General features: G+C 68.0%; 50 protein-coding genes (2 of these 50 only partly in view). 21 read left to right on the forward strand and 29 right to left on the reverse strand.

Translation table 11 applies throughout. From position 1 onward, the window contains the following. On the forward strand, positions 1–534 hold the 3' portion of the coding sequence (locus AC3QL3_RS20875; protein WP_492896040.1) for an arginine deiminase-related protein. It extends 402 nt beyond the left edge of the window; 534 of the gene's 936 nt are visible here — the last part of the coding sequence; its start codon lies beyond the left edge, outside the window; the stop codon is at positions 532–534. Between the two features lie 20 nt (positions 535–554). Here the strand turns inward: AC3QL3_RS20875 and wsfD are convergent, their stop codons facing one another. The 3 genes from wsfD to uvrD form a co-directional block, all read right to left on the reverse strand. Beyond that, complete coding sequence (wsfD, locus tag AC3QL3_RS20880; RefSeq protein ID WP_492896041.1) at positions 555–2,003, reverse strand: glycan biosynthesis hexose transferase WsfD; 1,449 nt, start codon at positions 2,001–2,003, stop codon at positions 555–557. A gap of 148 nt (positions 2,004–2,151) precedes the next feature. Further along, on the reverse strand, positions 2,152–8,310 hold the full coding sequence (locus AC3QL3_RS20885; protein ID WP_492896042.1) for a lamin tail domain-containing protein: 6,159 nt from the start codon (positions 8,308–8,310) through the stop codon (positions 2,152–2,154). A 146-nt stretch (positions 8,311–8,456) separates the two neighbouring features. Next, positions 8,457–10,688 carry a DNA helicase II gene (gene uvrD, locus AC3QL3_RS20890; RefSeq protein ID WP_492896043.1) on the reverse strand — a complete coding sequence of 744 codons (2,232 nt, stop codon included), beginning with the start codon at positions 10,686–10,688 and terminating at the stop codon, positions 8,457–8,459. A 126-nt stretch (positions 10,689–10,814) separates the two neighbouring features. Between uvrD and AC3QL3_RS20895 the strand changes: the two genes are divergently transcribed. Then, positions 10,815–11,369, forward strand: a complete 555-nt coding sequence (locus AC3QL3_RS20895; protein WP_492896044.1) for a GNAT family N-acetyltransferase — start codon at positions 10,815–10,817, stop codon at positions 11,367–11,369. A 123-nt stretch (positions 11,370–11,492) separates the two neighbouring features. Continuing rightward, complete coding sequence (locus AC3QL3_RS20900; RefSeq protein ID WP_492896045.1) at positions 11,493–12,686, forward strand: delta-60 repeat domain-containing protein; 1,194 nt, start codon at positions 11,493–11,495, stop codon at positions 12,684–12,686. Positions 12,687–12,724: 38 nt separating this feature from the next. Here the strand turns inward: AC3QL3_RS20900 and AC3QL3_RS20905 are convergent, their stop codons facing one another. The 5 genes from AC3QL3_RS20905 to AC3QL3_RS20925 all read right to left on the reverse strand — a co-directional run bounded on the left by AC3QL3_RS20905 (position 12,725) and on the right by AC3QL3_RS20925 (position 17,826). Beyond that, positions 12,725–13,750, reverse strand: a complete 1,026-nt coding sequence (locus AC3QL3_RS20905; RefSeq protein WP_492896046.1) for an aldo/keto reductase — start codon at positions 13,748–13,750, stop codon at positions 12,725–12,727. A gap of 109 nt (positions 13,751–13,859) precedes the next feature. After that, positions 13,860–14,480 carry a TIGR00645 family protein gene (locus tag AC3QL3_RS20910; protein ID WP_492896047.1) on the reverse strand — a complete coding sequence of 207 codons (621 nt, stop codon included), beginning with the start codon at positions 14,478–14,480 and terminating at the stop codon, positions 13,860–13,862. Positions 14,481–14,552: 72 nt separating this feature from the next. Further along, complete coding sequence (locus AC3QL3_RS20915; RefSeq protein ID WP_492896048.1) at positions 14,553–15,899, reverse strand: M28 family metallopeptidase; 1,347 nt, start codon at positions 15,897–15,899, stop codon at positions 14,553–14,555. Between the two features lie 173 nt (positions 15,900–16,072). Beyond that, a complete protein-coding gene (locus AC3QL3_RS20920) occupies positions 16,073–16,801 on the reverse strand; it encodes a 2OG-Fe(II) oxygenase (protein ID WP_492896049.1) in 729 nt (242 codons plus the stop codon). Then, entirely contained in the window at positions 16,798–17,826 is a 1,029-nt protein-coding gene (locus AC3QL3_RS20925; protein ID WP_492896050.1) for a class 1 fructose-bisphosphatase, read from the reverse strand. The genes AC3QL3_RS20920 and AC3QL3_RS20925 overlap by 4 nt, the downstream gene beginning before the upstream one ends. A gap of 152 nt (positions 17,827–17,978) precedes the next feature. Between AC3QL3_RS20925 and AC3QL3_RS20930 the strand changes: the two genes are divergently transcribed. From AC3QL3_RS20930 to AC3QL3_RS20965, 8 genes are all read left to right on the forward strand, one after another. Next, positions 17,979–20,378 (forward strand): winged helix-turn-helix domain-containing protein, encoded by a 2,400-nt coding sequence (locus tag AC3QL3_RS20930; protein ID WP_492896051.1) that lies wholly within the window; start codon positions 17,979–17,981, stop codon positions 20,376–20,378. 314 nt (positions 20,379–20,692) lie between these two features. Next, positions 20,693–21,343: a hypothetical protein gene (locus AC3QL3_RS20935; protein WP_492896052.1), complete on the forward strand. Its 651-nt coding sequence runs from the start codon at positions 20,693–20,695 to the stop codon at positions 21,341–21,343. Positions 21,344–21,515: 172 nt separating this feature from the next. Continuing rightward, the gene (locus tag AC3QL3_RS20940) at positions 21,516–21,890 is read left to right on the forward strand and encodes a VOC family protein (RefSeq protein WP_492896053.1); all 375 of its coding nucleotides are present in this window, start codon (positions 21,516–21,518) and stop codon (positions 21,888–21,890) included. Then, complete coding sequence (locus tag AC3QL3_RS20945) at positions 21,875–22,501, forward strand: hypothetical protein (protein WP_492896054.1); 627 nt, start codon at positions 21,875–21,877, stop codon at positions 22,499–22,501. Before AC3QL3_RS20940 ends, AC3QL3_RS20945 begins: the two co-directional genes overlap by 16 nt. Continuing rightward, positions 22,498–23,232 carry an NIPSNAP family protein gene (locus tag AC3QL3_RS20950; protein ID WP_492896055.1) on the forward strand — a complete coding sequence of 245 codons (735 nt, stop codon included), beginning with the start codon at positions 22,498–22,500 and terminating at the stop codon, positions 23,230–23,232. Before AC3QL3_RS20945 ends, AC3QL3_RS20950 begins: the two co-directional genes overlap by 4 nt. 31 nt (positions 23,233–23,263) lie before the next feature. Then, complete coding sequence (locus tag AC3QL3_RS20955; RefSeq protein ID WP_492896056.1) at positions 23,264–23,668, forward strand: GFA family protein; 405 nt, start codon at positions 23,264–23,266, stop codon at positions 23,666–23,668. 34 nt (positions 23,669–23,702) lie between these two features. Next, positions 23,703–23,840, forward strand: a complete 138-nt coding sequence (locus tag AC3QL3_RS20960) for a hypothetical protein (protein WP_492896057.1) — start codon at positions 23,703–23,705, stop codon at positions 23,838–23,840. A 169-nt stretch (positions 23,841–24,009) separates the two neighbouring features. Continuing rightward, positions 24,010–24,708, forward strand: a complete 699-nt coding sequence (locus AC3QL3_RS20965; RefSeq protein WP_492896058.1) for a helix-turn-helix transcriptional regulator — start codon at positions 24,010–24,012, stop codon at positions 24,706–24,708. Positions 24,709–24,727: 19 nt separating this feature from the next. On the opposite strand, the gene AC3QL3_RS20970 is transcribed toward AC3QL3_RS20965, so the two are convergent. Beyond that, positions 24,728–25,393 (reverse strand): DUF937 domain-containing protein, encoded by a 666-nt coding sequence (locus AC3QL3_RS20970; RefSeq protein ID WP_492896059.1) that lies wholly within the window; start codon positions 25,391–25,393, stop codon positions 24,728–24,730. Positions 25,394–25,582: 189 nt separating this feature from the next. On the opposite strand from AC3QL3_RS20970, the gene AC3QL3_RS20975 reads away from it, so the two are divergent. Then, complete coding sequence (locus tag AC3QL3_RS20975; protein WP_492896060.1) at positions 25,583–26,344, forward strand: response regulator; 762 nt, start codon at positions 25,583–25,585, stop codon at positions 26,342–26,344. Positions 26,345–26,389: 45 nt separating this feature from the next. On the opposite strand, the gene AC3QL3_RS20980 is transcribed toward AC3QL3_RS20975, so the two are convergent. Further along, positions 26,390–29,572: a M36 family metallopeptidase gene (locus tag AC3QL3_RS20980; RefSeq protein WP_492896061.1), complete on the reverse strand. Its 3,183-nt coding sequence runs from the start codon at positions 29,570–29,572 to the stop codon at positions 26,390–26,392. A gap of 39 nt (positions 29,573–29,611) precedes the next feature. Continuing rightward, the gene (locus AC3QL3_RS20985) at positions 29,612–32,767 is read right to left on the reverse strand and encodes a M36 family metallopeptidase (protein WP_492896062.1); all 3,156 of its coding nucleotides are present in this window, start codon (positions 32,765–32,767) and stop codon (positions 29,612–29,614) included. Positions 32,768–33,032: 265 nt separating this feature from the next. Here AC3QL3_RS20985 and rocF point away from each other — a divergent pair, with 265 nt between their 5' ends. After that, entirely contained in the window at positions 33,033–33,953 is a 921-nt protein-coding gene (gene rocF / locus AC3QL3_RS20990) for an arginase (RefSeq protein WP_492896063.1), read from the forward strand. A 4-nt stretch (positions 33,954–33,957) separates the two neighbouring features. Here rocF and AC3QL3_RS20995 read toward each other — a convergent pair whose 3' ends face one another. The 7 genes from AC3QL3_RS20995 to AC3QL3_RS21025 form a co-directional block, all read right to left on the reverse strand. Continuing rightward, positions 33,958–35,295, reverse strand: a complete 1,338-nt coding sequence (locus AC3QL3_RS20995; RefSeq protein ID WP_492896064.1) for a M12 family metallo-peptidase — start codon at positions 35,293–35,295, stop codon at positions 33,958–33,960. 78 nt (positions 35,296–35,373) lie between these two features. Continuing rightward, positions 35,374–36,402 (reverse strand): sulfate/molybdate ABC transporter ATP-binding protein, encoded by a 1,029-nt coding sequence (locus AC3QL3_RS21000; protein ID WP_492896065.1) that lies wholly within the window; start codon positions 36,400–36,402, stop codon positions 35,374–35,376. Between the two features lie 10 nt (positions 36,403–36,412). Beyond that, on the reverse strand, positions 36,413–37,276 hold the full coding sequence (cysW, locus tag AC3QL3_RS21005; protein WP_492896066.1) for a sulfate ABC transporter permease subunit CysW: 864 nt from the start codon (positions 37,274–37,276) through the stop codon (positions 36,413–36,415). A gap of 7 nt (positions 37,277–37,283) precedes the next feature. Then, complete coding sequence (gene cysT / locus AC3QL3_RS21010) at positions 37,284–38,123, reverse strand: sulfate ABC transporter permease subunit CysT (RefSeq protein ID WP_492896067.1); 840 nt, start codon at positions 38,121–38,123, stop codon at positions 37,284–37,286. 30 nt (positions 38,124–38,153) lie between these two features. After that, a complete protein-coding gene (locus AC3QL3_RS21015; protein ID WP_492896068.1) occupies positions 38,154–39,161 on the reverse strand; it encodes a sulfate ABC transporter substrate-binding protein in 1,008 nt (335 codons plus the stop codon). 179 nt (positions 39,162–39,340) lie between these two features. Beyond that, the gene (locus AC3QL3_RS21020) at positions 39,341–39,742 is read right to left on the reverse strand and encodes a DUF4410 domain-containing protein (protein WP_492896069.1); all 402 of its coding nucleotides are present in this window, start codon (positions 39,740–39,742) and stop codon (positions 39,341–39,343) included. 2 nt (positions 39,743–39,744) lie between these two features. Beyond that, entirely contained in the window at positions 39,745–40,035 is a 291-nt protein-coding gene (locus AC3QL3_RS21025; RefSeq protein WP_492896070.1) for a hypothetical protein, read from the reverse strand. Between the two features lie 326 nt (positions 40,036–40,361). Between AC3QL3_RS21025 and AC3QL3_RS21030 the strand changes: the two genes are divergently transcribed. After that, on the forward strand, positions 40,362–41,939 hold the full coding sequence (locus AC3QL3_RS21030; RefSeq protein ID WP_492896071.1) for an alpha/beta fold hydrolase: 1,578 nt from the start codon (positions 40,362–40,364) through the stop codon (positions 41,937–41,939). Between the two features lie 60 nt (positions 41,940–41,999). Here the strand turns inward: AC3QL3_RS21030 and AC3QL3_RS21035 are convergent, their stop codons facing one another. The 7 genes from AC3QL3_RS21035 to AC3QL3_RS21065 form a co-directional block, all read right to left on the reverse strand. Next, the gene (locus AC3QL3_RS21035; protein ID WP_492896072.1) at positions 42,000–42,782 is read right to left on the reverse strand and encodes a LytR/AlgR family response regulator transcription factor; all 783 of its coding nucleotides are present in this window, start codon (positions 42,780–42,782) and stop codon (positions 42,000–42,002) included. Next, positions 42,779–43,858: a sensor histidine kinase gene (locus AC3QL3_RS21040; RefSeq protein WP_492896073.1), complete on the reverse strand. Its 1,080-nt coding sequence runs from the start codon at positions 43,856–43,858 to the stop codon at positions 42,779–42,781. The genes AC3QL3_RS21035 and AC3QL3_RS21040 overlap by 4 nt, the downstream gene beginning before the upstream one ends. 37 nt (positions 43,859–43,895) lie before the next feature. Next, positions 43,896–44,711: a hypothetical protein gene (locus AC3QL3_RS21045; protein ID WP_492896074.1), complete on the reverse strand. Its 816-nt coding sequence runs from the start codon at positions 44,709–44,711 to the stop codon at positions 43,896–43,898. Then, positions 44,624–45,145 carry a DUF4386 family protein gene (locus tag AC3QL3_RS21050; RefSeq protein WP_492896075.1) on the reverse strand — a complete coding sequence of 174 codons (522 nt, stop codon included), beginning with the start codon at positions 45,143–45,145 and terminating at the stop codon, positions 44,624–44,626. Before AC3QL3_RS21050 ends, AC3QL3_RS21045 begins: the two co-directional genes overlap by 88 nt. Further along, positions 45,142–45,912: a DUF4386 domain-containing protein gene (locus tag AC3QL3_RS21055; protein WP_492896076.1), complete on the reverse strand. Its 771-nt coding sequence runs from the start codon at positions 45,910–45,912 to the stop codon at positions 45,142–45,144. The genes AC3QL3_RS21050 and AC3QL3_RS21055 overlap by 4 nt, the downstream gene beginning before the upstream one ends. A 10-nt stretch (positions 45,913–45,922) precedes the next feature. After that, positions 45,923–46,792 (reverse strand): DUF2306 domain-containing protein, encoded by an 870-nt coding sequence (locus tag AC3QL3_RS21060; protein WP_492896077.1) that lies wholly within the window; start codon positions 46,790–46,792, stop codon positions 45,923–45,925. A 206-nt stretch (positions 46,793–46,998) separates the two neighbouring features. Continuing rightward, positions 46,999–47,814, reverse strand: a complete 816-nt coding sequence (locus AC3QL3_RS21065) for a hypothetical protein (RefSeq protein ID WP_492896078.1) — start codon at positions 47,812–47,814, stop codon at positions 46,999–47,001. A gap of 137 nt (positions 47,815–47,951) precedes the next feature. Here AC3QL3_RS21065 and AC3QL3_RS21070 point away from each other — a divergent pair, with 137 nt between their 5' ends. The 4 genes from AC3QL3_RS21070 (at position 47,952) to AC3QL3_RS21085 (ending at position 50,862) form a co-directional block, all read left to right on the forward strand. Beyond that, positions 47,952–48,182 carry a type II toxin-antitoxin system CcdA family antitoxin gene (locus tag AC3QL3_RS21070; protein WP_492896079.1) on the forward strand — a complete coding sequence of 77 codons (231 nt, stop codon included), beginning with the start codon at positions 47,952–47,954 and terminating at the stop codon, positions 48,180–48,182. Then, positions 48,182–48,499: a CcdB family protein gene (locus AC3QL3_RS21075; protein WP_492896080.1), complete on the forward strand. Its 318-nt coding sequence runs from the start codon at positions 48,182–48,184 to the stop codon at positions 48,497–48,499. The genes AC3QL3_RS21070 and AC3QL3_RS21075 overlap by 1 nt, the downstream gene beginning before the upstream one ends. A gap of 6 nt (positions 48,500–48,505) precedes the next feature. Then, a complete protein-coding gene (locus AC3QL3_RS21080; protein WP_492896081.1) occupies positions 48,506–49,846 on the forward strand; it encodes a tryptophan--tRNA ligase in 1,341 nt (446 codons plus the stop codon). 95 nt (positions 49,847–49,941) lie between these two features. Further along, positions 49,942–50,862, forward strand: a complete 921-nt coding sequence (locus tag AC3QL3_RS21085) for an aspartyl/asparaginyl beta-hydroxylase domain-containing protein (protein WP_492899007.1) — start codon at positions 49,942–49,944, stop codon at positions 50,860–50,862. Positions 50,863–50,869: 7 nt separating this feature from the next. Here AC3QL3_RS21085 and AC3QL3_RS21090 read toward each other — a convergent pair whose 3' ends face one another. The 3 genes from AC3QL3_RS21090 to dusB form a co-directional block, all read right to left on the reverse strand. After that, positions 50,870–51,517, reverse strand: coding sequence for a dihydrofolate reductase family protein (locus AC3QL3_RS21090; protein WP_492896082.1), 648 nt, complete (start codon positions 51,515–51,517; stop codon positions 50,870–50,872). A gap of 92 nt (positions 51,518–51,609) precedes the next feature. Continuing rightward, the gene (locus tag AC3QL3_RS21095) at positions 51,610–52,644 is read right to left on the reverse strand and encodes a YVTN family beta-propeller repeat protein (protein WP_492896083.1); all 1,035 of its coding nucleotides are present in this window, start codon (positions 52,642–52,644) and stop codon (positions 51,610–51,612) included. Between the two features lie 36 nt (positions 52,645–52,680). After that, a complete protein-coding gene (gene dusB / locus AC3QL3_RS21100; RefSeq protein WP_492896084.1) occupies positions 52,681–53,679 on the reverse strand; it encodes a tRNA dihydrouridine synthase DusB in 999 nt (332 codons plus the stop codon). A gap of 168 nt (positions 53,680–53,847) precedes the next feature. Between dusB and AC3QL3_RS21105 the strand changes: the two genes are divergently transcribed. The 3 genes from AC3QL3_RS21105 (at position 53,848) to AC3QL3_RS21115 (ending at position 56,635) form a co-directional block, all read left to right on the forward strand. Beyond that, the gene (locus AC3QL3_RS21105) at positions 53,848–54,528 is read left to right on the forward strand and encodes a DedA family protein (RefSeq protein WP_492896085.1); all 681 of its coding nucleotides are present in this window, start codon (positions 53,848–53,850) and stop codon (positions 54,526–54,528) included. 113 nt (positions 54,529–54,641) lie between these two features. Further along, the gene (locus tag AC3QL3_RS21110) at positions 54,642–56,024 is read left to right on the forward strand and encodes a hypothetical protein (RefSeq protein WP_492896086.1); all 1,383 of its coding nucleotides are present in this window, start codon (positions 54,642–54,644) and stop codon (positions 56,022–56,024) included. An 8-nt stretch (positions 56,025–56,032) separates the two neighbouring features. Continuing rightward, positions 56,033–56,635 (forward strand): hypothetical protein, encoded by a 603-nt coding sequence (locus AC3QL3_RS21115; RefSeq protein ID WP_492896087.1) that lies wholly within the window; start codon positions 56,033–56,035, stop codon positions 56,633–56,635. A 13-nt stretch (positions 56,636–56,648) separates the two neighbouring features. On the opposite strand, the gene AC3QL3_RS21120 is transcribed toward AC3QL3_RS21115, so the two are convergent. Beyond that, positions 56,649–56,769, reverse strand: partial view of a ribokinase gene (locus AC3QL3_RS21120; protein ID WP_492896088.1) — the final stretch only. The gene runs 845 nt beyond the window's last position; only the last 121 of its 966 coding nucleotides appear in the window; its start codon lies off the right edge, out of view; it ends in the stop codon at positions 56,649–56,651.

Consider the following 56,769-nt stretch of genomic DNA (forward strand, 5'->3'; position numbering starts at 1 on the left):
CGCGACGTGCTCGGCTATCGCACGATCGACCTGTCACCACGCGAGGACCTGGTCGCCGAATTGACCGGCGCGCTGGTGATCGATCGTGCGCGCGGCATCGGTTATTGCGGTTTGTCCGAGCGCTGCGATCTGGCCGGCGCGCGCGCGATGCACGAGGCGTTCGGCCTCGCCCTGACCTTCTGCTTCGAACTCGCGCTAGGCGAATACCACACCAATGTCGTGTTCGCCCTGCTCGCCGGACGCCTGCCTGTGCTCGCGGCGGACGGTTTTCGCGACGCCGCGGTGCCGGCCGCGATCGCCGCGGTGTATGGCGATGCGATCTGGCTCGAACCGGGGCAGAAGCGCGCCTTCGCCGGCAATGCCATCGCGCTCGCGCCCGAGCGTGCGTGGATGAGCGCGCAGGCCGCCGCCGCGCTGGAGCCCACGCAACGCGCCACACTCGCGCGGCACCGCTTCGCGCTCGGCGAAGTCGAGTTGGACGAGATCGAGAAAGCCGGCGGCAGCCTGCGCTGCTGCGTCGCGGAGATTTTCTAGCCTAGTGAGTCTCGGGCTGCTTAGGCGTTCGAACCCAAACCGCCACGACGACCGCCCGCGCCACCCCTGACCAGACCACCGATCAACCAGGCCACGACCAGCGCCAGCGTGACATTGATGACCAGGTGCCCTTGCTTGGCCACATCGGCCAGCCCGTCGCCGAGTACGGTGATCGCCAGCGTGGCGAGCATCGTCGCGATGGTCAACGCGGCGAGGTCGAGCGCACGCGAGCCGCGCCGCAGGCCGGGTCGCCACAGCAAGACCAGCAGCGCGAGCGGTGGCACCGCGAGGAGCGCGAGCTGCATGGCCGGATATGCCCGCAGCGGCCAGCCGAGGCTGAATTGGGTCGCCGGCATCTCGGTGAAATCGCTGCCTTCGACCTGACCGAGATTCTTGGCGATCCACGGATTGAGACCGAGCACGCCGTGCCCGACGAGCTTCAGCGCGATGCGCGGATGGCGCAACAGCGTGGCCAATTCGTCGCGGCGCGAGAACTCGGAAAGACCGTGGCAGACGTTCTCGGGCAGATCCGGAAACTCCCAGGCGCGATGCCCGCTGTAAATCGCGCAGGCCGGATCGACGCCGAGTTCTTCGAGCAACGCGGCGCGATCGTCGGCGAACGGCAAGAGCGCGGTGAACAGCACATCGGCGCGGTTGTACTGATCGATCGCCGACATCATGGCGCCGTCGCGTTGCAGCTGCACGGCCTGCACGCACAGGCCCACACCGGCGCCGAGTGCGAGTGCCGCACCGCGCCAGCCGAAACGACCCAAGCGCAGACGGTCGAGTGCGAGCACGACGATCGCCAAAGTCGTCGGCAACAACAGATGCTGGATCTTGCTCAACGCGAGCAAGAACGCGCAGGCAGCAATTAGAACGAAGCGGCTGCCGCTGCGCGGCTGCTCGCGCCACAAGAGCAGCAGCGAAAACAGGGCGTAACTCGCCAGCAGCGCCGTCCACTCGGCGTAGAAGGTGTTGAGATACAGCGTATTGCCCGGATCGGCGAACACCAGCGGCAACAGCGCCGCGTTGACCAGCGCCGCGCGCGTATCGCCGTGCCGCAGCCAAGCCAGCGACAACGCGATCGACAACGCGAGCAGAGCGAGCCAGCGCAAGGCGCCGATCCAGCGCACGTCGTGCACCTCGCCGCTGCCGACGACCTCACCCAACCTCCAGATCAGCGCGGTCGCGCCGGTAAAGGCGAGTTCGCTCGACCAGTAGCACATCGGGTCGCCGGTGGCGACGAAGCGGTAGTCCGAAAACGGCGCCTGCGGACTGTTCTCGTGCGGCGGAATCGCCGCCGGGCGGTCCGGATAAAAATGGAAGCAGTTGGTGTAGCGGGTCTGGTCGTAGCTGTTGGCGTAGGCGTACAGCGGATCGTGCGACCACAGCACGAACACGCGCAGGCTCGCGGCCAGCCACAACAGCGCGAGCAGCAGAACGATGGGAGGTCGCGCAGATCCGTGCACCGGCTGTCCGTGGTCGTGTCGTGCGCGCAGTCTAGGGCCTGCGGCGGATTTCGGGATGACGGCGCGCCGAAGCGGCGATTCGTCCCCAAGCCTGCGGCGCGCGGGCAAGCCTTCGCCTGCCCGCGCGCCGCCGATCGATAACGCGTCCTCAGTCGCCCGCGGGCACCTCGAAGCCGTTGCGGAAGATCACATCGCTAGGGTCCAGCGTATTGCTCAGATGGAACGTCGCCGCGCCGGCGACGCCGGCGACGCTGGCCTGCACCGTGTACTGGCCGACGACGCCGTTCGCAGTTGCCGTCACGCTGGCAGTGCCGTCGGTGCCGGTAACGGCGCTGGCGGCCGACAACACCGCGCTGGCGCCGCTGGCCGGTGCGCTGAAGCTCACCGTGATGCCGGCCAGCGGGGTGCCGCCGGCGTCGGTCACGCGCACCGTCAGCGGTGTACCGAAGGCGTGGTTGACGACCGTGCCTTGCGTATCGCCGCCGCTGATCGTGATCGCTGCCGCCGCGTTCGGCGCGAAGCTCGCGATCACCGTGCAATCCGCGCCGATCGCGCCGGTCGTGTAGACGTTGGCGGCCAGCGTGCCGGCGGCGCAGCTGCCGCCGACGGAATCGATGTGGTAGCCGGCATCGGCGCTCAAAGTGAAGCTCGTCGTCGCGCCATCGTTCACCGTCACCGCCGTCGCCGGCGCGATCGTGCCGTGGCCGCCGGCGACCGACGGCGTCACCGTCCAGGTGGTCGGCGCGGGCGCGGCGAACGCCATCACGAAGCCGTCGTGGTCGGCGCTGCGGCGCGCGGTGTCCGCATCGGTCGCATCGCTGCCGCCGGCCGGCACGTCGGCGTTGCCGTGCGCGATCGCCGCCCACAACAGGCGCGGCTGCAGCTCGGCGCTGAGCAGGCCGTGGTCGAGATCCTGCGCGTAACCGTCGAAGGAGAACGAGTAACGCTCGCTGTCGGGCACGGTGGTGCCGACGTCGAACAGCGGCGGATCGACGATCGGCAGGCTCGCATCCCACAAGAGATTTTCCGACTGCACCGCGGTGCCGCGGATGATGCCGGTGACGTCGACGTAGCCGTCGCTGAACTCGAACGCGTTGTAGTCGCCGACGATCGCCAGCGGCACGCCGACCATCGCGCCCGGCACCGCCGCGTTGTCGCCGGTCTGCCAGGCCTGCGCGATGCGCGCGACCGACATCGCCTGCTCCAGGCGCTTGCTGCGCACATAGGCCTGCGTCTCGACGCTGCTGAGCGAGCGGTTGTGGATGATCAACACGGCGAAGCGCTCGCCGCCGAAGCTCGCGTCGAGCAACAGCGGCGGGCGGTCGTTGAGCAGGCACGGCGGCGGATTGGCGGAGCTGCAGCCGGCGTTGGTGGTCTCGTCTTTCCTGAGCTGGGTCACCGCGTTGACGCTGACGTCGCTGCGCACCAGCACGCCGACGTCGATGCCGCCGACGTCGTTGCCTTCCTCGAGATAGGCGGTGTAGCTCAGGCTCGGATCGTCGCTGTGAATCTGCGTCGCCAGCGCCTGCAAGGTGGCGAGGTTCTCGATCTCCTGCGTGCCGAGCACGGCCGGCGCGCCGAGCACTTCGCGCACCTGCTTGGACAGCTTCTTCAAGCGTACTTCGAACTGCTCCGGGGTTGGGCAGACGTCGGCCGAACCCGGGCTGGTGTCGGCGCAGGCGTCGATGTCGCCGGAGTCGTGCGTCGCGTTGAACAGGCGCAGCATGTTCTGCGAGCCGATCGTCAGCGCGCCGGCCGGCGCCGTCGGCACCGCGATCGGGTAGTCCGGGCCGGCGTCGGTGATGGTCAGTTCGGTCGGCCACAGCATGCCGATGCCGAAGTCGAAGCCCATCACGCCGGTCGCGCTGAAGCGCATGCCGGCGTTGAACGCCTGCGGCGCCATCAGATGGCCGGTGTCGAGGCCGAACACGTACGGCACCGCGTCCCAGATCGGCGGGTCGTAGCCCGGCGGCGGCGACGGCGCTTGAGTGCCGTAGGGCAAGCCGGGACCACGGAACGGCCGCGGCTGGCTCGCCACATAGGCGTAGGCCTCGCTCAAGGGCTGCGAGCTGGAGCGGAAGTTCGGCGCGCTGATCGCGCCGTCGGCGAGCGTCACGCGCATGCTCTGCAGGCAGCGCCAGTTGCGCACCGCGACGCTGTCGGCGGCGCCAAAGCTGCCGCCTTCGCAACGCGGATGCGCCGGATCGGGCGAGGGCGTGGTGGCGTCGAGCACGATCGCGCTCGGCAGCGCACCGGTGCCGCTGATCGTGGTGGTCGCAGCGTTGACTTCGGTGAGGCCGTAGAACTCGGCCACGGTGCCGCTGACCTCGACCGTGTTGCCGGCCGCGAGCGCAGCGGGCACGCCGCCGTAGACGAACAGCGCGTCGGAGCTGAGCGGATTGCCGTCGCCGGCATCCTGCACGAAATAGCCGCCGGCGCCGACCGCGGTGACGGTGCCGCTGAACGCGACGATCTGGCCGAGCAGGGCCGGGTGCGCGCCGGTGCCCTGGATGTCGCCGATGCGCACGCGCCCGCTCGCGTTGGCGATGGTCGCGGTGGCCTCGGCTTCGGTGGTCGTCACGGCGCCGCCGCTGATGTTGCCGACGTGCAGCGTGAAGGTCTTCGGCGCGCCCGGGTTCGGGTTCGCGTTGATCTGCACGGTGAAGGTGAAGGTCGTCGCGCCGGCGGTGAGGGTCGCGCCGGTCTGCGTGGCGGCGACGTAGTCGACGCCGGCCAGTGCGCTGCCGTCCGCCGTGGCGAGATCGAAGTGCACGTCGCTCGCGGCGGCGCGGCTCAGCTGCACGGTGAACGTGGCCGGCGCGGTGCCGCTGGCCGGTGCGGTGACGGCGATGTCCGCCACCGACAAGGTGATCGGTCCGCCGCTGCCGCCGCAGGTGTTGCGCGGGCTCGAGCCGTTGCGCGGCACCGGGTTGGTGACGATGTCGAAATCGGCGGCGTTGTCGTCCGTATCGGTGCAGCCGTCGGCCTTGCGCGCGGCGCCGGTCTCTTTTCCGAGCGCCGGCGTCGCCGCCGCGCCTTCGAAGCAGTTCGCGGTGCCGTAGCCGACCTTGTCGACCACGCCGGTGCTCGGGCAGGCGCCCGACAGCGCGGTGGCGGAACTGGTCAGCGCGACCTTGCCGTTGGACTGCGACAGGTTGAGCGGACCGGCGGCGACGTCTGGCGTCAGCGGGAAATCGCCGCCGACGGTGCCGCCGCCTTCTTCGATCAGCAGGTACTGCCCCGGCGCGATCGACAAACCGGCCGGCAACACGTGCGGGAACCAGTTGCCGGTGCCGGTGGCCGAGGCGTACTGCAGCGACCAGCCGCTGAGATCGACGGCCTGCGCGGTCGGATTGAACAGTTCGATGTAGTCCTTCTTGTAGGTCGCCGGCAGGCTGGTCGCGCCGCCGCCGCCGTAAACCTGGCTGATGACGACGTGGGTGGCCGGCTGCACCGACGGCGTGTTGGTCAGGTCGAAGCTCGCGCTCGACGCCGCACCGGTCACGCTGGCGACCACCGCGTAGTGGCCCGGCGTCGCGTTCGCGCTGGCGGTGACGCTGGCGCGGCCGTCGCTGCCGGTGACCGCGGTCGTTGCGGACAAGCTCGCGCTGGCGCCGCTGGCCGGCGCGAGGAAGCCGACGCTGACGCCGGCGACGGCGTTGCCGAAGGTGTCGGTCACGCGCACGGTCAGGGGCGCGGCGAACGGTTGGTTCACCGCCGCGCTCTGCGGCGTGCCGGCGCTGGTCGCGACCGTGCTGGCCGGAAACACCACATCGGCCACGACACGCAGCAGCGCCGCTTTCTTGAAGCGCGATTCGGCCAGGTCCTTGGCGGCGATGCCGTCGCCGTACCAGGCGCTGTCGCCGTTATCGAGCAAGGCTTCGAGGATCGTGCCCGGTCCGAGCACGCTCGGCAGTTCGACCAGGGATTCGAAACTGCCGCCGGCGATGTCGAGCGCGCTCAAGTCGGTGCTGAGCGCGATCGGCGCATCGGCCGCGCGGCCGGTCCAGGCGTACAGGCGGAAGTCGTTCGGCGCAGGTCCCGTATCGCCGGCGGCGCCGGCCACGATCAGGTACTGGCCGGCCGCGTTGCGATCGAGGCTGCGGATACCGCGGCCGCCGAGGTCGAGCAGGATCGGCGCGCCGAACGTGGCCGAACCTTGCGCGCGCGAATCGGGCGCGGCGCCGGTGACCAGCGCGGCGAAGTCGCGCACCGGCACGATCAGCGCCTGATGGCGCGCGCTGGTCGGCAGCTGCGGCGCGCGGAAGGCGAAGTAGGCGCTGCTGTTGTCGGGCGCGATGGCGAGGCCTTCGATGTTGAAGCCGGCCGGCGTTTTCGAATCGACGCCGTCGGCGCTGCTGGCGGCGAAGCCGAGCGCGTCGGCACCGAGGCCGTGGCCGTTGGCGTGGTCCCACGCGACCATGTCTTCGAGCAGCCAGTCGTAACGGCCGACGTAGCTCAAGGTCGTGGCGGCGCCGCTGCCACTAAGGTCGGTGGCGAACACGCGATGGCGGTTCGGACGAACGTGGAAGTTCTTCGAGTTGCTGTAAGAAGCGGTCCAGTACACGCGCTGGTCGACGCGCGCCGAGCCTTCGAGGTCGAGCTCGGGATTGTCCGGATCGGTCAGGGCCAGGCGCGAACTGAAATCGAAGCCGGCCAGCGGCAGGCCCGAATGGCCGCGGCGGTACAAGCGCAGCACATTGGTTTCGTCGTCGGCGACCAGGATGTGCTGATCGTCGACCTTGACCGTGGCCGAGGCGTCGCTGGCGCCGGTCAGGAACACCGCGTCGGCGGGCGAGGGCGCCGCTGCCGAGGCGGCGTAGTGGATCGTGTAGCTGCCGACGCGCTGGCTGGCATCGGTCGCGCTCAGCGTGATCGTGCTGTAGCCGACGCCGCGCGGCACGATCTTCAGCACACGTGCGGCACCGCTGCCCGACAGCTGCAAACCAGCCGCGTCGACCACGGCCGCATTGCTGCTGCTCGCCGCGATGGTCAGCGTCGAAGCGTCGCCGCCGGTCGCGCTGAAGGTGAAGCCGATGCCTTCGTTCGCGGCCGGATCGGTCGGATCGGCGATCACGCCGCTGGCGGCGCCTTCGCGGCTGCCGTCGAGGCTGAGGTAGGACGAGGTGTTCGCGGCATCGACCGTGACCACCGGTGCGCCGGGTACGCCGATGCAGGGATCGAACGCCGTCGTCGCGCGCTTGCTCTTGCCGGGGCTGCCGAGATCGCCGCCGCTCGAAGCGGTCGAGCCTTCGGTGTCGCCGACGACCGACAAGGTCCATGCGGCCGGCGTATTTGCGCCCAGACCGGCGGCGGACACCCAAGCGCTCTTGTTCTGCGTGCGCGGACCGCCCAGTGCCTGATCGTTGTAGGTCAGGCGGTCGATCTGCGCGCCGCCGGCGTCGTAGACGTTGATCTCGTCGCTGCGGCCGAGGTTGGCGGTGTTGCCGCCGATCACCTTGACGCCGCCGCACAGGTTCCACGCGGTGCGGAAATCCGCTGCCGCCGCTTGCGTGAGGATGACCGACTCGCCGGCGGCGACGTGGCCGTAGGCGCTGAGATCGACCGCGCCGGGCGTGCGCGCGTTGTCGCTGAAACTCCAGCCGGCGAGATCGAGCGCTGCATTGCCGACGTTGGTGAATTCGATGAACTCGCCGCTGGCGCCGTCGTACATGTATTCGGTGATGCGCAGCACGCCGACCGGCGGCGGGCAGGCCACGAACGGCACCGTGGCGCGCGTGCTCTTGCCCGGGCTGCCGATGTCGCCGCCGCTCGATGTGATCGAGCCTTCGCCATCGCCCGCGGCCGACAAGGTCCACGCGGCCGGCGTGTTCGCGCCCAAACCCGCGGCGGACACCCAGGCGCTCTTGTTCTGCGTGCGCGGACCGCCGAGCGACTGGTCGTTGTAGGTGAGGCGATCGGCCAAGTTGCCGCTGGCGTCGAACAGGTTGATCTCGTCGGCGCGGCCGAGGTTGGTGGCGTTGCTGCCGACCACCTTGACCGCATCGCACAGCGACCAGGCGGCGCGGAAGTCGGCCGCCGCCGCTTCGGCCAGGATCACCGACTCGCCCGCCGCGACCGTGCCGAACGCGCTCAGACTGACCGTGCCGGGAGCGCGGCTGTCGTCGTCGAAGCTCCAACCGGTCATGTCGATCGGCGTGCTGCCGACGTTGGTGAATTCGACGAATTCACGGTTGTTGCCGTCGTACATGTATTCGGTGATGCGCATCTGCGCCGCTGCCGGCACAGCCGACAACGACGCGCAGGCGGCGAGACCGACGACGAGGCTTCGCAGGAACTTGATCATCGAACGCTCCGAGCAAATCGGCGCCCGCGCAATACGGGCGGAATCGGGCGCGCAGTGTTGTCAGCGCGGATGACGGTTCGGTTACACGCGATGTAAAGAGCGCTCAAGACGCAGCGGACAGGCCGCGCACGCGCTGACGCGCTGCGTCAGAGCGCGGCCAGATTGGCGTAGGCGAGCACCAGCCGCTTGCGACCGGCGTCGGCGAAATTGACCTCGACCAGGGTGTGCGCGCCGGCGCCTTCGTAGCTCAGCACCACCCCTTCGCCGAAGCTTGCATGGCGCACGCGCTGGCCGAGCTTGAACGGCGCTGCGCTGTCGGGCGCGCTCACGTTCACCGAGTGGCGGCCGGCGAACGCGGGTCGGCTGACCTGCACGCGCGGCCGCACTTCGTGCAAAAGCTCGGGTGGAATCTCGTTCAAGAAACGCGAAGGCCGCGCGTAGGATTCGACTCCGTGCAGGCGGCGCGACTCGGCGTAGCTCACCACCAGCAGATCACGCGCGCGCGTGATGCCGACATAGGCGAGGCGGCGTTCTTCTTCGAGCCGGCCGGCTTCTTCGGTGGATTTCTGGCTCGGGAACAAACCGTCTTCGAGTCCAACCAGGAACACCAGCGGAAATTCGAGCCCCTTGGCCGAATGCAGGGTCATCAGCTGCACGCAGTCCTGCCACGCCTCGCCCTGGCCTTCGCCGGCTTCGAGCGCGGCGTGCGCGAGGAAGGCGGAGAGTTCCGACAAGCCGGCCTCGAGGTCTTCCGGCGTGCGGCGGAAGCGCGCGACGACGTTGACCAGTTCGTCGAGGTTCTCCACCCGCGATTCGGCGCTGCCGCGGCTGTCCTTCTCGTAGAAGTCGCGCAGGCCCGAGCGCGCCAGCGCGTGCTCGATCTGCTCGGCCAGCGGCAAGGCATCGTCGCGCGGCGCGTCTTCGTCGTCCGGCGCGCGTGGCGCGGCCGCATTCGGTGCGAGGCAATCGCGCGCGAGCTGTTCGATCAGCTGCAGAAATCCGCGCAGCGCGTTCTTGGCGCGACCGGCCAGCGCATCGGCGCCGAGTTCCATCAGCGCCGATTCCCACAACGAGGACGCATCGCGTCGCGCGCGCTGGCGCAAGAGATCCAAGGTGCGCTCGCCGATGCCGCGCGGCGGCGTGTTGACCGCGCGCTCGAACGCGGCGTCGTCGTGGCGATTGGCGACCAGGCGCAGATAGGCGAGCGCGTCCTTGATTTCGGCGCGATCGAAATAACGCAGGCCGCCGTACACACGGTAAGCGACGTCGTGCTGGATCAGTTGTTCTTCGAAGTTGCGCGACTGCGCATTGGAGCGATACAGGATCGCGATGTCGGCAGCGCGGCCGCCTTCGCGCAGGCGCTCGCGGATGCGCTCGATCACGTAGCGCGCTTCGTCCTGCTCGTTGTAGGCGGCGTACATCTCGATCGCATCGCCGGCGTCGCCGGCGGTCCACAGCTGCTTGCCGAGTCGATCGGGGTTGTGCGCGATGACCGCATTGGCGGCGGCCAGGATGTTGCCGGTCGAGCGGTAGTTCTGTTCCAGCCGGATCGTGCGCGCGTTGGGGAAATCGCGCAGGAAGTGCTGCACGTTCTCCACGCGCGCGCCGCGCCAGCCGTAGATCGCCTGATCGTCGTCGCCGACCACGAACACGTTGCCGGTGGTGCCGGCGAGCACGCGCACCCAGGCGTACTGCAAGGTGTTGGTGTCTTGGAACTCGTCGATCAGCAGATGACGGAAACGCTCGCGGTAATGCGCGAGCAGCGCGTCGTTGTGCAGCCACAATTCGTGCGCGCGCAACAGCAACTCGGCGAAATCGACCAGGCCGCCGCGGCGGCAAGCTTCTTCGTAGGCGCGATAGATGTCGATCAGCACGTGGCTGTCGGAGCGATAGCCGGCTTCGAGCGCGTCCGGCCGCTTGCCTTCGTCCTTGGCCGAATTGATGAACCAGGTCGCCTGGCGCGGTGGGAAGCGCGCTTCGTCCAAGCCCATGCCCTGGATCGTGCGCTTGACCAGGCGTTGCTGGTCGTCGGCGTCGAGGATCTGGAACGTCTCGGGCAGGTTCGCCTCACGAAAATGCCGGCGCAAGAGGCGATGCGCGATGCCGTGGAAAGTGCCGATGGTGAGGCCGCGCGCACCACCGACGATCAGGTTCTCGGCGCGCCCGCGCATTTCGCCGGCGGCTTTGTTGGTGAAAGTGACCGCGAGCACCGACCACGGCGAGGCGCGCTCGACTTCGAGCAACCAGCCGATGCGATGCGTCAGTACGCGCGTCTTGCCGGAACCGGCGCCGGCCAGTACGAGATAATGTCCTGCGGGCGCGGTCACCGCTTCGCGTTGCGCCGGATTCAATCCGTCGATGAGATGGGAAACGTCCATCGGACAATTGTAGCGGGCGTGTCGCGGCAGGCGTGCAGTAAGTGCCGTGTCGTAGCGAACACGCCGCATCGAGATTCAACACTCCGCGCGAGCACGTGCTTGTGCCGGGACACTACGGAACATCGCATGATCGAATTCAAAGCGCTGCGCCGCGAGGACGTCGTCCTCGTCTGGTCGATCGATCGCAGCGAACACATCGAGCACAGCTACGTCCTCGACGCCGACGGGCAGCTGCAACTGCGTCCCGATCCGTGCGAGCAGCACGGCTGGCCGCCGGGCGAAGCCGAGATTTATACGCCGCGCTTGCTCGACTGCTACGACCGCGGCGGCTGGTTCGAAGGCGCGTTCGAGCACGGCCGCCTGATCGGCGTCGCCGTGCTCGAAGCCAAGCGCATCGGCGCGCAACACGACGCCTTGCAGCTGAAGTTCCTGCACGTCGATCAGGCCTATCGCGGACGCGGGCTCGGTCGGCAGCTGTTCGAGCGCGCCTGCACCACGGCGCGCGAGCGCGGCGCCGCGTTCGTGTACGTCTCCTCGACGCCGTCGCAGCACACGGTCGATTTCTATCTTCGGCTCGGCTGCCGCCTCGCGCGCGAACCCGATCCCGAACTGCTGCGCCAGGAACCGGAAGACATCCATCTGGAATGCGCGTTGCTGTCGGCGCCAACCGGCGACCGCTGAGCCGGATTGACAGACGCGCGGCGAGCTTGCGGCGCCGAAGCGAAAATCTTTCGCGCAGCCATGCGACATACGCAGGCCGATTTGCGCCCTGGACTAGTCGAACCGACCTCCGGAGTTTTCGCCATGCGCTTGTCCTCGCCCTGCCCGCACACCCGCCGCCGCTCGCGTCTGTTGCGTGCGTTGTTGTTGCCGACGCTCGCCTGCCTCGTCCCGCTAGTCGCTTGCGCCAACCCGACGCTGGATGCGTTCGACCCGCAGGCGGACAGCACGGTCTATGCCTTCGCCGCGCAGACCGACGGCAAGCTCCTGCTCGGCGGCCAGTTCACCCATGCCGGCGGCCAGCCGCGCGCGCGCATCGCGCGCTTCAAGCTCGACGGCGGCCTCGAGGCCGGCTTCGATCCGGGCGCGGACGGCATCGTCAGCGCACTGCTGGTGCAGCCGGACGCGAAAATCGTGCTCGGCGGCTGGTTCGCGCAAGTGCACGGACAGCCGCGCGCGCGTCTCGCGCGTCTCAACGCCGACGGCAGCCTCGATGCCGGCTTCTCGCCCGACGTCAGCCACAGCGGTTCCGCCGCGGTATTCGCCATGGCGCGGCAGGCCGACGGCAAATTGCTGATCGGCGGTCAGTTCACGGCGGTGAATGGACAAGTACGCAACTATCTCGCGCGCTTGAACGCGAACGGCAGCCTCGATGCCGGCTTCGCCCTGGCCCTCGACGGCAGCGTCAAAGCGCTCGCGGTGCAGCCGGATGGCCGCATCCTGGTCGGCGGCAGCTTCACGCGCGTCGGCGGCGCGCTCAAGGGCCATTTGATCCGGCTCGCCGCCGACGGCAGCCTCGACGGCAGCTTCAGCGCCGCGTTCTACAACTCCGGCGAAGCGGTGAACGCGCTGGCGCTGCAACCCGACGGGCGCGTCCTGGTCGGCGGTTCGTTCGGCAGTCCCGCGCTGAGTTTCGTACGGCTGCGCGCCGACGGCAGCCACGACACCGCCTTCGTGCCGCAAGTGAGCCAGACCGCCGGCGTCACCGCCTTGGCGCTGCAGGCGGACGGCAAAGTGCTGATCTGCGGCCTCTTCAACAGCGTCGGCGGGCAGCCACGCAAGAATCTCGCGCGCGTCAACGCGGACGGCACTTTGGACACCTCGTTCCAGCCGCCGACCGCCACGCATCCGCAATACACGCCCGGCTTCGGCGCAATCCTGGCGCGGCCGGGCGGAATCAGTCTGATCGGCGGCGTCTTCACTGCGCTCGACGGCGCGCCGCGTGGGTTCGCTGCGCGCCTGCGCGACGAGGCGATTTTCGCCTCGGGCTTCGACTGAGGCGCTCTTACTGAGCTGCCGCTATCGCGCGAATCGCTTCACACCGGCGGCGGGTTGCGCTCGGCGAAGCCGCGCTGATGCCAGTACGGATAGGCCAGCGTGCGCTCGCTGGCCGCGTCCAGGCGTGCGATCTGTTCGCGCGTCAGGTTCCAGCCGATCGCGCCGAGATTTTGCTTGAGCTGCTCTTCGTTGCGCGCGCCGATCACCACGGTCGACACGGTCGGCCGCTGCAGCAGCCAGTTGAGCGCGATCTGCGGCACGCTCTTGCCGGTTTCACGCGCGACTTCGTCGAGCGCATCGACCACGCGATAGAGATATTCGTCCTCGACCGGCGGGCCGTAGTCGGCGGTCACGTGCAGGCGGCTGGTCTGCGGCAGCGCTTGGCCGCGGCGCAGCTTGCCGGTCAGGCGGCCCCAGCCGAGCGGACTCCAGACCACCGCGCCGACGCCTTGGTCGAGGCCGAGCGGCATCAGTTCCCATTCGTAGTCGCGGCCGATCAGCGAGTAGTAGGTCTGGTTGGCGACGTAGCGCGGATAGCCGTAACGGTCGGCCACGCCGAGCGACTTCATCAGATGCCAACCGGAGAAGTTCGACACGCCGGTGTAGCGGATCTTGCCGGCGCGCACGAGCGTGTCGAGCGTGGCCAAGGTCTCTTCGACCGGCGTCTTCGCATCGAAGCCGTGCAGCTGGAACAGGTCGATGTAGTCGGTGCCGAGCCGGCGCAGCTGCTCGTCCACCGTCTTGAGCAAATGGAAGCGCGAGGAGCCGACCGCGTTGGGCTCGTCGCCGAAGCGGAAAGTGGCCTTGGTCGAGATCAGCACCTGGTCGCGGCGGCCCTTGATCGCCTCGCCGAGGATCGATTCGGACGCACCGCGCGAATAGATGTCGGCGGTATCGAACATCGTCACGCCGGCGTCGAGGCAGAGATCGATCAGGCGGCGCGCTTCGGCGACGTCGGTCGCGCCCCAGGCGGCGAACAGCTCGCCCTTGCCGCCGAAGGTGCCGGTGCCGAAGCTCAGCACCGGCACGTTGAGGCCGGATGCGCCCAGTTGGCGGTGTTCCATCGTCGTGATTCCTGCAGGAGTAGGAACCACTGACTGGGGCGGCGCCGCGGCCGATTCAAGCCTGAACGTTCAAGGCCGCGCGGCGCGTCCGGATGACGAAGCGTCTACCTCAGTGCGCAGAGCCCGGCTTCGGGCGCGCGCCGCTGCCGTTCATGAGGCGGTCGGTCCAGGCGATGCCGATCGCCGACAGGATGAAGACGCAGTGGATGATGGTCTGCCACATCACGCCGGTCGGCGTCAGCGTATTGCAGCGCGGCGCGGCCACCGTGGTCGCCTTGAACAAGGCCATCTCTTCGGCGCTGCAGAACGGCAGTCCTTCCAGCGCACCCGAGGCGATGAAGGTCTTCAAGAGGTGGATCGAGGAGATGCCGATGATCGCCATCGCCAGCTTCACCTTCAGCACCGACGCGTTCACGTGCGACAGCCATTCCGGCTGGTCCGGATGATTTTGCAGGTTCAGGCGCGAGACGAAGGTCTCGTAGCCGCCGACGATGACCATGACCAGCAGATTGGAAATCATGACCACGTCGATCAGGCCGAGCACGATCAGCATGATCTCCTGCTCGCCGAAGTTCACCGCACCCTGGATCAGGTGCATGAGCTCCTTGACGAACAGCACCACGTACACGCCCTGCGCGACGATCAGGCCGAGGTAGAGCGGCAGCTGCAGCCAGCGCGAGGAGAAGATCAGGGCCGGCAGCGGCGACATCGGGGATGGGGATCGCGACATGCGGATTGCGCCAATCGATTCGAGGGACCGCCGATTCTAGCCGGCGCTCATGCCAGACGCATGAAGGGGCGTTCAGTCGAAGCCGCTTTCGAAGATGCGGTCGTTCACCGACGACAGACCGACCAGGTCGGACAGCACGGCCGCATTGGTCTTCAGGATCGCGCCGCCCATTGCCTGCACGTGCGGGCCGATGTGCGCGGGCGTGTCGCCGCTGTGGTGGTAGTACGGATAGCCGTCGTAGTCCGATTCGATGCCGAGCGCAGTCTGCTGCCGGCCCGCCTCGAGATAGGGCATGTGGTCGGAGCCGAACGGATGGGTGCTGAGCACCACGCTCAGCTCCGGCGCATACGTCGCCGCGGCCGCACCGAAGCGGTTGAGATAGGTCTGCGAATAGCTTTCGTAGTCGGCGTTGAGCTGGGCGTCGGCGCTGTAGCCGATCATGTCCATGATGACCACGCCCTGTACTTTGTCGAGATCGCCGCTGGCTTGCAGCGCGTCGACGTGCGCCTGGCTGCCGTACAAGCCCTGCTCTTCGCCGGCGTAGCACATGAACAGGATCGTGCGCTGCGGCTGCGCCGGCAGCAGCGCGCGCGCCAGCTCGATCACGCCGGCGCAGCCGGAAGCGTTGTCCTCGGCACCCGGCGTGTTGGCGATCGCGGTCTCCGATTGGTTGCGCGAGTCGTAGTGCGCGCCGACCACGATCCACTGATCCGGAAAGGTCGTGCCGGTCCAGCGTCCGATCACGTTCTGCCGCGTGATGCTGCCGCCGTTGGCGCCTTGCATCTCGAAATCCTGGGTGCTGACCTCGAGGCCGAGCGCATCGAACTGCTGGCCGATCCAGTCGCGCGCCGCGAACAACTCGGTGGTGCCGTAGCTGGAGCGATCCCAAGTGGCCAGTTCGCTGAGGTCGGCGAACCAGCGCGCGGTGTCGATGCGATCGACCACCGCCTGCACGCCCGGATCGGCCGCCGCGCCGACCGGCGCATCGAGCCGGTATTGCCGCGCGATCACTTCGTTGGGGCTGAGCGCGCGCCAGCTTTCGTGTGCATCGGCCGTCCGCGGCAGCGCCGCGCCGGCCGGCAAACGCCGCAGCTGCCAACGGCCGCCGCGCGCGAGCAGCTCGCCCGCCGCGTTCGCGCGTTCGTTGCAGCCGACCGCGCGCAAAGCGAGTTCGTCCAAGCGCAGGTCGTCGAGCGATTGCAGCACGGGTGCCGACGGCGGCAACGGCGATTTCGCCGAAACCTGGCCCGCGAGCAAGAGCTGATTGCCGAGTTCGAGCCACCAACGCACGCCGTCGGCGCGTTTGAGCGCTTCGACTTCGTCGGCGCGCGCGGCGCGAATGTCGAGCAGGAGAGCGTGCTCGCCGGACGCGGCGGGAGTGGACACGGACAGCGCGAACAGCAGCGGCAGGACAGGCATCACGAGCGGAATCCCGGCAACGGCGAATCGGGCAGTCTACCCGCAGCTGCTCCCTCGTTCCGTCGAATCCATCGGTAAAGAGGGCGCTTTTCAATACGCAGCCGTACGCGATGTACTCATACGCCGAGGCTTTTATGCGGACTCGATCCAGGTCGAGTCCACGCTTCGCGGCATCAACGCCGCGCGGTCGGATCGGCGTACAACTGCGCGGCGCGCTGGAACAGCACCCATGAAGTGGCGATGTATTTGTTGCCCTTCTTCGGCTTGTTGCCGCGATGGGTATGGGTGAAGCCGGCCGGCGCCAACAGCAGCGAGCCGGTGCGCGGTACGATCTTGCGGTGCTGGTAGAGGAACTCGGTCTCGCCTTCGGAGAAATCGTCGTTCAGATAGATCGTCCACAAGAGCACGCGGTGCAGGTTGTCGTCGCTGTCGGCCTTGGGCGAGATCTCGCTGTGCCAGTACGGATAACCGCCCTCGTCGGCGAAGTAACGCTGCAAGTTGATGCCGCCGGGACGGAACAGATGCGTGGCGAGCCGCTGCAGCTCCGATTCGCCCATCGTGCGCACGTCCTCGACGCCGAGCATGCTGGTCTGGCCGTCGGCGCGCTTGCGGTACAGCGCGGTCGGCGCCAGCGCGAGATAGCTGTACTTGCGCAGATAGGCCATCAAGCCGCGCAGCATCGCGGTGTTCAGCGCGGTGACCACCTGGCTCCATTCGGCGTGCGCGCTGATGTTGAGATCCCAGCTGTCTTTCAGCTTGGTGTTGACGCCGCCGGCGGTGGCACCGCGCGCGAGCTTGCCGCTGGTTTCGAACGCATCGATCAGCTGGCGGCAGACGGCGGCGTCGAGCGCGCCGTCATAGACCTCGATGAAATCCGCGTTCGCTGCGAGTTCTGCGCTCATGTCGCCGCCTCGCGGTGATAGGCGGTCACGCGCTCGACCTCGTTCTTGGAACCCAAAAATACCGGCACGCGCTGGTGCAACTGGGTCGGCTGCACGTCGAGGATGCGTTCGAGTCCGGTGGTGGCGGCGCCGCCGGCCTGCTCGACGATCATCGCCATCGGATTGGCCTCGTACATCAGGCGCAGCTTGCCGGGCTTGCTCGGGTCTTTCAGATCGCGCGGATAGATGAAGATGCCGCCGCGGGTCAGGATGCGGTGCACGTCGGCGACCATCGAGGCGACCCAGCGCATGTTGAAGTCGCGCCCGCGCGGGCCGGTCTTGCCGGCCAAAAGCTCCTCGATGTAGCGCCGCATCGGCGGCTCCCAATGACGCAGGTTGGACATGTTGATCGCGAATTCGGAGGTCTCTTCCGGAATGCGCAGGTTCGATTGGGTCAGCGGAAAATCGCCGTATTCGCGGTCGAGCGTGAACTGGTGCACGCCGTCGCCGAGGGTGAGCACCAGCACCGTGCTCGATCCGTACACCGCGTAGCCGGCGGCGACCTGCTTGGTGCCCGGCTGCAGGAAGGCCGATTCGTCCGGGTCCTTGATCCCTTCGGGGCAGCGCAGCACCGAGAAGATCGTGCCGACCGAAATGTTGACGTCGATGTTGGAGGAGCCGTCGAGCGGATCGAACACCAGCAGATACTCGCCCTTCGGATAGCGGTGCGGGATCGGATGCGGATCGTCCATTTCCTCCGAGGCCAGCGCGGCCAGATGTCCGCCCCACTCGTTCGCTTCGAGCAAGAGTTCGTTGGACACCACGTCGAGCTTCTTCTGCGTCTCGCCCTGCACGTTCTCGGTGCCGGCGCTGCCGAGCGCGCCGCCGAGCGCGCCCTTGCCGACCGCGATCGAGATGCGCTTGCAGGCGCGCGCGACCACTTCGATCAGCAGGCGCAGATCGGCGTTGAGGTGGCCCTTCTCGCGCTGCTCTTCGATCAAAAAGCGGCTGAGCGAAATGCGACCGCTCGACGGCGTGGACGACATGGGGCGATCTCCCGGAGAAAACGCGCATTGTCCTGTGGCGGCCGCCGCGGCGCCAGACGAGGGCGCCGCGACGGCACCGATTGACCGGCCGGCGCGCTTTTTGGCATACCTGCGCTCCCACCCCGCTCGGGTAGGCCTTTCCGGGTCATCGCGTGCCGTCCCATTTCCGCTTCGGCGATCATTTCATCGACGTGCGCGGCCGCAGCCTGCGCTGCGGCGACGCCGAGGTATCGATCGAGCCGAAAGTATTCGATTCGATCGTCTACCTGATCGAGCAGCGCGGCCGTGCGGTCGGCCGCGACGAGCTGATCGCCGCGGTCTGGGGCAAGGTCGACGTCAGCGACGCGATGCTGGGCCAGGCGATCCTGAAGGCGCGTCGCGCGATCGGCGACGACGGCCGCGCGCAAGGCGCGATCCGCACGGTGTCGCGCTTCGGCTACCAGTGGGTGATGCCGGTCGAGGATCTCGGGTCGGGCGTGCCGGCGGAGCAGACGCGCTCCGATGTCCCCCAAATACCCCAGACCATCGAACCGGCGGCGACGGTCGCCGCGCCGCCCGAAGCCGCGACGAGGCGCGACCCGCCGCTACGCCGGTCTCGGCGAAATCTCGCGCTGGCGACGCTGGCGCTGGCGCTCGCGGCGACGGCGGCCGCGCTGATCGTCGCTCGGCCCTGGCGAGCGTCGCCGCCGCAAGTCACTGCATCGACGCCATCGGCCGCGCCGCGCCACGAACGGCTCGTGCTGGTGCTGCCGATGCGCGTACGCAGCCCGCTCGCCGACGACACCTGGCTGCGTTTCGGCCTGCTCGCGCTGGTCGAAGAGTCTTTGAGCGACGCTAGCGATGTCGGCCTGATCTCGGCCGATGCCGCGATCGCCGCGGCTGGCAGCGACGAGACACGCCCGGACATCGCCGCCCTGCGCACGCGCACGCAGGCGGCGCTGGTGGTCGAAAGCGAGGCGCAACGCAACAGCGCCGGCTGGTCGATGTCGGCGACGATCCACGGCGGCGGCGAAGTCCGGCAAGTGGCCGCAGAGGGCGCCGATGCGATCGCCACCGCGGCCGTGCTGGCCGATCGCATCCGCGGTGCGCTGTCGCCGCAGGAAGTGGCCGATGCGCATCGCTCGGTCGACCCGGCGGTACGCGACCTCGCCGCGCGCATGCAGGCCGCGCTGTACGCCGGTCAATCCAAACGCGCGCTGGAACTGGCGGATACCGCGCCGGCGCTGGCCGCCAACGAAGAGGTCGCCATGCTGCGCGCGCACGCGCTGCTGGCTTTGGGTCGCTACGACGAGATGGAAAACGCGCTCGCCCGCTTGAGCCTGTCGCCGAACGTGCACTGGCGCGCCGGCGCACTGGTGCTGCGGGCGAAGGCGAAATATTCGCAACAGCGCGCCGACCTCGCCGTGCCCGACCTGAAGGCGGCGATCGCGCTGCTCGATGCGACAAACGAAAGACTGCTCTTGGCCAGGGCGTGGGCAGGTCTGGGGGTGAGTCAGTACCAGCTCGGCGACACCGACGCCGCCGAAACCAGTTTGCTGCGTGCGCGCATGATCATCGATCCGGCGCAGCAGCCGATCGAGATGGCGCGCAGCGATCAGAACCTCGGCCTGATCGCGATCCAGCGCAGCCGCTACGACGAAGCCGGCGCGATGTTCGAACGCGCCGCCGACACCTTCGTCGCCTTCGGCATGCGCGAGGCGGAGGCGGCTGCGCGCATGAACATCGCCACCACGCAGTTCACCCAACTGGACTATTCCGCCGTACTGGCGACGTTGAGCCGCGTGAAGCCGCTGACGGCGCAAATCGATGCCGGCAGCCTGCGCTACAGACCGGCGCACATGGAAGCCGAGACGCTGTTGCAGTCCGGCCAGCTCGCCGCCGCGCAAGCCGCCTATGCCGCGCTCGAGCGGGCTGCGGCCGACACCGACGCAGCGGTCGCAAGCGACGCACATCTGGCGCAGAGCAGGATCGCTTTGCAACGCGAAGACTTGCGCGGCGCACGCGCGCTGCTCGACAGCCTCAAGCCTGTCGACGATGCGAGCTTGCGCCTGAGCGTCCCCGCGCAGCGCCTGCGCCTGGCGATGGCCGGCGACGACCGCGCGGCGGCGGCACGGGCTGCCGCGGAAATATCGACCGACGCGCTCGAGAAAGGCGAACCGCTGGACCGCATCGCCGCGCAAACCACGCTCGCCGAGTGGCTCGATCGCAACGCCGACGCCGGTGCCGCCGCGATGTTCGAGGGTGCGCTCGCCGTCGCACGCGCGGACGGCACCCCGATGTCGTTGCGCAACGCCGCCGCACCGTACGTGCGCTTCCAGCTCGCGCGCGGCGAGCTGGAGGCCGCGCGCTCGCTGGCCGCGCTGATCGCCCCCTACGCGGAGCGTGATTTCGACTGCGCGCACACGGCGTTTCTGGTCGCGCGCGCCGGCGACGACGAGCTCGCCGCGACTCGGTTCGCGGCGGCGGCGCAAAGGCTCAAAGGAGAGCGGCGCTTCGATCCGTCCTCGCTCGCATCGAATCCGCCGCAGTCCAGCGACACATTGCATCCCTGAACGACATCCGCGCCTGCGGGCTCGATCGCAGCGCACGACCTCCGGCGACACATCGCCTGCGTAGGCAGGTCGTACGCGCGGCGCCTCACTTCAGGCTAGCCCACCGCGATCGCCTGAGCAGACCGCTTCGCGGGATCGCACGCGCCGCCGTTACCCAATCATTACCGCGCCGTTACTGCGGCGAGGACACAACGCGGACTCGCCTCGCTAACGTGCGGCGGCGACCCGGCAAGAACTCTTGTGACGTCGATCACACTCGGCCGAACCGTTCGGCATGGGCGCATACGTCGGTCACCCTCAACGGAGAATTCCTCATGAAGATCCACCTCTCTTTGCTGGCTTGCGCCCTGATCTCGGGCAGCGCGCTGGCGCAGAACGATCGTTCGGCGGCGGATGCACTCGCAGCGGACCGGGGCATGACGCAAATCAGTGAAGGCTTGTATGCGCAAACCGACGAGCACGGCGAATCGTATGTCGCGGTCAGTGCCGCCGGTCAGCAGGCGCTGCTCGCACGGCTGCTCGAACTGCGTGCGCAGTCGGCGCAGAAGACCAGCAAAGCCAACGCACCGCTCGACCGCCTGGTCCAGCAGTTGAGCCAGCCGGTGGAGAAGGGTGCCATCGAGCGCCGCGGCGACTGCAGCGGTCCCAATCCGAGCGGACCGCTGTACGCCGGAGCCTCCTCTTACGGCGGCCGCAGTGCGGGGGCGAGCGCGTCGAACTCCAATGCCGGGTTGAATACGACCAACACCGCCTATGCGCAGACCACCGACCGCGGCGGCCTGACCAACGAGCAGAGCAGCACGACTTACGGCACCACGCCGGCGAGTGCGTCCGTCTCGGCGCCGAGCACGCGCAATCTCTGCTACGCCTCGTCCGCCGCCACCGTCACCTGCCCGGGCGCGACGCGTCCGGCCGTCGCCGCTTTTGCGAACAGCTATCCGCAGCAGCCTGAAATTTGCATGTGATGCGTTGACGCCGCAAGGCCACGCAAGTATCGGCGAGGTTCCCGGCCAGCGCCGGGAACCTCGCCCCAACGCGCTCTCCGCACCACCGCGCAGGCCTGCTGACACCAGGCTGGCAGCATCCCCCCGCCACACTTCCCGGCGTGCAAATCACGCACTTGCGGGAGTGTGTTCCATGTTGAATCCGAACGTGCCGGCCTGGTTCGAGATCCCGACCGGCGATCTCGATCGCGCGCAGGCGTTCTACGAAACCGTACTCGGCGTCGAACTCGCGCGCCTGAGCCTCGGCGACACCGTGCTGGCGCGGTTTCCGTCCGGCGGCAAGCCGAACGCGAGCGGCGCCTTGATCGCGCAGGAAGATTGCGAGCCGTCGGTGCAAGGCAGCGTGGTCTATCTCAGCGTGGCCGATCTGGTGCCGGCGCTGGAGCGCGCCAACCGGCACGGCGGCGACACCATCGTGCCGCGCACGGCGCTGCCCGACGGCATGGGCTACTACGCGCAGTTCCGCGATTGCGAAGGCAATCGGGTCGGCCTGTGGTCGCCGCTGTGAACGCGCAGCGGCGGCAACTGCTGCAATCCGCCGCGGGCGGCGCGCTCGCGACCGCGCTGCTGCACGCGCAGGCGGCGCATTCTCAATCGCCGCGGTCGGTGCCCGGCAGCACCGCGCCGACGACGACGCGCGACGGCTCGCACGATTTCGATTTCTGGTTCGGCCGCTGGCACGTCGCCAACGAGCGTCTGCGCGAGCGCCTGGCCGGCTCGACCGAGTGGGAGCGTTTCGAGGCGACGCAGGAGTGCCAGCCGATCCTCGGCGGCATCGGCAACCTCGACGACTTCAAGACCGAGTGGGGCGGCGGCTTCGTCGGCATGACGCTGCGTCTTTACGATCTCGCCCGGCGCGAGTGGAGCCTTTATTGGGCGAGCAACCGCGACGGCTTGTTGCAGCCGCCGGTGGCCGGCCGTTTCGAGCACGGCGTCGGCACCTTCTTCGGACGCGACACCTACCAGGGCCGCGCGGTGCGCGTGCGCTTCATCTGGTCCGAGATCACGCCGCGCAGCGCGCTGTGGCAGCAGGCGTTCTCGGCCGACGAGGGGGAGAGTTGGGAAACCAACTGGATCATGCGCATGACGCGCCTTGGCCCGGCCGGAGCGAACGCATGAGCACCCTGGCCGAACACCCGCAAACCTCCCATGCGATCGCCACGCCGGCCGTGATCGAACTGCGTCAGTACACCCTGCACCCGGGACGGCGCGACGCGCTGATCGAGCTGTTCGAGCGCGAGTTCGTCGAATCGCAGGAAGCCTGCGGCATGCAGCTGCTCGGACAGTTTCGCGATCTCGATCGCGCCGATCGCTTCGTCTGGCTGCGCGGCTTCGCCGACATGCCGCAGCGCGCCGCGGCGCTCGGCGCGTTCTACGGCGGACCGATCTGGCGCGCGCACCGCGACGAGGCGAATGCGACCATGCTCGACTCCGACGACGTGCTGCTGCTGCGACCGGCACGCTGCGATTCCGGTTTCGCGCTCGAAACCGCGCGCCGCGCCGCCTTCGGCGCGACCGCGCCGCCGTGCGGGCTGGTGGTCGCGATGATCTGGCGCCTGCCGGTGCGCGTGGATGAGGGTTTTCTCGCGCTGTTCGAGCGCCGCGTGATTCCGCCGCTGCAAGACGCCGGCGCGCGGCTCCTGGCGAGCTTCGTCAGCGAGCACGCGACCAACACGTTTCCGGCGTTGCCGGTGCGCGAGGGCGAGAACGTACTGGTCTGCTTCGCCGGTTTCGAAGATGAGGCACACTGGCAGCGCGATTTCGGCGAGCTCGCCCGCACGGCGGGCGTGGCCTCCGATCCGCACATCCTGCGTCTCGCTCCCACCCCGCGCTCGCGCGTGCGCGGTTGAGCGCCCACTTCCCGCTTGCCAGGAACCTCATATGAAGAAAACTTATCACGGCAGTTGTCATTGCGGCGCGGTGCGTTTCGAGGCCGATATCGACATCGCCGCCGGCACCACGCGCTGCAACTGCTCGATCTGCACCAAGACGCGCAACTGGAGCGTGTTGGTCAAGCCCGACGAGTTCCGTCTGCTCGCCGGCGCGGACGCACTCACCGAATACCGCTTCGGCACCAACAGCAACGACCACGCGTTCTGCCGTCATTGCGGCGTGCGCTCGTTCGGCAGCGGCTATGTCGAGGAGATCGGCGGCGCCTACGTTTCGGTGAAGGTCGCCTCCCTCGACGACGTCGAACCGGCCGAGCTGATCGAGGCACCGCTCACCTACTGCGACGGCCGCAACAACAACTGGTGGAACGCGCCGGCCGAAACGCGGCATCTGTAACCGCGGCCTCGCCCGCACCAAGAGGAGCTCGCCCATGTCCCGTCTGCTGCAGTTTCTGATCCTCGCCTACCTGCCGCTGGCCGCCCGGCACCTGCCGCTCGGCGCCAGCGCAGCACACAGCGCAACGGCGTCGACCGACGCGGACCGCACGCGCGCGAGCCTTCTCGCCTGAGCGATCGGCATGCAGCGATTACCGCTCATCGCTTCGGCACCCGGCATCGTCCGTCTCCGCGTTCACGCGCGGAGACGGCACAGCGACAGTACGGCGCGATGGCGAGCCGAAGGCGTCGCGCCATGAACGCGTCTTTGCCAGTGAGACCGGCGCGCGCGATCATGGCCGGATGCGTCGTGCCGATCGCCTGTTCCTCATCATCAACGCCTTACGCGGCCGCCGCACCGCGCTGCCGGCGCGTCAGCTCGCACAAACGCTGGCGGTTTCGCTGCGCACGGTCTATCGCGACGTCGCCGACCTGCAGCTCTCGGGCGTGCCGATCGAAGGCGAAGCCGGCGTCGGCTACATGCTGCGCAAGGGCGCGGACATTCCTCCGCTGATGTTCAACGCCGAAGAAATCGAAGCGCTGGTGGTCGGCACGCGCTTCGTGCGCGCGTTCGCCGGCAAGCGTCTGGCCGGCGGCGCGCAGACCGCCCTGCTGAAAATCGAGGCGGTGCTGCCGCCGGAACTGCGACAGCGCGCCTCGCGCTCGCGCATCCTGGCGCCGGCGCGCTGGTACGAAACGAAATCCGGCCTGATCGACCGCTTGCACGAAGCGATCGCGGCGCATCGCGTGCTGCGCCTGGATTACCGCGACGAAGGCGGCCGCGAGAGCGCGCGCGAAGTCGAGCCGCTCTGCCTCGCCTTCTGGGGCGGCGCGTGGACGCTCGGTGCCTGGTGCCGTCTGCGCACCGACTTCCGCAACTTCCGCCCCGACCGCATCGCCAGCTTCGACGCGACCGGCGAGGTCTTCGTCGAAACCGACGACCGCGGCTTCGCCGCCTACATCCGCGCCGCCGGCGGCGATGCCGAGGCGATCGACGTCTGAGGTTCGATCGCGGGCGGCGTCAGGCGCGGCCGCGCGCGCCGCCGAGCATTTCCGCGCCGACCTTGAGCAGATCGCCGAGGCCGAGCTGGCCGTCGCCGTCCTGGTCGAGCACCGAGCCGAGCAAGCCGCCGTTGCCGCTTTGGTTGATGCGCTGATTCTCCTGCGCCAGCGCACCGCCGAGGCCGCCCGGGTTGAGACCCTGGCGCTGGCTCATGTTGCCGAGCACGCTCATCACGATTGGCGCGAGGATCGCCAGCAACTGACCGGCGTTCTGCGCGCCCAAGCCACTGGCCTGGCCGAGACCTTGCGTGGCTTGGTCCTGCCGGTTGCCGAAGATGCCGCCGAGAATGGAACCGGCATCGAGGCCGCCGGGCAGCGCAGAACCGCCGGCCGGTGCGCCACCGCCGCCGAGCATGCCGCCGAGTATCGAACCGCCGCCGCCACCGCCGAGCACGCTGCCGAGGATCGAGCCGATGTCCAGGCCCGAATGCGCGGCCGCGGCGTTGTGCACCGCGTTGGCGCCTTCGTCGGTCGCCGCATTGCGCGCGAGGCCGCCGACGACCAGCGGCACCGCCTGCTGGATCGCCGCCTGCGCCTGCGCCGGATCGACGCCCAGTTGCGCCGCGATCGCCTCGATGCTGGCCGGATCGAGACGGTCGAGAACTTGGTTGGTCAGATTGCTCATGAGAAGTCTCCGCTGGAAAGCAGGCGCGAATGCGCCGATGCACGATGCCATGGAAGCATGACGCTGACATGTGCGGGCGTAAAAGATCGTGAACCGGGCGACGTACGGCGTGCGCAAATGCGATGCTTGGTCCGGCTAGCTGCCGCGACGCCGGCTCCGTGCGACGATCGCCGCCGACCCCAACTCCTGATGATCGACTCCAGCCAACGATTCGACGATCTGCGCGCTCGCTACGCCAGCTCGCTCAAGCGCAAGCAACAAGCGCTGGGCGTCGCTTGGCGCGAGTTCGCGGCTGCGCCCGACGAAGACGGCCTGCGCCGCGACCTGCAATTGCAGATCCATCGGCTGGCCGGCTCCGCGCTCGCCTACGGCTACGAGCGCATCGGCGAAAGCGCACGCGCGGCCGACGTCGTGCTGCACGGCTGGGAAACACTGGCGCCGGCCTTGCGCGGTGCGCCGCGCGAACTGGCCGAACGCCTGGCCGCGCCGGTGCAGACCTTGCTCGACGACCTCGAAGGCGCGATCCGCGAAGACATCCGCCGCTCGCCGCCCGACGCCGGCCTGCGCGTACTCTTGGTCGAGGACGATCCGGGCCAGGCCATGCTGATCGGCGCGCAGCTCGAAGCGCGCGATTGTCGCGTGCGCGTCGAGCGCGACGCCGACGCGCTGTGGGAAGTGCTGACGCTGTGGCCGTGTCACGCGGTCGTGCTCGATTACTGGCTGCGCGGCGAAACCGCGGCCGAAGTCGCCGCGATGCTGCGCCGCGAGCCGCAGTTCGCACACGTCGCGCTGATCTGCTTCAGCATCGAACGCGACGAACAGATCCTGCGTGCGGCACTCGACGCCGGCTGCGATGCCGCGCTCGGCAAAGCCGAGGGCCCGGACCGCCTGCTCGCGCTGATTCGCGAATGCGTGGCGCGGCCGGACCGCTCCGGCAGCCGGCCCGGCTGACCGTCGCGGCGGCACACGGCCGCCGCGACGATCCTTTCGAGCCGCTCAGTTCGGTTCGGCGACGATGCGGTTGAACATCGGCTCGGCGGCGCCGTCGATGCGCACCCGCGAAATCGCCCAGAACGCCGGCGCCTCGATCCAGCTGCGACTCGCCACGCCGTCGACCAAGAACTTCACGCGATGGCCGGCGAGGGCGGTGCCGAAGTCGAGCGTCTCATCGCGCCAACCGTTCGAATTGCCCTCGAACGCGACCGGTCCGGAAACCAGATAGGGATCGACGTCTTCCCAATCGCCGCCGTCGATGCTGATGCCGAGATAGCCGAAGCCGGGACTGTTGAGCGGATCGCCCACCGCGCGATCGAACAAGTAGTCGTGGCGCAGCGAGATGCGCAGCGGATCGGTGGCGGAAACCAGGAACTCGTTGCCGATCATCCGCGCGTCGAAGGCGACGTGACGGTCGTCGCGGAGCACGTACGCCGGCTCGCCCAGATGTTGCGTGCGCTGCCATTGCAAACCGCAACCGGTGTAGCAGTAGGTGCCCGGGTAGACGCTACCGAAGCCCAACTGCCAATCCGCCGCGAAGGCCGGCTCGAGCGAGGCATCGCTGACCGCGCGGTCGCGCAGCAGATCGTAGTTGACGCGATGGACGCTCGACGCGCTCGCGTTGGCGCCCGGATGCTGGCGATCACGCGCGACTACGCTGAGCGGCAGTTCGATCGCGCCTTCGCTGCGGCGCACGCGAACGGCGAGGCTGACCGTCGCCTGCGCACCCGGCGCCAGTTCGATTTCCTCGCTCTGACGGCCGTCGGGAAAGTCGAAATCGCCGTGCGTCGCGTCCACGCGTGCGCGCACGCGGCGCAGCGGCGAGAAGCCGGAATTGCGCAGCGTGATGTCGACGCGGCCCGACTCGTTGCGATCGAGCACGCCGTCGCCATCGCCGCCCGACACTTCGACCAGTTGCGTATCGATCACGCTGAGCGCGCGCTCGCGATCCTCGAAGCTTTCCACCACGCCCATCAGGTTGACCGACATGCGATCGGGCGAGATCGCGCCGGCACCCATGCCGCGCTTGGCGAAACCGGCACGGCAACGACGATAGTCCGCTTCGTTGTCGGCGCGGATCGCGGTCAGCATCGCGTCGCGTGCTTCGGTGAAGGTCGGGTCGATCGGGAACAGCTTGAAGCCGGCGACGACGTCGCCGAGGAAGCGCCGGCGCGTCTGCTCGAAGCGCGCCGGCGGCTTGGCCACCAGGATGTTGCGCGCGCATTCCCACATCGCCGCCGACCACACTTCGCCGGCGGTGTGGATCTCGGCTTCGACCAAGGAGCGGCTGAGCCAGTCGTACGCCGGTGGCGTCGCCGGCACCGGATGATCCAGACCGATGTTCTTGAAGGTCAGCGGATTGACGCTGAGATCGGGCGAGAACGGATAGCGCCGCACACCGTGGTAGTAGCTGTTGTCCGGATTGCCGGGCGAGCCGGCCGGCGGCAGCGTGTCGTAGGCGACGTCGTAATCGAGATTGGAGTACGCGCCGCTGCCGCTGTAGGCGCCGGAGAACGGCGGCCGGCCCGGATAGACGTTGCGGTCCTGGCCGCGCAGGATCAGCATCTGTGCGATGAAGTCGCCGCTGCCTTCGCCGAGCGCGCCGCCCTGCCCGTTGAGATACCAGCGCGGCGATAGGCGCGCCTGCATCGCGTGCGTCCATTCGTGCCCGAGCACGGCGAAGTCGAACGCGGAGGCATCGCGGCGCGTCAGGCTGTAACGCGAGACGCCCATCGAGATCATGGCGGAGACGCCCTCTGCCGTCAGCGCGGTATACGGATGCGCGCCGCCCGACATCATCCACAAGGGGTCGCCGCCGACGCCGCCGCGGCCGAAGTTGTCCTGCTGCAGATTGCCCGCCTCCTCGTCGAAGCCGAGGTCGTAGAAATAATCGTGCAGCCAGTTGCCGGCGTAGAACATCTGCACGGTCTTCGCATTGAGCTGCGCCGAGGTGGACGGAATCGGCTGCGCGATGTAGTCGGGCAGCAGGCACTGGGTGAAGTCGTTCAGAGTGTCGTTCACGTCGTAGGCGTAGTCGAAGCTGCGCGTGCCGGTCAGTTGCGCGCGCAGGTCGCCTTCGACCTGCTGATAACCCTCGCCCTCGGTACCCGTCCCGGTACAGAAACCGTCGGCATCGACGTCATCGGCATCGAAGTAGGCATCGATGTTGTTGCCGACCGTCTCGGTCGCGCCGTCGGGCAGCCACGGATCGCCGGTCGAGATGCCGCCGTTGACCAGGCTGACCAGATTCATCGGCGCCAGCGTGGTCGGGCGCCAACCGTCCGCCACGCCGGTCGGATGCGGTGTGGTGAAGCCGTATGGATCGTTGTAGGGCTGACCTTGCGGTGTGGCGAACACGCGATACGAAAACGGTTGGTAGTCGCGGATCAGATCCGCGCTGGACAGCACGCGACCGTCCTCGGCCGACACGATCACCGCGCGCGCCAGCGGACGCTCGACCCCGGGCTGGCGGCCGTGGATCTCGGCGTAGTACGCCTGCAGCAGACCGCTTTCGGCCGAATACCAGATCGGCTTGATGCGCGCGGCGCGACTCGGCACGAAGGTCGGCGAGCGATCCAACTCGAACTGACGATAGGGCGCCTTGCCTTGTCCCGTATCGCGCATCGCGCTGGCGGCGAGCAGACCGTCGACGGCGCCGGCGGCCGACTTCAGCGCGCTCGCTTCGTCGCGCCGAAAGGCGGTGCGGCTCGCTTTGGCGACCGCAGCGGCGGACGCGGCGCCGCCGCTGACGGCGCGCACGGTCAGGCTGCGATCGAGCACCACATTCACGCGCGCGCCGTAGACCTCGATGCCGTCGACCGTCTGCGGAAACTGCGCGATGAACGCGCCCTGCGCGGTCGCATGCACACGCGCGCCATCGTCGAGCGCGAGCGATTTCGCCGTGCCCGTAGCGCGCGCGCCGAGCGCGCGCCGTGCGGCGGCGAGGATACTCGCACGATCGACCGTCGCCGCCGACTTCGACTCGCTGCTCGCCTCCGCTACCGCGTCGGCGCCACCGTCGTCCGCGCCGTCGTCGAGCCAGCCCGGCTGAGCTTCCAGATGCACCGGCGTGAAAGCATCGGCGGCGACTCGATCCGCCGCACTCGCCGTAACGGCGCCGAGCGCGAGCAGGACGGCCGCGCCGAGGGCGCAACGCGAATGTTTTGCAAGGTCTTTCTTCTTCACTTCAATCCCCTCTCGAAAAATCATCGACAGTCATTTGCTTCAATTCGGTTCGGCGACGATACGGCTGAACATCGGTTCGGCGGCGCCGTCGATTTGCACCCGCGCGATCGCCCAGTACGCCGACGAGCGGACGAAGCTGGCGTCGACCAAGCCGTCGAAGCGGAACTTCACGCGGTGGCCGGCGAGCGAAGTGCCGAAGTCGAGCGTGTCGCTGCGCCAGCCGCCGGAGCGCCCCTCGAACACGGCCGGGCCGGCGGCGAGATAGGCGTCGATCGCCTGCCACTCGCCGCCGTCGACCGCTACCTGCAGCGCGCCCGTCCCGTCCGGTGAATCCACGGCACGGTCGAGCAGATAGTCGTGGCGCAGCGTGATGCGCAAGGCGTCGACGGCGGAAACGAGGAACTCGCGCCCTTCCAGCGTGCCGTCGAAAGCGATATGGGCGTCGTCGCCGATCAGGTAAGCCGGCTCGCCCAGATGCTCGCCGCGCCGCCATTGCAAGGAGCAGACGAAGGAACAATACGCGCCGCTGTCGTAGCTGCCGCCGAAGCCGAGCGTCCAGTCGGCGGCGAACAAAGGTTCGGCGCTGGCGTCGGCGACGGCGCGGTCGCGCACGAGATCGTAGTTGACGCGGAATGCGCGTTCGCTGCGTGCTTGCGCGCCGCCGTGCTGCCGGTCGCGCGCGACGACGGTCAGTGGCAACTCGACGTCGCCTTGCGTGCTGGCGATGCGTACGTCGATGCCGACTACCGCCGTCGCGCCGGGCGCGAGCGCGATTTCTTCGCTGAGGCGGCCGTCGGGGAATTGGAAGTCGCCGTGTGCGGCGGCGGCGCGCACGCGGACGCGATTGAGCGGCGAGAAGCCGCTGTTGCGCAGCGTGATTTCGATACGACCCGATTCGCCGGTGTCGAGAATGCCGTCACCGTCGCCGCCGGCGACTTCGACCAGGCGTGTGTCGAGAATGCTGAGCGCGCGCTCGCGATCCTCGAAGCTCTCGATCGTGCCGCTCAGATTGACCGAGTCGCGCGGCGGCGACACCGCGCCGGCGCCCATGCCGCGTTTGGCGAAGCCGGCGCGGCAACGGCGATAGTCCGCTTCGTTGTCGACACGAATCGCGGTCAGCATCGCATCGCGTGCTTCGGTGTAGGTCGTGTCGCCGGCGAACAGCTTGAAGCCGGCGACGACATCGCCAAGGAAACGCCGGCGCGTTTGCTCGAAGCGCGCCGGCGGCTTGGCCGCGAGCACGTTGCGCGCGCACTCCCACATCGCCGCCGCCCAGACTTCTCCGGCGGTATGGACTTCGGCGTTCGTGAGCGAACGGCCGAGCCAGTCGTTGGCATGAGGTGACGGCGGCAACGGATGATCGACGCCGATGTTTTTGAACGTCAGTGGATTCACCGCCAGATCGGTGGAAAACGGAAACCGCCGCGTGCCGTAGTAGTAAGTGTTGTCCGGGTTGCCGGGCGAGCCGGCCGGCGGCTGCAGGTCGAAGTCGACGTCGTAGTCGAGATTGGTGTACGCGCCCGGCGGGTAGACGCCGGAGAACGGCGGTCGGCCCGGATAGACGTTGCGGTCCTGGCCGCGCAGCACCAGCATCTGGCCGATGAAGTCGCCGCTGCCTTCGCCGAGCGCGCCGCTCTGGCTGGTGGAGGCCCAAGTGCCCGACAGCCGCGCCATCATCGCGTGCGTCCATTCGTGTCCGATGATCGAGAAGTCGAATGCCGCGGTGTCGCGGCGGGACAGGCTGTAGCGCGAGTTGCCCATCGAGATCAGCGCGGATTCGCCTTCCAGGGTCACCGCGGTGAACGGATGCGAGCCGCCCGACACCATCAACAGCGGATCGCCGCCGACGCCGCCGCGGCCGTAATTGTCCTGCTGCAGGTTGCCGGCCTCTTCGTCGAAGCCGAGGTCGTAGAAAAAGTCGTGCAGCCAGTTGCCGGCATAGAAGAGCTGCACCGTCTTCGCGTGCAGCTGCGCCGATGTGGTCGGGATCGGCTGCGCCGCGTAGTTCGGCGGCGGGCATTGCAGGAAATCGTGCACGGCGTCGTCGGGATCGTAGGCGTAGTCGAACGCGCGCGCGCCGGTCAAAGGCGCGCGCAGGTCGCCGAGCGCCGGATCGAACGGATGAAACACGACCCCGCCGTTGACGCAGAGACCATCGGCGTCGACTTCGTCCGCGCCGAAATAGGCGTCGACGTTGTTGCCGGCCGTTCCAACGGCGCCGTCGGGCAGCCAAGGATCGCCGGTCGAGATGCCGCCGTTGACCAGGCTGACCAGATTCATCGGCGCGAGCACGGTCGGGCGCCAGCCGTCCGGCAAGCCGGTCGGATGCGGCGTGGTGAAGCCGTACGGATCGTTGTAGGGCTGTCCTTGCGGGTTGGCGAACAAGCGGTAGGAGTACGGCAGGTAGTCGCGCACAAGGTCGACGCTGGAGAGCACCTCGCCGTCTTCGGCCGCGACGATGACCGCGCGCGCTACGGGTCGCGTTTCACCCGGCCGGATGCCGCGGATCTCGGTGTAGTAGGCAGGCAAGAGGCCCGCCTCGGCCGGATACCAGATCGGCTTGATGCGCGTCGCGCCGCTCGGCACGAAGGTCGGCGAGGGCTGCCATTCGAAGTAACGGTACGGCGCCTTGTCGCGCGCGGTTTCGTGCAGGGTGCCGGCGGCGAGCAGACCGTCGACGGCAATCGCGGCCGACTTCAGCGCGCTGGCGGCGTCGCGGCGAAAGCCAACGGACTTGCTGCGATCGGCGCTCGTCGCGACGGCACCGCCGGTGATCGCGCGCACCTTCAGCGTACGATCGAGCAAGATATTGACGCGCGCACCGTACACCTCGATGCCGTCGACCGATTGCGCGAACTGCACGATGTACGCTCCTTGCGCGGTCGCATGCACGCGTACGCCATCGTCCGCGCCGCTGCCGGCGAGCGACTTCGCCGCGGCCGCACCGTGTGTGCCGAGCGCGCGCCGCGCCGCTTCGACGATCGCCGCGCGAGTGGCCGTCGGTGCCGCCTTTTCGTCGGCCGTATCCGCGACCGCAGCATCGTCGTCCGCGCTGTCGTCGAGCCAGCCGGGCTGCGGCTCCAATCGCATCGGCGCTGCGAACGAAGCGGCACGTTCCGCCGCCATCGCCGCTCCCGCCAGTAACACTCCCAACACCAATGCGCAGCGCGACAACCCCGCAGCTTCGAGCTTCATGGCCTTACTCCCCAGTAAGTTGGATGCAGAAGACGACTCGATACATCAATGAATGAATATCGTACGTAGCGAATCGTAGTATCGAACGCCGCAACGATCCCGCTGCGCTGCGACAACACGCGTGCGGTAACGCGCTCGATCGAAGCCGAGCCCACCGAAGCGCAAAGCGTGACGCGGTACGCGAATTCGTCGATCATGCGCACCCATTGTTCGGAATTCGCCGGACGATTCGCGCCCCGCGCATTCGACTCGATCCCTCATCGCCATGCAGACCTATCCTCCGATTTCCTTGATCGGCGCACCGACCGACATCGGCGCCGGCCATCGCGGCGCCGTGATGGGCCCCGAGGCCATGAGAGTCGCCGGCCTCGCCGAGGCGCTGCGCGCGCGCGGCCTCGAAGTCGCCGACCGCGGCAACCTGGTCGGCCCGGTCAATCCGTGGCAGCCGCCCGAACAGGGTTATCGGCATCTGGCCGAAGTCGTCGCTTGGAATCGCGCGGTGGCACAAGCAGTCGGCGCCGAACTCGACGCCGCGCGGCTACCGATCCTGCTCGGCGGCGATCACTGCCTGGCGATCGGCTCGATCGGCGCGGTCGCACGGCATTGCCGCGAACGCGGCAAGACGCTGCGCGTGCTCTGGCTCGATGCGCACGCCGACTTCAATACCTCGACCATCACGCCGTCGGGCAACGTGCACGGCATGCCGGTCGCCTGCCTGTGCGGCTACGGCCCGCGCGAGCTGACCGATCTGGCGGGGCCGGCGCCGATGCTCGCCACCGGTGCGATCCGCCAGATCGGCATCCGTTCGGTCGACCTCGGCGAGAAACGTCTGGTGCGCGAAGCGGGACTGGACATCTACGACATGCGCTACATCGACGAGATCGGCATGATGCGCGCGATGGCCGAAGCGCTCGACGGCCTCGACGCGAACACGCATCTGCACGTCAGCTTCGACGTCGACTTCCTCGATCCTTCGATCGCGCCCGGCGTCGGCACCACCATTCCGGGCGGCCCCAACTACCGCGAAGCGCAGCTGTGCATGGAGATGATCGCCGACACCGGCCGCATCGGCTCGCTCGACATCGTCGAACTCAATCCTGCGCTCGACGTGCGCAACCAGACTGCGCTGCTCGCGGTCGACCTGGTCGAGAGCCTGTTCGGCAAGTCGACCTTGATGCGCGACTGAAGCCTCAGTCGAAACCGTCGGAAAAGATCTTGTCGGCCGATGCGGCGATGCAGGTCGGCGTGTTCTGCGCGATCAGCGCCGACAACGTCGCGACTTGCGTCGGGTGGAACTGCAGCACGCTTTGACCACAGTTGGCGCCGTTGGCACCGCCCAAGTGGCAGTAGCTCATGATCGACCCCAGCGGCGCGCCGGGACCGGAGCTCGGGCAACTCACCGGGCCGGTATAGCAGCTGCCTTCGCCGTTGTAGCAGCGATCGATCGTGTTGCTCGCAGTCGGGTAGGCGCCGGTCGAGGTGTTGGTGCAATGCGTATGCGCGGCGCCGAAATTGTGGCCGAGCTCGTGGCCGACGATGCGCGCGGAGAGGTCGACGCCGGCCTGCGCGCTGGTGAACACCTTGTTGACGCTGTAGCTGCCGCCGTTGCTCGCGGTGCGGCAATACGAGTTGATCCAGGCGATACCGGACGCACTGAAGCCGCTCGTCATCTGACCCGACAGCAGCATCGCGAACGCACGCGGCACATTGGCGTGATTGGCCTGCCAGTAGCTGCCGAAATTGTTGAGGTCGGTGCCGTTGGCCGCCGCGTTCACAGCGATCGTGTACGGCGTCGCACCAGTACGAAAGATGGTCGTGCCTTGCTGCAGCGAGACGTTGAGGTCGCGCCGGTACATCACGTTCATCGACGCGAACAGATCGGCGATCCAATTGGTCGCCGCGCTGACGTTGGCCGGCGCCGTGCCGCCGAAACGATTGACCAGCAGCTCGTGGTCGACATCGACTGCGACAGTCGCGCTGCGCGGGGTTCCTGCGACCGCATCGGCACCGAGCACGACCAACGGCGGCGGCAGCGCGAACGGATTCGCCACGCCGTCGTCGCTCGGCAACACCTCCGGCACCACGCCGGGCGGCAGCGCTTCCTCGCTCGGCTGCACGAGCAGACGCAGCTTGTCGCGGTCGCTGCGCGCGCCGATCACGAAGGTGCCCGACGGGCCGGAACCTGAGCCGGCGAGATGGCCGAGGTCGGGATCGAAGGCGAGATGGGCGCGCACCTGCCCGCTGCTGTCGGTGCCGATCAGCTGTATGCGCGAACTGCGCGGCAGCTCGCGCTCGCCGTCCGCGCCAATCGCGATCAGGCGCGCTCCGGGCGCGTATACCTCGATGCGTTCGAAGCGCAGGTCGGCGTGGCCGCCATGGCCGTCGGGAACGCCGGTCAGCACGAACGGCGAAGCAGTCGCTGCCGCCGCCAGACGCGCGCGTTGGCCGGCGTCGAGCGCCAGGGTGTGAGTGGCCGCCTGCGCGTTCGCCGCAGTGATGAGTAAAACGATGCCGAGCAACGTACGCATGCCGGACCTCCGCCAAGTCTAGACGCGTGACAATTGTGGATTGCAGCACATTGCGGCGTTCACTCGATGTGAAGCGCGTCAAGCGCCGGCAATCGGCTCGTCGCCGCGGAACAATACCCAGCGTCGCGCCGCCGGCGCGACGCTCTGGCCCGGCTGCAGGCGCGCGGCATCGAAACGGCCGCGTTCGTGGATCGCGACCAGCGACGCCGCCAGCGCCGGATGCCGCGCTTCGATGCGCACGGTGGGGCCGAGATCGCGCACCGATTCGATGCGCACACCGCTGGCTTCGGCCGGCTCGAAGTCGAGATCGTGCGGACGCACGAAGGCGACCACGTCGGCCTCGTCGCGGCCGCTCCAGCGCGCGTGCAGCGCGGCCGGCAATTCGTTGACCTCGCCGAGGAAGCGGCACACGAACGGACTCGCCGGCCGCGTGTAGAGCGTCTGCGGATCGGCCAGCTGTTCGATGCGGCCCTGGTTCATCACCGCGATGCGATCGGCCAGCTCGAACGCTTCTTCCTGATCGTGGGTGACGAATACGCTGGTCACGTGGATGCGGTCGTGCAGGCCGCGCAGCCAGCGGCGCAGGTCGCCGCGCACGCGCGCATCGAGCGCGCCGAAGGGTTCGTCCAGGAGCAGGATTTCAGGCTCCACCGCCAGCGCACGCGCGAGTGCGACGCGCTGGCGCTGTCCGCCCGACAGCTGCGCCGGCAGACGCTGCGCGTAGTCGCCGAGCTGGACCAGGTCGAGCAGGTCGCGCACCTTGCGTTGCAGCTCGTCGCGGCGCGGACGCAGCCGCCAGCGCCGTACGCGCAGGCCGAAGGCGACGTTCTCGAACACGGAGAGATGGTTGAACAACGCGTAATGCTGGAACACGAAGCCGACGTGGCGCTTGCGCGCGCTGACATCGGTCACGTCGCGGCCGTTGAACGCGACGCGGCCGCGATCGGGAAATTCGAGCCCGGCGACGATGCGCAGCAAGGTGGTCTTGCCGCAGCCGGACGGCCCGAGCAGAGCCAGCAGCTCGCCCGACTCGATACTTAGATCGATGCCGCGCAGCGCCGGCGCCTTGCCGTAGGCATAGTGGATGTCGGCGACGTCGATGCTCATGTCGGGTGGCTCACGTTTCCTGTTCCGCCGGCAGCGCGCGACGCATGCGCCAGCCGATGATCTGTTTCAGCACCAAGGTCAGCAAGGCGAACAGCGCGAGCAAGGATGCGACCGCGAATGCGGCGGTGCGCTGGTATTCGTTGTAGAGCACTTCGACGTGCAGCGGCATCGTATTGGTCAGGCCTCGTATGTGTCCGGAAACGACGGAAACCGCGCCGAACTCGCCGATCGCGCGCGCGTTGCAGAGAATCACCCCGTACAAGAGGCCCCAGCCGATCTTCGGCAAGGTCACGCGCCAGAACATCGACCAGCCCGAGGCGCCGAGCGTGATCGCGGCGCGCTCCTCGTCGCCGCCCTGTGCCTGCATCAGCGGAATCAGCTCGCGCGCGACGAACGGAAAGGTGACGAAGGTCGTCGCCAGCACGATGCCGGGCACGGCGAAGATGATCTTGACGTCGTGCTCGGCCAGCCACGGCCCGAGCCAACCCTGCTTGCCGAACAGCAGCACGTAGATCAGGCCGGCGATCACCGGCGAGACCGCGAACGGCAGATCGATCAGGCTGACCAGTAGGCCTTTGCCGCGGAACGAATAGCGCGTGATCAACCACGCCGCGGCGACACCGAACACCGTATTGAGCGGCACCGCGATCGCGGCGACCAGCAACGTCAGACGGATCGCCGCGCGCGCCTCGCTGTCGGTGACCGCGGCGCGCCACACCTCCAGGCCCTTCTCGAACGCATAGCCGAACACCGCGAGCAGCGGCAGCACCAGGAACAGCGCGACGAAGGCGAGCGCGATCGTGAGCAAGGTCCAGCGCAACCAGCGCGGATCGCGCAGGGCGAGGGAGGACTTGCGGGGCGAGTGCGGACTCATCACCGGCTCAACGCGCGTCGGCCGAGCGTCGCCGCACGGTCCAAAGCTGCAACAGGTTGATCGAGATCAGCGCGAGGAACGAGGTGGCCAGCAGCACCACCGCGATCGCGGTGGCGCCGGCGTAGTCGTGCTGATCGAGCTTGCCGGTGATCAAGAGCGGCGCGATCTCCGACACCATCGGCATGTTGCCGGCGATGAAGATGACCGAGCCGTATTCGCCGATCGCGCGCGCGAAGGCGAGCGCGAAGCCGGCCAGGATCGCCGGCCACAACGCCGGCAGCACGACGCGCCACAGCGTGGTCAGACGGCCGGCGCCGAGCGTCGCGGCGGCCTCTTCGATATCGGGATCGAGCTGCTCCAGCACCGGCTGCACGCTGCGCACCAGGAACGGCAGGCTGACGAAGATCAAGGCCACGGTGATGCCGCTCGGCGTGTAGGCGACCTGCCAGCCGAGACGCGCGAGCCAGCCGCCGAGCGGCTCGTTCGCCGCATACAGTTTGGTCAGGGTGATGCCGGCGACCGCGGTGGGCAACGCGAACGGCAGGTCGACCAAGGCGTCGACCAGCTTGCGGCCCGGGAAGCGATAGCGCACCAGCACGAACGCGAGCAGCGGCCCGAGCACGAGATTGACCAGGCCGGCCAGCGCCGCGCAGCCGAAGGTGACGCGATAGGAAGCGAGCGCGCGCGGCGACGCGACCGCCTGCCAAAACTCGGCCGGCCCGAGCGTGGCGGATTTCAGCGCCAGCGCGGCCAGCGGAATCAGCACGATCAGGAACAGGTAGCTGACGCAGACTCCGAAGGTCAGACCGAAGCCGGGCAGCGCGTGGCGGCGCCACCGTGGACGCATGAATGCTCCGTTAGATCCAGAAAGCCATTCCTACTTCGCGCCGGGCACGTAGATCTTGTCGAACGTGCCGCCGTCGGCGAAGTGGGTCTTCTGCGCCTTTTGCCAGCCGCCGAAGACTTCGTCAATCGTGAACAGCGGCACCTTCGGAAACGCGTCGGCGTACTTGGCCGCCACCGCCGCATCGCGCGGGCGGTAATGGTTCTTCGCCGCGATTTCCTGCCCTTGCGGCGAGTACAGGTATTTGAGGTAGGCCTCGGCCACTTTGCGCGTGCCGCGCTTGTCGACCACCTTGTCGACCACCGTCACCGGCGGTTCGGCCAGGATGCTGACCGACGGCACCACGATTTCGAACTGGTCCTTGCTGCCGCTCTCGCCGAGCGCGAGCAGCGCTTCGTTCTCCCACGCCAAGAGCACGTCGCCCTGGCCGCGCTCGACGAAGGTGGTGGTCGATCCGCGCGCGCCGGTGTCCAGCACCGGTACGTTCTTGAGCAGCTTGCCGACGAATTCCTGCGCGGCGGCGTCGCCGCCGTATTTCTTCGCCGCGTAGCCCCAGGCGGCCAGATAGTTCCAGCGCGCGCCGCCGCTGGTCTTCGGGTTGGGCGTGATCACGCTGATGCCGGGCTTGACCAGATCGTCCCAATCCTTGATGCCCTTCGGATTGCCTTTGCGCACGAGGAAGACGACGGTGGAGGTATAGGGCGCGCTGTTGTTGGGCAGGCGCTTCTGCCAATCGGCCGGAACCAGATCGCCGTGTTCGTGCATCGCGTCGATGTCGTAGGCCAGTGCGAGCGTGACTACATCGGCTTCGAGCCCGTCGATCACGCTGCGGCTTTGCTTGCCCGAACCGCCGTGCGATTGGTTGATCGTCAGCGCATCGCCGCCCTGCTTCTTCCACTCGGCCGCGAACGCGGTGTTGAACTCGCGGTACAGCTCGCGCGTCGGGTCGTAGGACACGTTGAGCAAGGTGGTGTCCGCATGCGCGAACGTGGCGTAGGCAAATACGGCGGACGCGAAAACGGCGGCGATGGAACGTCGCATGGCAATCCCCTTCGGAAAGTCGTGCCGGCAGTCTGGCAGCGAATTCGTTAGGGTGGTGTTACCAGACCATGGCGCGTGTGCATCACCTCATGCCCTGACGGTAAGCAGTTGCCACGCGGCCGCGCCCTTGCGTCCCGTCGCGCATCGACATCGCCGCCGCGGTGCCGATGCACGTCGTCTCATTTCTCCGCGGCAACACTCCTTTCCGGCGCCGCGCCAGCCTTGGAATCCTTCGTGTGACCCGTCAACGCGCCGGCGATGCCTTCGGCGTAAGTGCCTTCGATGTCTTCCATCGAAGTGGTGCCGCCGTAGATGCCGCCCCAGGCGAAGGTCTTGTCCATGCTGAATTCCGCCAGCTGGGTGTGCGTGGCTTTTTCGAACACCTTGATCAGCCCTTCGAGATGAATCTGGCCGAGCCCGGCGAGCATCGCTCGCGCAAACGCGTTGCCTTTCTCGTAGCGAGTCACGGTGAGGTCGATTTCATACTCGCGCGGCTCCGGCGCCGCCGCGTTCTGCGCCTGCTTCGCGGCGAGCTTGCTTTGGATCTGATCGCGAAGCCGCGTCTTCTCGTAGTCCGCCATGGTCACGCCAGTACCCGTGGAAACGGCGACGGCGCCGCCGCGTTCTGCGCCTGCTTCGCGGCGAGCTTGCTTTGGATCTGATCGCGAAGCCGCGTCTTCTCGTAGTCCGCCATGGTCACGCCAGTACCCGTGGAAACGGCGACGGCGACGGTGTCGTTCGCCTGCAGCAAGACGGTGCTGGTCTTGGAGGCGTCGGCGAATTTGGCGCGCGGCGGCGACGAAGCGCAGCCGGCGAGAACAAGCGAGACGAACAACGCCCCGGCGCAGGCGCGCCGAGCGAGAGTGAGTTGCATAGGTTTTCCCCCAGTCCGATAGAAGCGGCACTTCTTCCCAAGAAACCGCTCGATCACTTTAGCAGTTGCCGCAGCCGACTTTCACGGCCATCGCCGCTTCGATCAGAGGAAGGAACCCTCTACGCGCGGCGTCGCAGACGGGCCGAAACCGTACTGCACTGCGGATTTCCTCGCGCTTGCGGCTGCTATTGGACGCAGCGGTGAACTTACGAGCCGATGCATCGAAATCGCTGTTGGGCGGCAGAAAAAAACCTATTGCGAGACTAGACTCCGGCACGCCAACCATACTATTGCGTATGGAGGCCACTTAGCCAGGAGAACCCCTCATGCGGCGGATCATCGTGTCGATGGTGTTGTGGGTGAGTTGGATGGCGGGCGCGGCGCCCGCCATCGCCGGCGGATTCGATGTCAGTTATCGATTGATTCCGGTCTACGACGGAGCCGTGGCCGGCGCCGTCGTGCTGACGCCGAAAGACCAGGGCCCGGGGCCGTTTCCGCTGCTGGTGATGCCGAGCAGCTGGGGCACGCCGAGTCTGGAGTACGTGCTGCGCGGCAGCGCGCTGGCGAGCCAGGGTTATGTCGTGATCAGCTACAGCTCGCGCGGCTTCGGTGATTCAACCGGTCAAGTCGACATCGCCGGTCCCGACACCGTCGAGGACGTCAGTTCGGTCATCGATTGGGCGCTCGCCAACACACCGTCGGACCCGAACGCGATCGGCGCTTCCGGCGTTTCCTACGGCGCCGGCATCAGTCTTTTGGCGGCGGAGCGCGATCCGCGTATCAAGGCGGTGGCGGGGCTCAGCGGCTGGGCCGATCTGGCCGCTTCGCTCGACGCCAATCGCACCGTCAGCCAGCAAGGCGCGCTGCTCTTGATCGCGGCCGGCGTGCTCGCCGGACGTCCCGGCCCGCTGCTGGCGGAGGCCGGCGCGCACATTCTCGTCGGCGATTTCGACGGCGGCGCCGCGGTGTTGCTGCCGCACGCGCCCGAGCGCAGCGCGAACACCGAGGTGGACTACCTCAACCAGAACGGAACCGCCGTGCTGCTGGCGAACGCCTACGGCGACGGCCTGTTCCCGCCGATGCAATACGTCGACTTCTTCAATCAACTGAGCGGACCCAAGCAACTGATGCTCGCGCACGGCGACCACGGCACGGTCGAGATTCCGGGCCTGCTCGGCCTGCCCAACGAGGTCTACGACGCAGTCGGGCGCTGGTTCGATCATCATCTGAAAGGGCTCGACAACGGTGTCGACGCCGAAGCGCCGGTGCGCCTGAAGACGCAGAACGGCGATTGGAACGGCTATGCAAACTGGGCCGCGGTGCAGGCGAACGCCACCACCTTCGGCCTCAGTCAACCGAGCGGCTTGTGGCCGACCGGCGCGCTGACCGCAGCGAGCAGAACCGGCTGGCGCTATCGCATCAACACCGGCGTGCCGACCGTCGCCGCCTCCGGCCCGATCTTCGTCGCCGGTTTCCTGCAAGGCCTCAGCGTGGCGCAGTCGGCGTCCGTACCGCTGATCTCGCGCCTCGACGCCGGCGTCTGGTCGGGACCGGTCTACTCCAGCGCCAAACGCGTGACCGGCGCGCCGAAGCTGCACCTGACGGTGACGCCGAGCCGCGCGAACACCTCGTTGTTCGCTTATCTCTACAGCGTCGATGTGCTCGGCAACGGCAGCCTGCTCACGCACAAGCCCTACAGCCTGCGCGACGCCACGCCCGGCGTGGCGCAGACGATCGACATTCAACTGGAAGCGACCAGCTGGGAGATTCCGGCCTGGCAGCAGCTGGTGCTGGTGATCGACACCGTCGACCTGCGTTACGCCGGCGTCAGTTCGCTCGGCGGCAGCGTCACCTTCAGCTCGCCCGCGTCCGATCCGTCGACGCTGAGCGTGCCGCTGCATTGATGCGTTCTGCGCGAGAGCGGCATTCGGCATCGAATGCCGCTCTCCTCGAGCTAGGCCGGCTCACATCTGCCGGAACAGATGCAGATAGCTGCGACTGACCGGCAACACCTCGTCGCGGCCCTTCAGATGGATGTCGGCGGTTTCGTTGTCGCCGCGCACGAGGTGGCTGATCGCACGCAGGTTGACCACGACCGAGCGATGCACCTGAGCGAACTGTTGCGGATCGAGCTGGGCGAGCAAGTCCTTCAGGCTCAAGCTGACCAAGGCTTCCGCCGGCTGACCGGCGTCGCCGCGCCAGGCGACGCGCGTGTACTTCGCATCCGAGCGCAGGAAATCGATCTCGTCGACCGCGATCAGGCGCAAGGTCGCGCCGACTTGCGCGCGCAGCCAGCGCAACGGCGCGGGCGCGGCTCGCCGCTGCAATTGCGCGGCGAGCTGTTGCAGCAAGGCATCGGTATCGGCCGCCGGCTGCGCCGCGCCGATGCGCTCCTTCAATCGCGCCACCGTTTCCGCCAGCCGCTCTATTTCGACCGGCTTGACCAGATAGTCGAGCACGCCCTGCGCGAACGCCTGCACCGCGTATTGGTCGTAGGCGGTGACGAACACCAGATGCGCGCGCCGGCCGATCGCGCGCGCGGCTTCGACGCCGGACAAGCCCGGCATCTGCACGTCCAGAAAACACACCTGCGGCCGCAGCGCTTCGAAACGCTCGATCGCCTCGCGTCCGTTGCGCGCCTGCGCGACCACGTTCAGCTCCGGCCAGATCTGGCCGAGCTGGCGCGCCAAAGCTTCGCGCAGCAGCGGCTCGTCGTCGGCGATCAGTGCGGTCGGGCCTCGGCTCATGGCGGATCGCGCAGCGGGAAGTCGACTTCGGCGCAGACACCGCCCGGCTGCAGTTCCGACAAGCGCAGCTGCGCATCGCCGCCGAAGGCGAGTTGCAGACGCTCGCGCAGATTCGCAAGCCCGGTGCCGAGACCGCCGCTGCCCGCGGCGAAACCGATGCCGGTATCGGCGACCTCGACATGGCAGCGTTCGCCCTGCACGCGCACGCGCACGTCGATGCGACCGCCCTCCTCGGCCGGATCGATGCCGTGACGCACTGCGTTTTCGACCAGGGTCAGCAAGGTCATCGGCGGACAATAACGCTCCAGCGCCGCCACGTCGGCTTGCAGAGTGAACTGCAAGCGATCGGGTATGCGCATCTGCATGACTTCCAGATAGGCGCGCACCAGATCCAGCTCCTGCCGCAGCGTCGCCGAGCTCTGCAGCCGCGGCACCGCCGCGCGCAGATAGGCGATCAAGCTCGCCAGCACGCGCGAGGCTTGCGCCGAGCCGCTGTCGACCAATTCGCGTACGTTGGCCAGCGTGTTGAACAGAAAATGCGGCTCGACCTGCGCCTGCAACAGCCGCATGCGCGCATCGAGCGCGCGCCGCTCCAATTCGCTGCGTTCGAGCTCGAACACCAGCCGCTGGCGCTCGGCTTCGCCACGGATTTGCCGCAGCAGCGCCGCCACCGCAATCCACGGCGTGATCAGCACACCGAGTGCGGTCAGCGAGCCGAAGCCGTTGAGGCGGTCACCGTCGCGCCACCACGAATGATCCAAGCCCAGGGTGGTGAGGCTGTAAGCGAGGAATGCGGCGAACGGCGCGATCAGTGCGACCATGACCACCTGCAGCGCCCAGCGCGCGATCCAGCGCGGCAACCGCCGTGGCCAGCGCTCGAACAAGCCGAACACCGTCAGCGCAACCAAGCCGACGATCCACAAGCGGCAGAGCACGACGAAGTACGGCGCCTGCAACCAGACCACGCGCAGCAGGAGACTGAAAGCGAGTCCGAGCAGCAGCACCGCGCGCAGGCGCCGCGGGCTGAAAACGCGGCTCAGGCCGCGCGGCGTCGGATCGGGGGATGACTCGGGCATGCGCAGAGGATAGTCAAGCTTCGGCCTGTCGGCAGCGTCATGGCTCGCGCGCCGCCGTCGCAGGCGGGCCATTCGCACCGGTGCGCCGCACGCGCAGCAGCCAGAACGCCATCACGGCGAGGATCGCCAGCTCCGGTACGAACAGCGCGAACGAATCGCGCAGGAACTTCGGAAAGATCTGCGGCTGGCCCAGAAAGAACGACGCGGCGGCGATCAGGAAAGCAAAGCACATCCGCCACAGATGACGCGCAAGACGAGCCGGGCCGGGTAGGCCGCCGCGGCGGATCGTTCTCGCGTCGCCGAACGCGGCGAGCACTGCGACACCGCCGAAGACGAAGTTCGGCGCCGCCGGCAAGCCGTCGAGCTGCCCGTTCGGATCGTGTACGGCGAGCCAGCCCAGAACCGCGAACGCCGCGACTACCGCGAGCGCCACCAGCAACGCACCGACTTCGAACGCGCCGCTTCGGTTCGGCGGCCGCCGCACCGCCATCCAAGCCGTGGCGACCAGATAGCAGGTGAACACGCCGACCACCACCGACGGCCGCTGCGGCAGGAATGCGGCTGCGACGGCACCGATGCCGGCCATAGCCAGCATCGAGACGAAGAACCAGGCGCCGGCGCGGCGATGCAGCGGCGAACCTTTTTTCGCGATCAACGTCAGCGTGCCCGACGCGAGGCCGACCGCGCCCGCCGTGATGTGCGTCGCCAGCACCAGCGCCGCCCCTGCGGCGGCGAACGCCGAGCTGCCGGCGGCCAGCTCGATGATCACGACGACTTCTGCACCGGCGCCGCGACACCTTTGAACAGGAACCAGAACGCCAACGCCAGCTCGAAGATCAGCATCGGCAACCACAGCAGCCAAGCCGCGGTCGAGCCCCAGTTCACCGCGTCGGCGAACAGACCCGCGCGCCGCAGCAGCAGACTCGCGACGAGCAAGACCGAAGCGAAGACGCCGAGCCGCGCCAGCCCCAGCGGCACCATCTGTCCGCGCAACAGCAACCACGAGAAGAGCGCGCTGCCGACCGCGAAGAACATCGCGCCGACGCCTTCGCCGCCTGGCACCGCCTCGACGATGCGACAGGCGAGGCCGAGCAGGGCGAGTTCGGCGTCTTGCGCACGCGTGAGCGCATACAGCGTGACGCCGAGAACCAGCGCCGAGAACGCCGCGAGCATCGACAGCACGCCGACCGCCTGTGGCTGACGGGCGAGCACGAGGCTCGCAATGCCGGCCGCGATATAGGCGAGAAAAGCGACGCCGGCGAGCCGCGCGTTGCCGGACCGGGTCACGATCCGGCTCCGGCGTTTGCAGCCAGCGCGAATTCGTCGTTGCGTAACCGTACGCCGGCACCCGCGCGCGCCGTCCACTTCACGGCGTCGATGCCCTTTACCAGCAGCCACAGGCAAAGCGCGCTTTCTCCGACCAGAGCCGGCAATCCGGAGTAGTCGGAGATCGCGTTCGACCACGTCGGTGACAGAATGCCGACGAAGCTTCCGCTCAGATAACCCAATCCGCCGAACGTCATCAGAATGCCGAGGATTCTCGGCAGGAAGCCGGATGCGAAGATCAACCCTCCGATCACCACGCAGTAGGCGCCGAAGAACACCAAGGCGACGTCGTAGCCGTGCGCATGCAATTTCAGCGAGAAGAGCGCCAAGGTTTGCAGTTGCTCGGCATCGAAGGAATTCAGATAGCCGCTGCCGGCCAACAGCAACAACGGCGCAATGTGGAAGAACGCGAGTGCCGCCTGCACGCCCACGCCGACCAGGCCGAAGCACGCCGCGAGCTGGGACCAACGCTTGCTCACTCCCTTGAACACGTCGTAGAACAGGAACGTGATCGCGGCGTAGCACAGACAGGCAAGCAGATCGGCCGCGAGACCCGCTCGATAGAGCGCCGCGTGCGCAGCGAGGTTGCTCGCGGTGACGGCCGCGTTGCCGTAATCCACCAGCTGGCCGCGCGCGACCAGTTCCGCGAACAGGCAGCCGACGATGACGATCAGATAGAGCGCGCCGGCCGCGCGCGCTTCGAGTTGCAGAGTGTTGGTGCGGTTCATTCCGTCGCCCTCACAGTTCCGGCAGCCACATGAACGCGGTCGCCGCGGCGACGCCGGCACCCATGACCAAGGTCGTGGCGAAGATCGCGGCAGCGGTCGCGTACTGCATGCCCGCGCGGCGGCTTTTTTGTGCGCGCAGGTAGAGTTCGAGCAGGCTCAATGGCCCGATCACGTAGACGGCGAAGGCGAGTACGGTCAGCGCCGGGCCGCTGAAGGATTTCGGATCGAAGCCGACCGGGCCTTGATTCACCACGATCCAGAACATCAGTCCGACGCGAAAAAACCAGACCCCACTGACGGCGAGGAAGAGGCGCAGGGCCCACGGCCGATGCAGGTCGTAGCGGCGCGCGCGCGCATGCCGCCACGCCATCGCGGCGCACGCGAGGATCGTGAGCGCGTTGAGGCTGATCGCGACGTGCTGGGAAAGGTCACCGACCGCGCCGCGCCCCCACACCATCGCCAGACCGCCGATGCTCATGATCGCGGCGGTTGCGAGATAAGCGCGCCCGGTCCAGCGATGAAACGCCGGCAGCGCGCGCCGGATCGCCGGCACCAGCTGCAAGAGTCCGCCGACCGTGATGACGAAGGCGAAGCTCAGATGCAGGCCGAGCACGATGTTGAAGAAAGTGTCGCCGGCGACGTAGCCGTGCGGCATCACCTTGTTCCACAGTTCCGGCCGCCCGGTCACCGTCGCGCGGCCGTAAAGACCGGCGATGTAGGTGGCGAAGATCAGCTGGCCGAGCGCCGCGATGGCGAACCAGAACGTCGCCGACGCGCGCAACGTGCGCGCGGCCAACGGCGGCTTAGTGCACCTCTGCGCAACGGAAGCAGCCTCGCTGCGACCTGCGGTAATCGATACGGCCTCGACCGATGCGTGCACGCTGGACCCCTGAACGATTCGACCGCGGCACTCTGGCCGCGGCCGAACCGGCTCGAAAGGGGTGCGCCGACCAACGACGGAACGGTCGTGACGAAATGCGGCCGGTGCCGACGAACGATGGCCGTTCGACCTACAGGAGCCCTCTTCCGCATCGCGCACTCCCGCGCCGCTCGTTGCCGAGCCGGCGCGTCAGCAGCGCCGGCATCTCAACGCCGCGGCGGATCGGGCACGAAGCCGCCGGGGAACGGTTGCGGCTCGGCCCGCGCGATCGGCCGCGGTACGACGCCTTGCGCGACCAGATTCGCGTAGCTGTCGTACCAGAGCGCCACCGTTTCGGCCGGCGCGCGCGAGGCGCGCACGAACGTGGTGGTGTCGACCCGCGCGTATTCGCGCGCGCCGTGTCCGGTACCCAGGCGCTCGCGGCGCGCGAGCGCACTCTGCTTCGCTTCCGCCTTCGGCGCCGACGCCTCGGCTTCGGCCGGGGCCGGCATCGGCGCATTCTGCGCATCCGCGGCGGCGCCGGCGGGCGCAGCGGCGCGAGCGGCGATCTCGTCGCGATTTTCGCGCCACGCCGGCGCGCGTTCGGCGAACACCGCGACTCCGATCACGCCGACATTCGCCGGCCGATCGGTACGTGCGGCGTAGCTGTTGGGGAGAGCGGTGAAGTTGAACTGCGCGATCTCGTCGAGGCTTTTGCGCCAGCCGGCGATCTCGGTGCTCTCCCACGCATCGAGCACGTAGCCCGACTGTTCCGGACTCGCCGTTTCGCCGCTGACCGCGTTGACGCCGTCGACGCTGAGCACGGCCAACACGCGGCCGCCGCTGCGGTTGCTCAAACGCACCGAGTAACGATGCCCCGGCGCGCCGGCGACGTAGAGCTTGCCGCGGCTCGAGTACGTCGGCAGGGTTTGGCCGGTGTCGCGGTCGACCACGGCGAGGTCGAGCAGGTTGCCGGCGCGCGCTGGCGGTGCGAACGCGGCAGCGAGGGAGATGAACAAGGCGGTGCAGAGCAGGCGTTGCATGGCGAACCTCCGGGTTGGATGTGTCGTGCAACGCCACACCATCGACAGCGGGGTTAGCGGCGAGTCCGGGTTGCCGCCGGCACAGCTTCCCTCTACGATTGCGCATAAGTCATGCGCATGAATCCTGAGGATCGATCATGTCGAACCCGGCCAAGAAAGCGACCAACCTAAGCATCCGCGCGGATCTGCTCGAGGACGCGCGCGCGCTCGATATCAATCTGTCGCGCGAATTCGAAAAGCATCTGGAAACCGTCATCCGCCAGCGCCGCGCCGAGCAGTGGAAGCGCGACAACCGCGAGGCGATCGAGGCGTACAACCGCCACATCGAACGCGACGGCTTGTGGAGCGACGAGTTCCGCACGTTCTGATGGCACGCCACGACGTCTACCTCAACGAACACGCGCAGAGCCGCAAGCGGCTTCCGTATTTCCTCGCCGTGCAGTCGGATCTGCTGGAAGGCCTGGCGACCGTCGTCATCGTGCCGCTGGGCAAACCCGGCGTCGTCGAAGGCAAGTTGGCGCAAACTCTCACTCCGCGCCTCGACGTCGAGGGCGAGTCGCTGGTGATGTACACACCGGAACTCGCCGCGGTGCCGGCCACCTTCCTGCGCAAGCGGATCGGCAACATCGATCAGCAACGCGACACGATCCTGCGAGCCCTCGATTTCCTCTTCAGCGGCATCTGACTCTCCATGCAGAAACGACGCATCCTGACCGGCATCACCACTTCCGGCACCCCGCACCTCGGCAACTACGTCGGTGCGATCCGCCCGGCGATCACGGCGAGCCGACGCGACGACGCCGAGTCGTTCTTCTTCCTCGCCGACTATCACGCGCTGATCAAATGCGACGAGCCGCAGCGCGTGCAGCAGTCGACGCTGGAGATTGCGGCAAGCTGGCTCGCCTGCGGCCTCGATCCGAACAAGGTGTTCTTCTATCGCCAGTCCGACATCGTCGAGATTCCCGAGCTGACGTGGCTTTTGACCTGCGTGACCGCGAAAGGTCTGCTCAACCGCGCCCACGCCTACAAAGCCGCGGTCGATGCGAACGACGAGGCGAAGGAAGATCCGGACGCCGGCATCACCGCGGGTCTGTACATGTATCCGGTGCTGATGGCCGCCGACATCCTGGTGTTCAACGCGCACGAGGTACCGGTCGGGCGCGATCAGATCCAGCACATCGAGATGGCGCGCGACATCGGCCAGCGCTTCAACCATCTCTACGCCAAAGAGCTGGCGCACAAGGGCGTCGCGTTCACGCTGCCGGAGGCGCGCGTCGACGAGCACGTCGCGACCCTGCCCGGTCTCGACGGCCGCAAGATGTCCAAGAGCTACAACAACACCATTCCGCTGTGGCTGCGCCCGAAGGAATTGGAGAAAGCGATCCTCGGCATCGTCACCGACTCGCGCGCACCGGGCGAGCCGAAAGGCACCGAAGGCTCGAACATTTTCGCGATCTACCAGGCGTTCGCCAGCCGCGAGGAAACCGCGGCGATGCGTCAGGCCTACGCCGACGGCATCGCTTGGGGCGACGCCAAGCGCAAGCTGTACGAGCGCATCGACGCCGAGCTGGCGCCGTTGCGCGAGCGCTACGACGCACTGATCGCCAAGCCCGAGCGCATCGAAGAATTGCTGCACGCCGGCGCGGCCAAGGCGCGCGCGCGCAGTCAGCCCTTCGTCGACGCATTGCGCTGGGCGGCCGGTATCCGCCGCCTGACCGATCGACCGCAAGCGCCCGCCGCGCGCACGTCGAGCGGCGCGGCGCTGCCGCAACTGAAAAGCTATCGCGAAAGCGACGGCAAGTTCTATTTCAAACTGGCGGCGGCCGACGGCGAACTGTTGTTGCAGAGCCGCGCCTTCGATTCGCCCAAGGACGCCGGCCGTCTCGCCGCCGCCCTGGTCGAAGCCGGCGACGACGGCGCTGCGCTGGCGCCTCTATTGACCCAAGCCGCAGCGGCCGAGGGCGCGCCCTCGCCCGAGGTGATCGCCGCCGCCTTGGCCGCGCTCAAGGCGGACAAACTGGCGAAGGCCTGAACCCGCGCCGTCGCGAACGCTTCGCGACGGTCGGCGTATCCTCCGATTCCGAAAATCCGAACCACCCAATCCTCGTGCCCGAACTCTCCTTCCGCCTGGTTCTCTTGCTCCTGCTCGCGCTCTACCTCGCCTGCGTGCTGTACGTGCACCTGCGCGGCCGGCAGCGGCTGAAATTCGGGCGCCAGCTGGTCGACCACTCCGGCATCTTCGCGCCGTACAACCTCTTGATGTACGCATTCTCGGCGGTGCCGGCCAAGCCGATCCTCGATCGCGCGAAATTTCCGCATCTCGACCTCTTGCGCGACAACTGGCAGCGCATCCGCAGCGAAGCCCTGCATCTGTTCGACGAGGGTTTCATCCGTGCGGCCGAGAAGCACAACGACGCCAGCTTCGCCTCGTTCTTCAAGGAAGGCTGGAAGCGCTTCTACCTCAAGTGGTACGGCGAGCCGCTGCAGTCGGCGCATACGCTGTGCCCGCAGACGGTCGCGCTGCTGGAACAAATGCCGTCGGTGAAAGCCGCGATGTTCGCCCTGCTGCCGCCGGGCAGCAAACTCAATCCGCACCGCGATCCGTTCGCCGGCTCCCTGCGCTATCACCTCGGCCTGGTCACGCCGAACTCCGACGACTGCCGCATCTTCGTCGACGGCGAGATGTACGCCTGGCGCGACGGCGACGACATCGTGTTCGACGAAACCTACGTGCACTGGGCCGAGAACCGTACCGAGCAGACGCGCGTGATCCTGTTCTGCGACGTCGAGCGGCCGCTGCGTACGGCGCCGATGCGCGCGATCAACCGCTTCGTCGGCCGCGTGCTCGGCCAGGCGACCGCGACGCAGAACGTCGGCGGCGAACGCGTCGGCACCGTCAATCGGCTGTACGCGCTGGCGCACCGCGCCGGCGAAGTGCGCAAGGCGTTCAAGCGGCGCACGCCGCTCGGCTACCGCCTGACGCGCGTCGCCTTGATCGCGGTGGTGCTTGGCTGGCTGCTGTTGCCGTGGATTCCGCTGCGCGCCTGATTCCGGCTCAGGCGCGTTTGCGCAGAAACAGGTGCGTCGCGCGCTCGCCGGCGAGAGTCTTCTCGCATTCGTAGCCGAGCGCGTGCAGGTCGATGTCGCCGAGCAGCGATTCGCCGCGACCGAGCAGGAGCGGGCGCTGCGCCAGATGCAGGTCGTCGATCAAGCCGGCGTGCAGGTATTCGCGCACCGTCGCCACGCCGCCGCCGAGGCGAATGTCGCGCTCGCCCGCGGCGGCGCGCGCCTGTGCCAACGCGGCGTGGATGCCTTCGGTGACGAAGTGGAATTTGGTGCCGCCTTTCATCGTGAACGAGGCGCGCGGGTGATGCGTCAGCACGAACACCGGCACGCGATACGGCGGCTCTTCGCCCCACCAGCCCTTCCAATGATCATCCGGCCACGGCCCGCGCACCGGCCCGAACATGTTGCGTCCGAGAATCCAGGCGCCGTGGCCGCGCATGCCCGCCGCGGCAAGATCGTCGTCGATGCCGGTCTCGCCGCCGTCCTGTCCCTGCATCGCGCGCCAGGTCCGCGTCGGGAAAAACCATTCCATCAGTTCGGGACCGCGCCGGCCGAGCGGATCGTCGAGGCTCTGTTCGACGCCGGCGCCATAGCCGTCGAGGGAGACCGAAAAACTCTGTACGCGCAACTTGCCCATGATTGGTGTTCTCGCTCAGGAAGGACATTCTTCGTCAAGACGACGATCGGGCAGGCACGCGATCGACAAACTCAGCGCGCGTGTCGACGGATTCAATCGCGCTTGGCGTCCGCCGCGACGATCGCGAGCGCATCGGGCTCGCGCCCGCTGGCCCAGTGCGTACGCAGCTTCCAGCCGTCGACGTCGATCACCGCGATACGGTCGCCGCCGCTGAGCGCGACGTAGGCACGCCGTCCGTCCGGATCGACGCGTACGCCGATCGGCAAGGCACTCTCGCCGAGCATGCTCGGCTTGTACGTCACCCCCGCCTCGCTCAAGGCCACGCTCGCGGCCAGTTTGCGTGCGGCGCGGTCGAACACGCTGAGCGTGGCCGCCTTCGCGTTGACGGCCAGCGCGTAGCGTTGGTCCGGCGTGAATGCGACGCGGATCGGAAACCCGACGCTCGGCAAGGTCGCGACGACTTTGAAGCTCGCACTGTCGACCACCGAAACGCTGTCCGCCTCGCGATTGGTGACCCAGATTTCGCCGCCGTCGCGGCTGATCGCGACACCTTCCACACCGGCGCCGGTGGCCAGATCGTCGCGCTTGGCGCCTTTGCGCAGATCGATGCGGCTGAGCAGGCCGGCGTTGACCTGGGTCACGTAGGCGTAGGCGCCATCGGGCGCGACCGCGAGCATGTGCGGTTTGCCCTCGCCGACCGCGATGCGGCGCACGACCTTGCCGTTCGCGACGTCGACTTCGAGCACGCTGCCGCTGCCTTCGGTGGTGACCAGCACGCGCTGACTGCCCGGCACGAAACGCAGGCCGTGCGGACGCGTGTTGCTGCCGAGATCGATCGTGCGCGCGAGCTTGCGCGCGCGCCAGTCGAACACGCTCAACGTATGGCCGGCCTGCTCGGCGCCGTAGTTCGCGACCACCGCGTAGCGGCGATCGGGCGACAACTCGATCTCGTGCGGCCCGACGCCGGTGGCGAATTCGCCGAGCTTGGCGCCGCTGTCGAGATCGAGCGCGCTCATCGATTGCGCGCTCTTGTTGCCGACCAAGAGCACGCCGGCGGCCGCGGCTTCGCTAGTCGGCAGCAACGCGGCCGCGAAGCTCAGCGCGAGCAAGGTTTTGAGCATCTTCATCGCGATCCTTTCGTGAGCGCTCGCGCGGCTGTGAATTCAGGCCGCGGCGGCGAAATCGGCGGCGGCCTCGGCGTCGAGCGCGTCGAAATAGTCGTGCGTGAGCCTTTGCTGCTCGTGCGCCGTCTCGGCGCGGTTCACCACCGCGCGGAAGGCTGCGTTCTCGGCGCGATCCTTGGCGTACCAGCCGAGATGCTTGCGCGCGATGCGCACGCCCTGCGGCTCCCCATAGAACGCGTACAGATCTTCGAGATGGCCGAGCAGGATGTCGCGCACCGCGCGCGGCGACGGCGGTGCCAGCGTCTGCCCGCTGGCGAGAAAGTGCGCGATTTCGCCGAAGATCCACGGTCGGCCCTGGGCGGCGCGGCCGATCATGACCGCGTCGGCGCCGGTGGCATCGAGTACCTCGCGCGCCTTCTGCGGCGTATCGACATCGCCGTTGGCCAGCACCGGAATCGAGATCGCGGCCTTGATCGCGGCGATGGTCTCGTACTCGGCCTCACCCTGGTAAAGATCGGCGCGCGTGCGCCCGTGCACGGCCAGGGCGGCGACGCCGGCGGCTTCGGCGATCTTCGCGATCGCCACGCCGTTGCGGTTCGCGCGGTTCCAGCCGGTGCGGATCTTCAAAGTGACCGGCACGCCGGCGGCGGCGACGACGGCGTCTAAGATGCGTCCGACCAGGGCTTCGTCCTGCAGCAGCGCGCTGCCGGACCAGACATTGCAGACTTTTTTCGCCGGGCAGCCCATGTTGATGTCGACGATCTGCGCGCCGTGCGCGACGTTGTAGCGCGCCGCCTCGGCCAGCATGGCCGGATCGTAACCGGCGATCTGCACGCTGACCGGGTCGGGCTCGCCGACGTGATCCATGCGCTTCAACGACTTGCGCGTCGTCCACAGGCGCGGATCGGCGGTGGTCATCTCCGACACCGCCAAGCCTGCGCCGAGCCGCTTGCACAGCTGCCGGAACGGTTTGTCGGTGACCCCGGCCATCGGCGCGAGCACGACGGGCGGATCGATGAGGTGGGAGCCGATGCGCATTCGCGCATTGTAGCGGCGGCGCTCGGGCTCCGCCCCACCGCGAAGCCGCGGAGCGCAACCGTACACGCGCCAGCCGGTAGACTTCGCGCCCATGACGGCTTCCACACTCCCGATGATCGTTGCAGACCTGCCGCCTTCTCCGCGCACGCCGGACGCAGGCCCGCGCTGATGGCTTTTCTCGAAACCCTGATCCGACTCTTCACCGAGCACGGCTACATCGCCGTGTTCGTGGTGCTCTTGATGAGCGGCTTCGGCATTCCGCTGCCGGAGGACATCTCGCTGGTCGCCGGCGGCGTCATCGCCGGGCTCGGCTACGCCAATGTGCACGTGATGTGCCTGGTCGGACTCGCCGGCGTCCTGATCGGCGACGTCATCATGTTCATGACTGGCCGCCATTTCGGCGCGCGCGCGCTGCGCATCCGCTGGGTGTCCTACCTGCTGACGCCGCGGCGCTACGCCAAGGTGCAGCACAAATACGCGCGCTACGGCAATCGTCTGATGTTCGTCGCGCGCTTCCTGCCGGGTCTGCGTACCGCGATCTACATCACGGCCGGCATGAGCCATCGCGTGTCCTTCGCCCAGTTCATCCTGTTCGACGGGCTCGCCGCGGTGATCTCGGTGCCGTTTTGGGTGTATCTCGGCTATTTCGGCGCCGAAAACCATCAATGGCTGGTCGCGTGGGTCAAGCGCGGCGAGAGCGTGATCCTGGTCGGCGCACTCCTTTTGATCGCGCTGGTGGCCTGGTTCTGGTGGCGGCGCAAGGGCCGTGCGCACGCGCGGCTGCGCGCCTTGCGCGCCCATCGCGCCAAGCGCGCGCAGCAGGTGGCCCCGCACGATCCGCCCGGCTGAGGCCTCGCCCGCCCCAGGGTTTTCCCCAATGTTCGCCGCGGCGCCGACGCCGTAGCCTGCCTGTCACATTGCCGCGCCTGCGTGCGGCAAACCGGCATACAAAGGACAGCGACATGGGCATCGGCAGTGTGATCGGCGGCGCGGCGTCATGGGTCAAGAACACGGCCGAAGATGTGGCCGACGCCGGTGCGGACGCGCTCAAGGGCGCGCAGGACTTCGTCGGCGACCGTCTCGATGACATCGACCACGCCAAGGAGTGGGTGGGCGAGAAGATCGACGGCGCGGTCAAGGGCGCCGAGCAGGCGGTCGACGGCTTCCGCAAGGACCTGGTCGAGTTCGGCGAGGAACACGGCGGCATCGTCGGCAAGACGGTGGCCGAGAACGTCTCCAGCACGATCGGCGTGGTCGAAGGCGCGGGACTTGCCGTGTACGACATGGGCAAGGGCGTGGTGCAGCTGGCCGACGGCGCCAGCAAGCTGGTCAATCCGCTGGAGTGGGCGACCCACGGCGGCGAGAACCTGCAGCGGCTGGAGAACGTGGGCAAGGCGGCCGAGGCGATCGGCAACCTGACCAGCCCGACCGCGTGGATCACCAATACCGACGGCAACGTGAACACGGCCAAGGCGCTGTGGAACGGCGTGACGGCGGGTTACCAGGACGCGGCCAAGCAGGGCGACTGGTCGAAGTTCATCGGCCGCGGCGTGGTCGACGTCGGCAGCTTGTTCATCGGTGTGGGCGAGGCGAATGCCGCGCTGAAGGGCGCCGAGGGCGCCAATGCAGTGGCGCATCTGGCCGACGGCGCCAACGCGCTGGACAAGGTCGGCGATGCGACGCGCGCGCTGGACGCCGCCGGCGACGCCAGCAAGGCGGCGCGCACGGGCGATGCGGCAGCGGACGCCGGCAAGGTGGCCAAGGCCGACGACGTCGGCGACGCGGCCAAGGTCGCCGTGCGTACGGTCGAGCAGGATCGCGCGCTGATCAGCAACTTGTCCAAGGCCGGCAAAATCGAGGAAGCGCGCGCGGTGCTGCGTCCCTACGTCGAAGCCGGCGATCTCGACGGCGTGCTGGCGCGGCTGGACGTGTCCACACCCAAGGACGGCGCCTATTTCTGGTCCGGTGCGAAAGACGAAGCCGGCGACCTGGCCGCCAAGAGCGGCGGCATGACCCTGGAAAGCACGCCCGGCGGCCGCGTGGTCGACAGCTGGAAGGTCGACATCGGCGGCAAGCAGGTCGATCTGATCAACCAGCATTTCCCCTACAAGAACGCCGACGGCAGCTTCAAGCCGATGAACGAAACGTTCTGGGGCCGCCTGTCGCAGCAGTACGCCGAGAGCGCGCGCGGTGAGGTATTCGTGGTGCAAAGCCCGGCCAAGGCCGCGGTCGGCGGTGGCGATGTGTGGAAGCAGGTCGAGCTGCCCGCGTTGAAGGAAGGCCTGAAAACCGGCAGGATCACGCAGATCCACGATCCCATCATCGTGAACCCGCCGGTCAAGTGAATCTAAGCATGTCGTTCGAACAAATCGTGCAGGTGTTCGAGAGCAACGGACGCCTCGCCCTGGAAGGTTTCGGTGCCGGGCATTTCGGCGCATTGGCGGATGCCGATCGCGAGCGCGTGTTCGGCCTCGCCGTCGCGCGGCTGCCGGCCGGGCAATACGACGAAGTCGCGATGCAGGCACTCGGCAAGCTCGAACTGCCGCAGGCACGCGCGCTGCTCGAGCGCAAGCTGGCCGAGGCGCCGAACGGCGTCTGCCGCGCGATCGCGCTCGGCGCCTTGCTCGACGCGACGCGCGACCGCTCCTACGAAGCGGCATTGATCCAGCTGCTCGGCGCGAACGAGGCGGCCACACGCGAGAAAGCGCTGACCTATCTGACCCGTCTCGAAGACGGCTCGGCGGCCGTACTGGCGGCGTTCAAGCAGCGCCTGATCGAGGAAAGCCAGACCGACCTGCGCACGCGTCTGGCCGACGAAGTCATCTACCGCTCCGGCCTGGTGCCGCGCGGCCGCGTCGATCGCACCGTGCTGGTGTGGGAAGAACGCCTGACCCACGCGGACGTGGCCGAGCGCAAACGCGCGCTGGCAGAGCTGCCGACCGCACCCAAAGCCTGAGCCGTTCCCCCGCTCAACCGAAACGCGCGCGCACTTCCGCGTAGTGCGGCATCGCCGGTGCGGTGCCGACTCGCTCGGTCGACAACGCGGCGACGCGATTGGCGTACTGCACGGCCGCACGCAACGGCGCGGCG

This window comes from Dokdonella sp. GW821-FHT11D02, assembly GCF_058808595.1.

What these genes read in the sequence shown, in the direction of transcription:
- AC3QL3_RS20885 (WP_492896042.1), bottom strand. Translation starts at nt 8,310, where the DNA reads ATGATCAAGTTCCTGCGAAGCCTCGTCGTCGGTCTCGCCGCCTGCGCG.
- uvrD (WP_492896043.1), bottom strand. Translation starts at nt 10,688, where the DNA reads ATGGACGTTTCCCATCTCATCGACGGATTGAATCCGGCGCAACGCGAA.
- AC3QL3_RS20895 (WP_492896044.1), top strand. Translation starts at nt 10,815, where the DNA reads ATGATCGAATTCAAAGCGCTGCGCCGCGAGGACGTCGTCCTCGTCTGG.
- AC3QL3_RS20900 (WP_492896045.1), top strand. Translation starts at nt 11,493, where the DNA reads ATGCGCTTGTCCTCGCCCTGCCCGCACACCCGCCGCCGCTCGCGTCTG.
- AC3QL3_RS20905 (WP_492896046.1), bottom strand. Translation starts at nt 13,750, where the DNA reads ATGGAACACCGCCAACTGGGCGCATCCGGCCTCAACGTGCCGGTGCTG.
- AC3QL3_RS20910 (WP_492896047.1), bottom strand. Translation starts at nt 14,480, where the DNA reads ATGTCGCGATCCCCATCCCCGATGTCGCCGCTGCCGGCCCTGATCTTC.
- AC3QL3_RS20915 (WP_492896048.1), bottom strand. Translation starts at nt 15,899, where the DNA reads ATGCCTGTCCTGCCGCTGCTGTTCGCGCTGTCCGTGTCCACTCCCGCC.
- AC3QL3_RS20920 (WP_492896049.1), bottom strand. Translation starts at nt 16,801, where the DNA reads ATGAGCGCAGAACTCGCAGCGAACGCGGATTTCATCGAGGTCTATGAC.
- AC3QL3_RS20925 (WP_492896050.1), bottom strand. Translation starts at nt 17,826, where the DNA reads ATGTCGTCCACGCCGTCGAGCGGTCGCATTTCGCTCAGCCGCTTTTTG.
- AC3QL3_RS20935 (WP_492896052.1), top strand. Translation starts at nt 20,693, where the DNA reads ATGAAGATCCACCTCTCTTTGCTGGCTTGCGCCCTGATCTCGGGCAGC.
- AC3QL3_RS20940 (WP_492896053.1), top strand. Translation starts at nt 21,516, where the DNA reads ATGTTGAATCCGAACGTGCCGGCCTGGTTCGAGATCCCGACCGGCGAT.
- AC3QL3_RS20950 (WP_492896055.1), top strand. Translation starts at nt 22,498, where the DNA reads ATGAGCACCCTGGCCGAACACCCGCAAACCTCCCATGCGATCGCCACG.
- AC3QL3_RS20955 (WP_492896056.1), top strand. Translation starts at nt 23,264, where the DNA reads ATGAAGAAAACTTATCACGGCAGTTGTCATTGCGGCGCGGTGCGTTTC.
- AC3QL3_RS20960 (WP_492896057.1), top strand. Translation starts at nt 23,703, where the DNA reads ATGTCCCGTCTGCTGCAGTTTCTGATCCTCGCCTACCTGCCGCTGGCC.
- AC3QL3_RS20965 (WP_492896058.1), top strand. Translation starts at nt 24,010, where the DNA reads ATGCGTCGTGCCGATCGCCTGTTCCTCATCATCAACGCCTTACGCGGC.
- AC3QL3_RS20970 (WP_492896059.1), bottom strand. Translation starts at nt 25,393, where the DNA reads ATGAGCAATCTGACCAACCAAGTTCTCGACCGTCTCGATCCGGCCAGC.
- AC3QL3_RS20975 (WP_492896060.1), top strand. Translation starts at nt 25,583, where the DNA reads ATGATCGACTCCAGCCAACGATTCGACGATCTGCGCGCTCGCTACGCC.
- AC3QL3_RS20985 (WP_492896062.1), bottom strand. Translation starts at nt 32,767, where the DNA reads ATGAAGCTCGAAGCTGCGGGGTTGTCGCGCTGCGCATTGGTGTTGGGA.
- rocF (WP_492896063.1), top strand. Translation starts at nt 33,033, where the DNA reads ATGCAGACCTATCCTCCGATTTCCTTGATCGGCGCACCGACCGACATC.
- AC3QL3_RS20995 (WP_492896064.1), bottom strand. Translation starts at nt 35,295, where the DNA reads ATGCGTACGTTGCTCGGCATCGTTTTACTCATCACTGCGGCGAACGCG.
- AC3QL3_RS21000 (WP_492896065.1), bottom strand. Translation starts at nt 36,402, where the DNA reads ATGAGCATCGACGTCGCCGACATCCACTATGCCTACGGCAAGGCGCCG.
- cysW (WP_492896066.1), bottom strand. Translation starts at nt 37,276, where the DNA reads ATGAGTCCGCACTCGCCCCGCAAGTCCTCCCTCGCCCTGCGCGATCCG.
- cysT (WP_492896067.1), bottom strand. Translation starts at nt 38,123, where the DNA reads ATGCGTCCACGGTGGCGCCGCCACGCGCTGCCCGGCTTCGGTCTGACC.
- AC3QL3_RS21015 (WP_492896068.1), bottom strand. Translation starts at nt 39,161, where the DNA reads ATGCGACGTTCCATCGCCGCCGTTTTCGCGTCCGCCGTATTTGCCTAC.
- AC3QL3_RS21020 (WP_492896069.1), bottom strand. Translation starts at nt 39,742, where the DNA reads ATGGCGGACTACGAGAAGACGCGGCTTCGCGATCAGATCCAAAGCAAG.
- AC3QL3_RS21025 (WP_492896070.1), bottom strand. Translation starts at nt 40,035, where the DNA reads ATGCAACTCACTCTCGCTCGGCGCGCCTGCGCCGGGGCGTTGTTCGTC.
- AC3QL3_RS21030 (WP_492896071.1), top strand. Translation starts at nt 40,362, where the DNA reads ATGCGGCGGATCATCGTGTCGATGGTGTTGTGGGTGAGTTGGATGGCG.
- AC3QL3_RS21035 (WP_492896072.1), bottom strand. Translation starts at nt 42,782, where the DNA reads ATGAGCCGAGGCCCGACCGCACTGATCGCCGACGACGAGCCGCTGCTG.
- AC3QL3_RS21040 (WP_492896073.1), bottom strand. Translation starts at nt 43,858, where the DNA reads ATGCCCGAGTCATCCCCCGATCCGACGCCGCGCGGCCTGAGCCGCGTT.
- AC3QL3_RS21055 (WP_492896076.1), bottom strand. Translation starts at nt 45,912, where the DNA reads ATGAACCGCACCAACACTCTGCAACTCGAAGCGCGCGCGGCCGGCGCG.
- AC3QL3_RS21065 (WP_492896078.1), bottom strand. Translation starts at nt 47,814, where the DNA reads ATGCAACGCCTGCTCTGCACCGCCTTGTTCATCTCCCTCGCTGCCGCG.
- AC3QL3_RS21070 (WP_492896079.1), top strand. Translation starts at nt 47,952, where the DNA reads ATGTCGAACCCGGCCAAGAAAGCGACCAACCTAAGCATCCGCGCGGAT.
- AC3QL3_RS21075 (WP_492896080.1), top strand. Translation starts at nt 48,182, where the DNA reads ATGGCACGCCACGACGTCTACCTCAACGAACACGCGCAGAGCCGCAAG.
- AC3QL3_RS21080 (WP_492896081.1), top strand. Translation starts at nt 48,506, where the DNA reads ATGCAGAAACGACGCATCCTGACCGGCATCACCACTTCCGGCACCCCG.
- AC3QL3_RS21090 (WP_492896082.1), bottom strand. Translation starts at nt 51,517, where the DNA reads ATGGGCAAGTTGCGCGTACAGAGTTTTTCGGTCTCCCTCGACGGCTAT.
- AC3QL3_RS21095 (WP_492896083.1), bottom strand. Translation starts at nt 52,644, where the DNA reads ATGAAGATGCTCAAAACCTTGCTCGCGCTGAGCTTCGCGGCCGCGTTG.
- dusB (WP_492896084.1), bottom strand. Translation starts at nt 53,679, where the DNA reads ATGCGCATCGGCTCCCACCTCATCGATCCGCCCGTCGTGCTCGCGCCG.
- AC3QL3_RS21105 (WP_492896085.1), top strand. Translation starts at nt 53,848, where the DNA reads ATGGCTTTTCTCGAAACCCTGATCCGACTCTTCACCGAGCACGGCTAC.
- AC3QL3_RS21110 (WP_492896086.1), top strand. Translation starts at nt 54,642, where the DNA reads ATGGGCATCGGCAGTGTGATCGGCGGCGCGGCGTCATGGGTCAAGAAC.
- AC3QL3_RS21115 (WP_492896087.1), top strand. Translation starts at nt 56,033, where the DNA reads ATGTCGTTCGAACAAATCGTGCAGGTGTTCGAGAGCAACGGACGCCTC.